Below are 48,276 nucleotides of genomic sequence, written 5' to 3' on the forward strand. Positions count from 1 at the left end.
GCCGCACCGGCCGTCGCGCCACCGGGGGCGGGTCGCTCACCGTCGGCTCGGTCGTGCGCCAGAACGGCGCCGGCCGCCGCGGCGGTCGCTGACCCGCAGGATTTAGGCCGAGAGCCGCATCCCCTCCACCGGGGTGCGGCTCTCGTCGTCCGTTCGGGTCGGACGTCTCTCAGCCCGCGGCATCCGTCGGCGGCTGGATCACGACGCCGGTGACGTCGATCGTCCGACCGGCGATGGCGGAGATGCGGAACACCGTCGCCTGGCGCGGTGTCGACACGTCGAGCGGCAGGATGACGACCTCGACGCGATGGTCACCGACGGTCAGGATGCCGTGACCGGGCGCATCGACGAACAGCGAGTACGTGCGCGCCCGCATCGGCGGACCGCCGTCCACGGGGGTGCCGGGCTCGGGGGAGCGCGGGAAGATCCGCCGCACGGTCGGCTGCGGCCGGCCCGGGATCTGCCCGCTCTTCATCCGGAGCGGGAACAGAGCGATGACCTGTCCGACGAAGAGCTCGATGATGTCGTCGGGCCCCGTCGAGGATGCAGCGTCGTCAGACGCTGCCACGCTCACGCCGACTCGGAACGGACGAGCTCGCGATCGGAAGAGGCGACCTCGAGCGCACGACGCAGCTGCGTGCTCGAGGTGTGGACGGTGTACGGGAAGTAGACGACCTCGACGCCGACCTCCGCGAACTCGCGCTCGAGGCGGTCGCCCTTCTCGGTGCCGCGCCAGTCGTCACCCTTGAAGAAGTGAGTGAACCCGACCTCCCGCCACACGTCGAGCTTGTTCGGTACCGTCTCGATGTGGACGTGGTCGACGAAGCGGATGCCGCGCACGATGTCGGCGCGCTCCGACGTCGGGATGAACGGATCGACACCCTTCACCTGGTGCAGCATCTCGTCGCTGACCACCCCGGCGATGAGCAGATCGCAGTTGTCCCTGGCATGCCGAAGGATGTTCAGGTGTCCCACGTGGAACAGGTCGAACGCCCCCGCGGCGTAACCGATACGCACAGTCATCGCAAGCTCCCCAGCAAGCAGACAGATCGAGCCCCAACTCGAACCGGGCCCCCAAAGCCCGATGGGGGGAGACTACACCACGGCGACGTGGGGCGTCACGACTCGTTCCGCGGCCGGTACTCGAGGTAACGGAATCCCGCGCCGCCCGCGGCCATCCCCGCCCCGCGGGCGATGAGCCGTGCACCGCGGGCGCGGTGCGAGACCGATCGGGAGACGGCGCCGACGAGCCATCGGCCGGCGCCCGCCAGCGCTCGGGCGGTGCCGACGAGGACCCACCGGACGCGGCGGGTCAGGCGGCGAGCGGCGCCGCCCGTCAGGACGATGTCACCGCGGGCGGTCGTCGTGCCCACGCGGAAGGCTCGCCGCAGGACCCACGACGCCGTCGCACGCTCGTCGGGGACGTGATCGATGACGAGGGCGTCCGGTGCCGCGAGGATCCGCGCGCCGCGACGGTGGAGCGCGGACGTGAAGTGGATGTCCTCACCGCCCGTACGACCGAAGCCCTCATCGAAGCGGATGCCGGTGGCCCGGAGGATCGCGCAGCTGATCAGGAGGTTGTTGGTCGGAGCCACCGGCATCCGCTCACCATCGGCGAACCGCACGCGCCGGAAGAACCCGCCCGCCGTGATCCACTCGGACGGCGTGGAGTCGAAGGTCGATTCCACGCGGCCCGACACCAGGTCCGCCTCGCCCGCCGCCCACGGTGCGACGAGGGTCCGCAGCCAGCCCGGCTCGGGGACCTCGTCGTCGTCGATGAAGACGAGGGCGTCCGCGCCGCGGGAGAGGGCCTCGTCGATCGCACGGTTGCGGACGGCGGCGAGCCCGGGACGCGGCTCGGGCACGTACGCCGCCTTCGCGGCATCCGCGACACCGGCCGCGCTGCCCTCGGGGTCGTTGTCGATGACGAGGACCTCGACGCGCAGGGGCGCCACGTCGTCGCGGTGACCGCCGAGCGCCGCGAGCAGCCTGCCGAGGCGCTCGGGCCGCCGGTAGGACGGCACCGCGATCAGGACGAACGACGCCGTCCCGCTCACGCTCCGCTCCGCCGGGAGCGGATGGCGCGGAGGTAGGCCTCGCGATGACGGATGCCGACGAGTGACCAGCCGCGATCGTCGAGGTCCGGCCCGGTTGCGGGCGGTGTCGCCGCGGTCTGCGCGAACTCCTCGAGGTCGCCGGCGGTGAGGTCGCCGTCGAACATCGAGACCCAGCCCGGCCCGACCTCGTCGGCGAGCGCCGTGTTGACCTCGTTGCGCGGGACGAGCACGGGGCGGCCGAGCGAGAGCGCCGCGAGCGCCGTTCCCGAGTTATGCATGAACCGGTACGGCAGGACGATGCCGACGGTCGACATGACCGCGCGCGCGAAGTCCTCCTCGGACAGGTAGCGGAGGTCGAGCGAGATCCGGTCGTCGGCGGATGCCAGCGTGCGGATCTCGTCGGCGAGCTCGCGGTTCGACGGGTTGCCGGAGATCCGGAGCCTCCAGTCGGCGAGCCCCGCCGCGGTCGCGCGGAAGGCGGCGATGAGCGATTCGACGCCCTTGTACCGGCGGACCAGCCCTACGAACCCGAGCATGCGCGGCTCCGCCGGAACGGGATCGACGTCGGCGAACCAGTCGCGGTAGTGCCCGTGGGGGATGACGACGGACGGGACGCCCGCGCGCACCGGCGTGGACTCGTTGAGACGGATGTGGAAGTCCGCGCGGCGGTCGACCCAGCGCAGCAACAGACGCTCCCATCGCGAGTCGACGTCGGGCAACTCCACGTTGTGGAGCGTGCGGACGATCGCCACCCGCGTGAGGCGCAGGCGTGCGATCAGCACGGTTCCGAAGAGCCGCCGGACCAATCGCTTGAGCGGGGTCGCGCCGCCGAAGAGCGTCTCGGGCCAGTGGAAGTGCAGGGCGTCGTAGCGGCCGAACAGGGCCGTCCGCCGGTCGAAGCGCAGGTGCTCCAGCCCGGGGTCGGCGGCCAGGGCGGCGTCCAGCATGTGGACGTACGGGTTGGATGTGGGCCGGGGGGCGCCGAAGGACTGCATCACGCGCGGGCGGTCACCGGTCGACATAGCCGACAGTCTGGCAGGTTGACGCATCCCTTATGCTCAGACCGGGGACGATGCATCTAGTCGGGGGACGGAGCATACAGCGATGAGCGCATTCGGGGACTCGTACGGTCGGCTGGCCGCGGCGCAGAAGGGCCACGCACGGGGCGCGCCGGCGTACTCGGTGTACATCAACCGGCGCATCGGCAGGGCCCTGGCCGCCGCCGCGCACCAGTGGGGGATCACTCCCGACGGTGCGACCGGCATCAGCGCGCTGCACACCTTCGGCGCGCTCGTCCTGCTGGTGGTCGCGCCCGCGCAGTGGTGGACCGGATGCCTCGTCGCGGCGCTCCTGGTCCTCGGCTACGCGTGGGATTCGGCCGACGGTCAGCTCGCCCGTCTGCGCGGCGGGGGCAGCCTCGCCGGGGAGTGGCTCGACCACTTCGTGGACGCCTTCAAGACGGCATCCCTCCACCTGTGCGTCCTCGTCGCGCTGTGGTGGCACACCGACGCACGCGACACCCTGTGGCTCGTGGTGCCACTGGCCTACTGCGTCGTGGCGGTCGTGACCTTCTTCGGGATGCTGCTCAACGACCTGCTCAAAGGCAAGAAGGGCGTCCCGTCGACGCACGCCCGCGGCGGCGGCACGGCGCTGCGCTCGCTCGTCCTCGTGCCGACCGACTTCGGTCTGCTGTGCCTCGTGTTCGTGCTGTGGGGTGCCCCGCCGCTCTTCCTGGCCGCCTACACGCTGCTGCTCGTCGCGAACGCGGTCTTCCTCGCCGCGGCCGCCGTGAAGTGGCACCGCGAGATCCGCGCGCTCGACGTCGCGACCCCCGACGAGCCCGCCGTTCCGGCCGCTGGGGCTCCGGCGCCGTGACACCCCGCGCGGCGGTGGTGATCGTGAACTACGGCGCCAGCGCGATCCTCGAGCCGAACGCCGCGACGGTGCAGCCGCCCGGGGACGGATTCGTCGTCGTGGTCGACTGCTTCAGTTCGACGGACGAACGCGCGCGCATCGACGTGGCCTGCCGGCGCCACGGCTGGGTACCGGTGCTGCTCGAACGCAACGCCGGGTTCGGCGGCGGGACGAACGCCGGTGCGGCTCTCGCGCTCGAACGCGGCGCCGAGGTCGTCGTCGCGCTCAACCCCGACGCCACGATCGACCGCGAGAGCCTGGCGCAACTCGTGCAGGCGGCCGCCGACGACCGGCTCGCGCTCGTCTCGCCGACGATCCTCGACGGAGGGGGCGGCGTGTGGTTCGGCGGCAGCGACCTCTACCTCGACGACGGGTCGATCGCCGGCGCCCGGCGCCGCGCCGAACGGGCCGGAAGGCCCCGCCACGAGTGGGCGACCGGCGCCTGCTTCGCGATGTCCGCGGAGCTCTGGTCGCGGGTCGGCGGATTCGACGAGGAGTACTTCCTGTACTGGGAGGACGTCGACCTCTCGCGGCGTGTGCTGGATCTCGGCGGTTCGTTGCGCACCCTCCCCGTCACCGCGGTCCACGACGAGGGCCAGACCCACCTCGACGCCGTGCGGGGACGTGCGAAGTCGGAGACGTACTACTACTTCAACATCCGGAACCGACTCCTCTACGCCGCCAAGCACGGCGACGCGGAGACGGTCCGGAGGTGGTCGCGGGCGACCCTCCGGGTGTCGTGGCTGATCCTGATGCAGGGCGGACGGGCGCAGCTGCGCTCCATCCGTCCATGGCGCGCCCTCGCACGCGGCATCCGCGACGGACGACGCGCCCTCGCCGGCGCACCCGCGAAGGGCCGCGGCTAGCGGCTGCGGGCCGCGTCGCGCAGGCGCTCGACGGCCGACCGCCACGTGTGTCGGGCGACGACCGCGTCGCGGGCCGCGGCATCCGCTCGTCCCCCCCAGGCGCCGTCGATCGCGGCCGCGACGTCCCCGGCGGTCGCCGTCGGCGACACGAAGCGGGCGTAGGTGCCGACGGTCTCGCGGAAGACGGGGATGTCGCTGACGAGGAGCGGCGCACCGAACCACGCCGCCTCCACGGCGGGAAGCCCGAACCCCTCGTCGAGGCTCAGATTGATCGCCAGGGCCGCGTGCGTGTAGAGCCAGGCGACCTCATCGTCGTCGAGGGAGCCGAGGAACACGACGCGTCCCTCGGCGACGGCTGTGCGGAGCCCCTCGGGCAGTTCCGTGCTCACCCCGGAGTGGGCGGAGCCGCCGACGATGTACAGCGGCGTCCGCGGCGTGACCGAGGCGGCGAGACGGGCGCCGTCGATGACCGCGGCGAGGTTCTTGCGGACGTTCAACCGCCCGACCGTGACGGCGAACTCCGCGCCCTCCGGGACGGCGCGCGGGCGGCGCGGAGCGGCATCCGTCAGAGCCGTGGGCACCCCCAGCCCCACCGCGATCGGCGCGAGGCGCGGCGCGAGGCGCGCGATCCGGCGGGCCTCGGTCTCGGTCGACGTCGACACCACCGCGGCGCGGCGGGCCCACGGCAGCATGGGGGCGAAGTACAGCCGCTCGCGGCGCGAGAACCACTCGGGGTTGTCGTGGAACATCGCGTCGTGGACGAACACGACGGAGCGTCCCGACCGGGGAGCGTAGTTGTGCACGACGCTCACGTCGGCGCGGGCGGCGCGGGACAGCCGCAGGAGCTCCCAGCGGTTCGAGACGGCGTGCGGCCAGAGCCTCGTGCGCACGACCTCGGCCCCCGCGGGGACGTCCGAGGCGTCGGCATCCCGTCGCAGCGCGAGGACGAGCTCGTCGCCGGGGAACACCTCGGCCCAGGTGCGGATGAACTCCCGCTGCACGGTCCGGTTCGCCCCGGGTCCCCGGCTCCACCAGAACGCATCGAACATGACTCGCATCGTCGCCCCCCGGGGTCATCATACGAGGCCGCCGCGGAGCGCCCGCGAAGATCGCACTTGCGCTGAAGAGCGGGGGGACGTATGTTGTGCACGATCCTGCTGGGGGCGGGATCTCTCGTTGGGGAACGAGAAACGACTTTGGGGGTCGGATCCGCGTGGGGACGATTGATGCTGGGCGTGGCATACGCCGGCTGCGATGGGGGACGCTTATCGCGCTCTCGGGGATGGTGCTGCTCGCCGGCTGCAGCGCCGTAGAGGCGGCGGTACGGCCGATCGCCGTACAGGAGTCGGAGAGTCCTTCTCCCACGCCGATCGACCCGGATGCGCCGGCACCGACGCCGTCCGTCGAGGCGGATGCGCCGACGAAGGCTCCCGCCGCCGAGGTCGAGACCGGCCCGATCGACGAGCCGATCGAACTGTCGACGGGTCTGGTGATCGAACTGGACTCGGTCTCGGCCACCTCTGTGACGGCGGCGACCCCGGGCGAGGTGTCCGGCCCCGCTGTGGTCGTGAAGCTCACCGCGCGCAACGACTCGCGCGAGACGGCCGACCTCGACTCCGCGGTCGTCACCCTCACCGCCGCCGACGGCGAGTACGGCATCGGCACCACCGCCGGGCCCAACACACCTCTCGCCGGCGACCTCGAGCCGGGCGACTCCGCCTCCGGTTCGTATGTCTTCATGCTCGACCCGGCGGCGGATCGCTCCGTGACCGTGAGCGTCAACTACTCGGCCGGGGAGCCCGTCGCCGAATTCTCGGGAAAGACGGACTGATGATCCACAACGCAACGACTCGGAAGCCGTCGAAGCTGACGCGCGCCGTGAGCATCCTCGCGGCTGCGGTGCTGATCGGTACCGGGATGCTGGCAGTGTCGCCGGCCGCCCACGCCGCGGAACCCCTCTCGCCCGACCCGGCTCCGCTCCTGCAGCGCGACGCCGACGTCGCCACCGCCGACGCGCTCCCGACGGTGCAGATCGACGACGGTTACGTGTGGGCGCAGACGATGGTCGGCAACACGGTCTACGCCGCGGGTTCGTTCACGAACGCCCGGGCACCGCTCGCCGCTCCCGGCACGAGCCTGACGCCGCGGTCCAACATCCTCGCCTACGACATCACCACGGGCGCCTTGAAGCCGTTCGCCCCGCAGGTCAACGGTGTCATCAAGGCCATCACCGCCTCGCCCGACGGCAGCCGGATCTACATCGGCGGGTCCTTCAACTCCGTCAACGGCTCGACCCGCTTCAACTTCGCCGCCCTCGACGCCACGACAGGCGCTCTCGTGCCCGGATTCGCTCCGTCGGTCGGCGGGACCGGCGTCTACGCCGTCGCCGCGACGGGCAGCACCGTCTACGTCGGCGGCCGCTTCACGCAGGGCAACGGCGTCGCGCGCGCCAACCTCGCCGCCTTCAGCGCGAGCAACGGCGCATTGATGTCCTGGGCGCCCACCACCGACCTCCAGGTCGACGCGATGGTCATGGAGCCGGGCAACCAGAAAGTGATCATCGGCGGTCGCTTCTACACCGTCAACGGCGTCGGTGGCGAGCAGCGCGGCATCGGCGCGCTCGACCCCGCGACGGGTGCGACCGTACCCTGGGCCGTGACGTCTGTCATCAAGAACGGGTGGGCTGAGGGCGGCAACGCCGGGAAGAGCGGCATCTTCACGCTCGCCACGGATGCTGGTGGTGTCTACGGCACCGGCTGGACCTACGCTGACGTGGCCACCGGCAACATCGAAGGCACCTTCGCGGTTGACGCCGGCGCGGGAAACCTCCGCTGGCTCGCGGACTGCCACGGTGACCACTACGGTGTCTGGTCGACGGGCAAGGTCGTCTACTCGACGAGCCACACCCACGAGTGCGACACGGTGGGCCTCTGGCCCGAGCAGCCCAAGCGGCAGTACCGCTACATCGAGGCCTACACCGCCGATGCCCGCGGCACGCTGCCTCGGACACCGAGCGAGAGCTCGATCTACAAGAACTGGGCGGGAACGCCGTCCCCGTCCGCGTACGCCTGGTACCCCGACTTCACCGTGGGCAGCACCTCCGGGCTCGGGCAGGCGGGCCTCTCGATCACGGGAACCGGCGACTACATCTCCGTCGCCGGTGAGTTCGGCAGCGTCAACAACCAGCGGTACCAGGGCATCGTGCGCTTCTCGACGAAGCCGTCGACGGGCGCCAAGCAGGGTCCGCGCATCGCGACTGCGAGCTGGACGCCGAGCGCGCGATCGATCGCGGCTGGCGAGGCCCGCGTGCAGATCCAGGCGAACTGGGACCGCGACGACATGAACCTCACCTACGAGCTCCGCCGCAGCGGACGCTCCACCCCCGTCGCGACGACCACCGTCGCCTCGACGTGGTGGCAGCGACCGGGCATCGTGATGAAGGACACCGACGTCGTCGCCGGGCAGACCTACACCTACACGGTGGTGGCTCGCGACGGCAACGGCAACACCGTCCAGAGCTCTCCCGCGACCGTCACGATCACGTCCGCATCCGCGTCGGCGTACGCCACGACGGTCATCGAGGACAGCGCGACCCACTACTGGCCCCTGGGCGAGGACTCCGGCACCGCCGGCTTCGACTGGGCCGGGAGCGACGACCTCACCGTGAACGGCGCGACGCGCGGCGTCACGGGACAGAACCAGGCCACGCCCACGAAGGCGACGCAGTTCGCCGGCGGGGACAGCTCCTTCGCCTCGACCGCCACGTCCGAGGCGGGCCCGAACACCTTCTCCGTGGAGGCTTGGTTCAAGACCACCAGCACGTCCGGCGGCAAGATCGTCGGATTCGGGAACAACGCCGGCGGGACCTCCGGCAGCTACGACCGGCACGTCTACCTCAGCAACGATGGTCGGTTGACGTTCGGCGTGTACCCGAACAGCGTCCAGACGCTCGAGAGCGGGCCCGGCTACAACGACGGCGCCTGGCACCACGTGGTGGCCAGCCTGTCGCCCGCCGGGATGCGGCTCTACGTCGATGGCGCCCTCGTCGGCGGCCGATCGGACATCACGTCCGCGCAGGGGTACAACGGCTACTGGAAGGTCGGTGGCGACAACACCGGCGGGTGGCCCAACCGTGGCAGCAGCAACTACCTGTCGGGCACCATCGCCGACGTCGCGGTCTACCCGACGGCGCTGAGCCTCGACGCCGTGGCTCGCCACTACGCCGCGAGCGGCCGCGGGACGACGCCCGCTGCGGCACCGTCCGACACGTACGGCAAGTCCGTCTACGCGCTCAACCCGTCGGTCTACTGGCGCCTCGATGAGACGTCCGGTTCCGCCGCGGCGGATTCGAGCGGTGCGGGTTACATCTACCCGGGTACTTACTTCGGTGGGGTGACCAAGGGAGCTCCGAGCGCGCTCGCCACCGGCGCGGGCTCCTCGATCACGCTGAGCCCCAACGGGCAGACCGGCGTCACGGGCGACAAGCAGGTCTTCAACCCGACCACGTACTCGATGGAGACGTGGTTCAAGACGACGAGCACCGACGGTGGCAAGCTGATCGGCTTCGGCAGCAGCCGCACGGGCGAAAGCGGAAGTTACGACCGCCACGTCTACATGAGCGGTGACGGAGCGATCAAGTTCGGCGTGTGGAACGGATGGGCCGGCATCATCCAGAGCGGTCCGGGGTTCAACGACGGCGAGTGGCACCACGTCGTGGCCACGCAGTCGTCCGCCGGTATGCGTCTCTACCTGGACGGCCAGCTGGTCGACCAGAACGACATCGCGACTGCCCAGAATTACAGCGGATACTGGCGCATCGGTGGCGACTCGGGCTGGGAGGGTGCGACCTACTGGACGGGTTCGCTCGACGAGGCCGCCGTGTACCCGACCGCGCTCACTGCGGCCCAGGTGTCGGACCACTTCATCATCGGGTCGGGGCAGCAGCCGCCGAACGCGGCACCGCGCGATCTGGACATCGCTGCTGAGGCGAGCGGCCTGAGCGTCGACGTCACCGGCACCGCCACCGACCCCGACGGCGACACGCTCAGCTACGAGTGGGACTTCGGTGACGACGCCACCGCGACCGGGGCGACCGCCTCGCACCGCTACGCAGCGGCCGGGACCTACGCCGTCACGCTGACGGTGACCGACGGTCGCGGTGGCTCGACGGAGCACACGGAGAACGTGACCGTGACCCACGCGGCACCCGTGGCGGCGTTCACCTCCGAGACCGACGAGCGCACGGTGACGACGGATGCCGCGGGTTCGTCGGCCTCCGACGACGCCACCCTGTCCTACGACTGGAACTGGGGGGACGGCTCGGCCCACTCGAGCGGCGCCACGGCGACGCACGAGTACGAGGAGGACGGCGAGTACACCGTCACACTCACGGTGACCGACAGCCTCGGATCCACGTCCACCGTGGACAAGACGGTCACCGTCGCATCCACGCCCGCGCCAGCGTACGCCGCGGCGGATGCCTTCGGTCGCACGGTGGCGTCCGGATGGGGCACCGCTGACACCGGGGGCGCGTGGACCTTCGCCAGCAGCTCGACCTCGGGCGCATCGGTGCAGGACGGCAAGGGTCAGCTGACGATCGCGGCCGGTCAGACGCGGACGCTCGCCCTGGGAGCCGCCCTGCGCGACTCCGAGAGCCGGGTCGGCTACACGCTGACGAACGGTCCCTCGACGGCGGGCTACGTGGGGCTGGGTGCACGACGAAACGGGTCGAACTTCTACAACGTGCGCGTCTGGCACCGCGACACGGGAGCCGTCTGGCTCGTCGCGCAGCGGGGCAGCACCGTCATCACCTCCAAGGCGGTGAGCGGGCTCACATGGGCCGCCGGCGACTCCTTCTCGCTCCGCGTCGACGTCACGGGTGCCAGCCCGACGTCCATCAAGGCGAAGGTGTGGAAGCAGGGCACGACGGAGCCGACGGCCTGGCAGCTCGAGACGACGGATTCGACGGCGGGGCTGCAGGCGGCCGGTGGGCCGATCCTGCACTACGCGACGGCCGGTTCCGCGACGGCACCGGGCACGGTCCGCTTCGACGACCTCGCGGTGCGCGACACGCAGGCCGCCCCCGCTCCGAACCAGGCGCCTGTGGCGAGCTTCACGTCCTCGACATCCGGCCTCGCCGCCTCAGTGGACGGGTCGGCGTCGACGGACGCGGACGGGTCGATCGCCTCGTACTCCTGGAGTTGGGGAGACGGCTCGCCGGCGTCGAGCGGGGCGACAGCGTCGCACACCTACGCGTCGGCGGGCGACAAGCAGGTCACCCTGACCGTCACCGACGACGACGGCGCCACGCACGCCGTGACCAAGACCGTGACCGTGACGGCACCCGCACCGAACCAGGCGCCCGTCGCGAGCTTCACGACCGCGGCATCCGACCTCACCCTGTCGGTGAACGGCTCGGGATCGACGGATGCCGACGGGTCGATCGCGTCGTACTCGTGGAAGTGGGGCGACTCGTCGCAGGATTCGACGGGCGCGACCGCATCGCACACCTACGCCGCCGCGGGTGACTACGAGGTGACCCTCACGGTCACCGACGACAAGGGCGCGACGCACTCCGCGAAGAAGACCGTGACCGTCACCGCTGCGGCGCCCGCCGACGTCCTCGCCCGCGATGCGTTCGAGCGCACCGCGACAGGCGGTTGGGGCACGGCCGACGTCGGTGGCGCATGGACGATCAGCGGCGGGTCGGCATCCGCGGCGAGTGTCAGCGGCGGGACGGGGCGATTCGCGCTCGCCGCGGGTGGCACGCGGACAGCGCTGCTCACGCAGACGCCGCTGCGGAACTTCACCGCGTCGACCGATTTCACGATCGACGTCGCCTCGTCCACCGGTTCCGGCTATGTCGGCATCGTCCCGCGCAACTCCGGCAGCAGCTACTACGTCGTGAATGCCTGGCTCCGTACGGACGGCAGGGTCTACCTCGTCGCCCAGCGCGGCTCGACCGTGCTGCAGACGATCAGCGCAACGGGCCTGACGTACGCCGCCGGCGACAGCTTCTCGATGAAGGTGGAGTCCACCGGAGCGAGTGGCACGACGGAACTTCGCGCGAAGCTGTGGAGGAAGGGCGCCACCGAGCCGTCGGCATGGCAGCTCGTCACCAGTGACACGACGAGCGATCTGCAGGCTGCAGCCGCGGTGGGTCTGCGCGCCAACCGTGCGTCGTCCTCGACGAGCGCGATGACCGTGTCCTTCGACGACTTCCGGGTCGCGCCGATCGAATGACGATGATGTCGGCCCGCCGGCATGCACCGACGCATGCCGCGGGCCGACCCGCGCTGAGGGGAGGTGGATGCGGATGACGGACGGTCTGATGATGATGGCCGCGCTCACCGCTCTCCTCGCGGCGGGTATCGCGGCCATGTTCCTTGCTCGGGCGCCGCGGCTGAGCCTCGCGATCTGGGTCGTCGCGGTCTTCTTCCTCCCGATCTGGGTCGGTGTGAACCTCGGGTTCTTCCTGTCCGCGGTCACCCTCTTGACGCTCGGGTTCGTCGTCCTGCACAGCGGGCGGTTCCGACTCGCCGCCCCGGATGCGCTCATGCTGCTCTTCGTCGGTGTGATCGTCCTGCTGTTCGCGGCGAAACAGGTCGACCTGTCCTACCTCGTGTCGGGCGTCCTCGAACTCGTCCTCCCGTACTTCTGGGGACGCATCATCTACGAACGCATCGGATCCCGGCCGATCGCGGGTTGGATCGCCGGTGCCGCCGTCGCCGTCGGCGTCCTCGCCGTGATCGAGTTCCTGACCGGGTCCAACCTCTTCATCGGTATCCCCGGTCACGGACCGCTCCAGGCGACCTGGGGAACCCTGCAGCCGCGAGCCGGCTTCCTGCGAGCGGAGGGAGCCTTCGGACACTCCATCGCACTGGGTGGGGCGCTGGCCATGTCGGCCGCGTTCGTCCTGGCCACCCGCATGTCGACGTGGGTCAAGGCCGTCGGGCTCGTCGTCATCGGTGTCGCCGTCGTCTTCACGTTCAGCCGGATCGGGATCATCACCTTCGTCCTGACGGTCGTCCTCTCGATCCTCGTGCTCCGCGGCGTCGGAACCTCGATCCGATGGGTGACGGCGGGTCTGCTGGCCGTCGGCTTGTTCATCCTCGTCCCGTTCCTCGACACCGTGTTCCTCGACGCCGGGAGCGAAGCGGGGGGCAGCGCGGACTACCGCGGCAGCCTGACCGTCCTGCTCAGCCAGGTCCAGTTGATCGGCGGCGCATCCGGCTGGGAGGACCTCGTCGTCGGCGACACCTACCTCGGTTCGTTCACCGCGTCGACGGACAACGCGTTCATCTCACTGCTGCTGCGCTACGGATATCTTCCGACCGCGGCACTGTTCACGGTCTACCTCGGCGCAGTGGTGGTCGCCCTGCGGGCCGGGCGCATGTCGCCGGCATCCGTGGCCATCATCGCGCAACTGCCCGGACTGTTCGCCGTCGCGTTCATCACGCAGTACGGCATCCTGCTCTGGTTCATCGTCGGCGTCGCGGTCTCGAGCGCGCTACGGCCGGAGCCCGAAAGCACGATGGCGGCCGCGGCGGAGCACCCGCGCACGGACGTCATGATCATCGACGGAGCCGGTCACGGCACGTCATCAAGGGGGAGATGAGTTGTCACTACGACGAGAAGGAAAGTCGCGGCGATCCGCATTGACGACGCTGAAGGCGTCGGTGGCGGCGTGGCGCCGGGTCGGGCCGTTCTTCACGAGGTCCCGGGGCAAGATCGTCCTCATCGCCGTCGCCTCAGTGGCGGCCGGGCTCTTCGAAGCGGCGCTGCTCACGCTGATCGCGGCGCTCGCACTCGCGCTCGCCGAGAGTCGCGACGTCCAGGTGGATCTCGTCGGGCTCCAGGTCTCGCTGAACCTGCCGCTCGCCCTGGGGCTCGGCATCCTCCTCGCACTCCTGCGGGGTGCTCTGCAACTGTGGGTCGCCTACCTCCCCGCCGTCATGAGCGGGCAGGCGATGGTGGACCTGCGCACGCGACTCTTCGACGCATTCGTGGGTGCGGCCTGGCCGTCGAAGTCCGCGGAGCGCGACGGCGGCTTCCAGTCGGTCATGCTGAACCAGGTCCGGGCGACGTCCGAGACGATCATCCTCATCGCGGGGGTCATCTCCTCCGGACTGATGTTCCTCAGCCTGCTCGCGTCGGCGGTCGTCATGAGCCCGCCCGCGGCTGCGGTGATCACCGTGGTGTCGTTGGCGCTTTTCGCGGTGCTGCGCCCGCTCTCGCGTTCGTTGCGACGGGCTTCCACGGTCCTCAGCTCCGAGAACATCGAGTACGCGAAGACCACGCAGGAGGTCGCCGCCCTCGCCGAGGAGACCGAGGTCTTCGGTGCGACCCCCGCCTATCGTGAGCGCTTCTACGCGCAGCTGCGGGCCGTGCAGCAGCCGTTCCAGCGCGTGCGCTACCTCTCCGGCGCCGTCCCCGCTCTCTACCAGAGCGTCGCGCTGCTCGTCCTCGTGATCGCGCTCGGCGTCGTCGCCCTCCTCGGCGCCGGCAACATCGCGACCCTCGGCGCCGTCGTCCTGATCCTGATCCGCGCCGTCACCTACGGCCAGCGGGTGCAGGGGGCGATCACCTCGGTCGACGAGAAGCTGCCCTTCGTCCACCACCTCGCCGACGCGATCGAGCGGTACGAATCACAGCCCCAGAGCACCGGTCACGAGGCGGCCGATCACATCGGCGACCTCACGATGAGCGGCGTGGGATTCGGCTACGACCGGGGTGCCGAGGTCCTCCACGACGTGTCGTTCTCGGTGAAGATGGGCGAGATCGTCGGCATCGTGGGTCCGTCGGGCGCGGGCAAGTCCACGCTCGTCCAGCTGCTGCTGCGCCTGCGGGAGCCGGCCTCCGGTACCTACTCGGTAAACGGTAAGCCCGCGGCCGACATCGATCGGGCCGACTGGCGTCGGATGGTGACGTACGTCCCGCAGTCCCCGCAGCTGTTCTACGGATCGGTGAGGGAGAACATCCGGTTCTTCCGCGACGACATCGACGACGCGGCTGTCGAGGATGCCGCCCGGCGCGCGCACATCCATGAGGACATCCTGCGGCTTCCCGACGGCTACGACACGATCGTCGGAGCGCGCGCATCGCTGGTTTCCGGTGGCCAGCGCCAGCGCATCTGCCTCGCTCGGGCGCTCGCGGCGCGTCCTGCCGTCATGATCCTCGACGAGCCGACGAGTGCGCTCGACGTCAAGTCGGAGGAATCCGTTCAGGCGACCCTGCACGACCTCGCGGGCGACGCCGTCGTCTTCCTCGTGGCGCACCGGTTGTCGACGTTGGCGATCTGCGACCGCGTGATGGTCGTCGCGGACGGCACGATCGCCGGTTTCGACTCGGCCGAGAACCTCCGTCACGACAACCATTACTTCAAGGAGGTCAGCGAGATCTCCGGGAGGGCCGCCTCGCAGGGCGGCCCCCGTCGACCGGCATTGGGCTGACCCGTGGACGACCTTTCGGTGGGAAGCGGCCGCCAACGCGTGCGCGCCGTCTGTCGAGACCTCGCGCCGGGACTCTGGGTGAAGGCCGGCCCGCTCATGTGGCGTCGCGTCGGCGCGGCCCCGGTGCCCGGGCATGCTTCGTCGACCAAGGGCACCGGGTCGATGCGGACGCCGGCCCACCCGCTCGCGTGGCTGAGCGATCTGCGTCACGCCTTCGTGGTCCTCGGCCGCGGCGGAACGGCGGATGCCGCGATCGCCGCCCACGACGGCGGGACGGTCCTCTTCGACACGGCCGCACACCACGTCATCCGTCGGTACGGCACCGGACCCGTGAGCGAGGAGTACGTGCGGATGCGGACCGCCTTCACCGCCCACGTCGGTGCTCCCGCCTTCGCCGTCGGCGACCACGGTGCGTACGTCATCGAGGATCTGATCGCCGGCGAGCACCTCCTCGACGTCCCTTCTGCCGCGCGCATCGACGCCGTTCGGCAGCTGATCACCGACTACGCGGGGTTGACGGCGCACGCGGCGGTGGATGGTGCCGGCCTGCGACAGCTGCTCGCTCACGTCGCAGACGACCTCTTCGAGGACGCGCCGTTCCGCGAGAGGTGGGATGCGCCGCACATCGGCGACCTGCTCGATCGGATGTCGTGGGTGCCCAGTGCGTACGAGGCGACGGCGAAGAACCTCATGGTCGGACGCGACGGTGGCCCCGTTCCCATCGATCTGGGGGATCTGCAGCTGCAGCCCTTCTTCGCCTATCCGATCGGAGTGCTGATCTCCGCCGGCCCCGATGCCCTGGGCGCCTACCGCGATGGCGGGTTCGACGACGTGTTGACGGCATTGTGGGCGGCAGCCGGACAGGAATGGACCGGCGATACCCGGCAACGCGATGCCGTCCTCGTCGCCCGCGCCGCGTTCGGCGCGGCCCGGGACCACGACAACGGTGTCGCAGGCGGTGTCCGATCCCTCTTCGCCGATCGGCTGGCGGCGATCGACCCCTGGCTGAGCGCCAGCCGTACCGGAGGATTCGTATGACTGACGGTGTTCTCTTCCTCTGCCACGCGAATGTCTGTCGTTCACGGTTGATGGAGCACGAGTTCCGTGCCGCGGAGCGTGCCACCGGTTCGGAGCGATGGTCCGCCGTCAGCGCGGGTGTCGCAGCGGTGGCAGGTCGCCCGGTGTGCGACGACGTGCGAGCGATCATCTCGCCGGCAGGTGGCGACGATGCGCCGCTCGCCGTCGACCGCGGCGCCGTGCTGCTCGACCGTGACCTGCTCCAGAGCGCGAGCCTCGTGATCACCGCGACCCGGGCCGAGCGCGCTGACGTGGCCCTCCTCATCCCCGCAATGCGTTCCCGCACGTTCACGCTGCGCGAGGCGGTCGTCCTCGCGCAGCTCGAACCGGTGATCGCACCCGCCGGTCGGGGTCGCGACGGCGACGATCTCCTCACAGCCTTCGCCGAATCGCTCGATCAGCGTCGAGGCAGTGTCCGTTCGGAAGACCGGAGGAGCCGCGTCCGGTGGTTCCACCGACGCGACCACTCCGATGACCTCGACATCCCCGACGCGCACCACCGTCGTCCGCGGGATCACCGTCGGGTGCTGCAGACCGTGCAGACCGAGACCACCGCGCTCCACGAGCACCTGCGCGCCTTCGCGGGACGCTCCGAGCGCCGCGGCGCCCGCGCCCGCTGATCGTCTCCGCACCGCCGGCCGACCCCGCCGTGCGACCGGCTCCGAGGCCGGGTTCACACCTGCGTCGGCGTGGTTCCGATGTCCGAGGGCTCGTCGGCGGCGGGCCGGACGCGGGTCACCGGGCCGTAGTAGTCGCCCGCCCGCTTGTCGTGGCGGGCTCGGTTCAGGATGCTCCCGAGCACTCGCGCGCCCGCGCCCTCGAGCAGCTTGATCGACTTCGCCGCGTTCGGTCGACGGGTCTTGGTCGCGTCGACGACGAACAGCACACCGTCGACCGACGGGGCGAGCAGGCTCGCGTCGGCGACGTTGAGGATGGGCGGAGCGTCGACGACGACGAAGTCGTAGCGCTCCGCCGACTCCTCGAGCAGGTCCGCCATCGCCTGCGAGGCGAGGATCTCCGCGGGGTTCGGGGGAGTGCCGCCGGAGGGGAGCACGTCGAGCGTCGAGGAGCGGAAGGGGTATCGCGCCGTGTCGAAGTCGTGCATCTTGAGGAGGACCGAGGTGAGGCCGACGGCATCCTCGATACCGAAGAAGACGTGCACCTGCGGCCGCCGCAGGTCGGCATCGATCAGCAGGACGCGGTGGTTGAGGTCGGCGAGAGTCAGCGCCAGGTTGACGGCGACGGTCGACTTGCCCTCGCCGGGGGAGCCCGACGTGACGAGCAGGGTGGAGACCCGTGATCCCACATTCGCGTAGGTGAGGGCGGAGCGGAGGCGTCGGAACTCCTCCGCGGATCGTCCCATCGGCTCCTGGGCGATGCCGGCGGCCCGGCGCGCCAGGAGCGGCGCGCGGGTGATGACTCCCAGCACCGGGGTGCCGCTCACCCGCGCCAGGATGTCCTCGTTCCGCACCCGGGTGTCGGCGGCGCTGAAGATCAACGCCGCGGCGGTGCCGATGATGGCACCGAGGAGCAGACCGAGCAGAGCATCCCGGGGTTTGTTCGGCGACGACTGGGATGCCGGCACCACCGCCTGGTCGATCGTCTCCGCGGTGATGGTCGGCGCCCCCTCCGCCCCCTTCGGGGAGATCTCGAGGACGACATCTGCGAGCTCGGCGGCGACGGCGTTCGCGAGTGACGCCGCCCGGTCGGCGTTGGTCGTCGTGGAGGTGATGCGGAGGATGACGGTGTCCTGCGGGATCGCGACATCGATCGACCGCGCCAGTTCGCGGGGGGTCGTGTCGATACCGAGCTCTTCGATGACCGGCTCGAGCACCCGCGAGGTGGTGGCCAGCTGTGCGATCGAGAGCATCTGGTTCTGGGTGTAGGCCGACCCCTGATTGAGGTCCGACGCGCTCGCCCCCTGGTTGAGCGCGAAGTACAGCGAGGCCGTCGACTGATAACGCGGTGTCTCGAGTGCGGACAGGCCGTAGGCCACGCCGCCTCCGAGGAGGGCGCACAGCGCCACACCCCACCAGAATTTGCGCAGCGCGCTCAACAGCCAATGCCCCGACCAAGGCGTGGATTCCGCCATGGGTCCCCCTCCCCAAGGACTCCCATTCTAGGGGGGTGAGGGCGTCCACCGACAGGGTTCCGAGGTTCGGGGCGGGAGGCGCAGCGTACTCGTTCGGTCCACCTGTGCGCATGAGGGGTCTCTCATCCGAAACGGAGAGCGACAATCGCTCTGATACCGTCATCGACGATTTCCCCCGCTCGCGATGCATTTCGTCGCTCATTCCGTCGGTCCCCCCCAACGGCGAATTGAGGCCCCCATGATCTCCTTCTCCCTGCCCAGACGCGCTGCCGGCGTCTCGCTCGCACTCGTGTTCGTCCTGATCGTCGGACTGCTCGTCGGCGTCGGTGCCCCCGCGTCGGCCGCGGCTTCCGTCTACGCGCGCGATCCGATGTCGCGAACCGTGGGATCGGGCTGGGGCAAGGCCGAAACCGGCGGCGGCTGGACGAAGCTCTCGTCGACGGTGGCCTCCGTCAGCGGCGGAAAAGGGTGGATCACCAGCCCTCGACCCGGGCGCACTTCCCGTGTCACGCTCCCCGTCTCCGCTCGTGACGTGGATTCCCGCTTCACGGTGACCGTGCCCACCCTCCCCACGACCGGAAGCGGCCTGTACCTCTCGCACGGCGTGCGCGCCACTGCGGAAGGCGCCTACCAGGTCGGTGTTCGCGTCATGGTCGGCGGCTACGTCGACCTCACTCTGGAGAAGCGCTCGGGTACCTCGGTGACCACGCTCGAGCGTGTGCGCCTCACAGACAGGGTCCGAGCAGGCGGCACGCTCCACGTCCGGATGCAGGCGACCGGGACGACGAAGGTCGCCCTCACGGGCAAGGTCTGGCGCTCGGGGGCGTCGGAGTCCACGGCCCGGATCGTCACGCACACGGATTCGTCGGCGGAACGCATCGCCGGCAAGGGCGCCGTCGAGTTCTCTCTCTATACCTCCGCTGCGACGAAGGCACTGCGTGTCGGTGTCGACGACCTCGGGGTCTCGGCCGCGACGGCGACGCCCGCCGCCCCCTCCCCCGCGCCGAAGCCGACGCCCAAACCGACTCCCGCGGAGCCCGCTCCCGCTCCCGGTGCGGAGCGGGTCGCAGGTGCTCGCGCGACCGCCGGCGCGGCCGAGCCGGGTACACGGGACTACCCCGTTCCTGCGGCCGCGGTCATCGTCTCTCCCGCCGGACGTGATTCCGCCGCGGGCACCGTGGCGTCGCCGCTGCGAACGATCACCGCCGCACTGAAGAAGGTGTCGAACGGGGGCACGATCGCCCTCCGGGGTGGGACGTACCACGAGAGCGTCATCATCCCGCCGCAGAAGCGGGTCACGCTTCAGCCGTATCGCGCCGAGGCGGTCTGGCTGGACGGTGCCGAGACCGTCACGGGATGGCGGAAGTCGGGCAACGTCTGGGTCCGCTCCGGCTGGACGCAGTCGCTCGACGCGAGCCCCACGTTCAAGCGGGGGGAGCCGGACGGCACCGCGAACGGCTGGCGTTTCGTCGATCCCGCGTACCCGATGGCCGCCCACCCCGATCAGGTGTGGGTCGACGGGCGGCAGCTCACGCAGGTCGCATCCCGCTCCCAGGTCTCGAACGGACGCTTCTTCGTGGACGAGAAGTCCGATGAACTCGTCGTCGGTACGGACCTCACCGGGAAGAAGGCCAAGGTGAGCACACTCATCAGCGCTCTCTCAGTGCGTTCCGAGGGGTCGGTGGTGAAGGGCATCGGCGTCCGGCGGTACGCGACCAGCGTCCCGTCGATGGGGACCGTCATCGTCGCCGCCGACCGGGTGACCCTTTCGGACGTCACGATCCGCGACAACTCGACGACCGGTCTCTACACCTGGTCGAAGGACACCACGCTCGCGGACGTGTCGGTCATCGGGAACGGTCTGCTCGGCGCCGGTGCCTCGCAGGCGGACGGCCTCGAGATCCGCCGCATGCTCTCGACCGGCAACAACCGTGAGCGCTTCAACAGGGCGCCGGTGTCGGGCGCCCTCAAGATCCACAGTTCAACGGACGTGGTCGTGGCCGACAGCGTCTTCGCCGACAACCTCGGCCAGGGTCCGTGGTTCGACGAGTCCAACTACGGCGTCGTCTTCAGCGGCAATGACAGTCTGCGCAACACGGGCAGCGGCGTGGTGTTCGAGTTGTCGGAACGCGCGGTCTTCGCCGACAACCTCGTGGCCGACAACGCGCTGCACGGAATCCTGATCGCGAACGCAGGGGATGCGGCGATCTGGAACAACACCCTCGTAGGCAACGAACGCAACATCGCGGTCACGCAGGACAAGCGGCGATCAGCGAACAGTCTCATTCCGTGGATGAGTAAGGGCATCGTGATCGCCAACAACATCGTGGCGGAACCGCGGGGCGAGTGCCTGGTGTGCGTCGACGACTTTTCGCGGGCCCTCGTGGGCGGGCAGATGGTGACGCGAGCGGAGGGCAACTTCTATCACCGCGCATCGCCCACGGCGACCCGCTGGTTCGCGATCTACTCGCGCGGCGCGGCCGGACCCTCCGAGGGCTTCTCGACGCTCGCCGACTTCACGTCCGCCACCGGGCGGGAGAAGCGGTCGGTGCTGGTCGAGCAAGCGGCATCCCCGGTTCACGACGACTACTCGCTGCGCTCCGCGACGGCCTCGCGGCAGACCTCGATCGCGGTACCCGTCCCGGCTCAGATCGCGGGCGTCTCCGACCTGACGACGGGCGAGGTGAGCCTCGGCGCGCGCTTCCGGTGACCCACGGCGCGACGGACGCGCTCCATTCCGCGAGTCCACACGATCGCCGGGAGATACCGTCGGCGGAAGCGCCGGATGAACGTGCCTGCGGAGGCCGCGTCCGGGAACAGGCCGAAGGTGGTCCACGCCTCGGCGATGCGGGCGAGGGTGGCGGGGTCTGCCGCGGCGAGCACCTGGCGGTGCACGGCGAACACGGCCGCGTCCTCTCGGCGGTGCTCCGCGATCGCAGCGCGGACGCCGTCGACGGATGCCGCCTTCGGCCACACTGCGGGTGCCGGAAGCGACCGGTTGTTGCGCAGCGCGGCGAGGCCCGGCCCCCTCGTCTCGATCCAGCCCGCGTAGAGGAAGAACTCGAGCAGCTTGCGGCGCTCGAACTCCTCCGGGAAGGTTCGGCCCGACCGCCGCTCGATGTCGTCCATGACAGCGCGGACGGTGTCGGTGTCGAAGACGAAGGGCGTGGCGGTGGGCGGGAACGCGGCGACGGCCCGTTCGGTCTGGTGCGCATCGGCGCCGACGTAGGTGAGGGTCCCCACGAGTGACTCGCGGAGCGGATGCGTCGTGTACGGGTGCGAGCGTCCGAACGCGCGACCGGTGAGGTCGACGAACTCCGCGGCGCTCGCCGCGCGCGTGAAGTGGTTCTTCGCATCGAGGACCACGTAATGAGGAGTCCGGATCCGCCGGGCGATCGCGAGTTTGGCCGCCTGCTGGCTCCGCCAGCCCCCGGTGGCGCCGGGATCGATCAGCTCCCGCGTGCGCACGATGCGCACCCTATCCCGCAGAGCTCCGTACTCCCGCAGGAGGCGGCGACGGGAGGGCCCGCTCAGTCCGAGGACGCTGTTGTCGAGGATGATGATCTCCTCGACGCTGGCGGGGTCGAGATAGCGGGCCATCGAGCGGGCCTGCAGTTCGAGGAGCGGGACCTCGGCCTCGAAGACGACGGTCACGAAGGTGAGGGGCGACATCATCGGGTCGCCTCGACGAGGTGCTGGACGTCGGCGAGGAGCCGCTGCCCCCGCTGCTGCGCCTGCCGTGCCTGGGCGGCCAGGGACGGGTCGTCGACGGCGGCGAGGATCCGGTCGGCGACCTCCTCGGAGCCGCTCGCGTCCACGACGTGCGGCCAGCCGAGCTCACCCATGAGCGGTGCGAACTTGCGGGAGTAGGCCATCGCGATCGCGGGGGTTCCCGTCGACAGGGCGTTCAGGCACGCGTGCATGCGCGCTCCGATGACGAGGGATGCCCCGGCGATGACCGCCCGGGCGTGCTCGAGGTCGCGCGGCACGACCAGCCCCAGGCGCCCTTCGTACTCCGCGTGCAGCTCGGTCGCCACCGGGACGTCGTTGTCGGGGTCGGCGGAGTCGAGGACGTGGGGGAACAGGGTGACGGAGCGGCCGCGGACGAGAAGTCCGTCGATCACCGCGCGGATCTGGCGTCGGTACGCCTCGGGGTCTCCGTGACGGGTCGACCGCCAGAGCAGTCCCGAGACGTTGAGCAGGACGTCGTGACCCCGCTCGGCCACGGGCTGGTCGATGCCGAACACGAGGTCCGTCGTCGTGAGGTCGACGGGTCGCCCGAGCGTCGCCGACGCTGCGGCGCTCAACGGATCGCGGGCGAGCACGAGCCGTGAGCGGTGCACGTCACGCCGAGCGAGCAGCCGCGACCGGCGCGAACCGAAGGGGCCGATCGTCTGCGGCGCCAGGACCGTCGGGACGTGTCGACGGGCCGCGAACTCGTGGATCATCGACATGGTCGTGTGCCGCGGGAGGCCGTAGATGTCCGAGAAGCTGTCGCCGGAGCGGGTGTCCCAGTAGAGGTCGAACCCGTCGAGCCAGTCGCGCATGCCGCGGCGGCCGGTCACCCACTCGCGGACGAGACCGCGCGGGGACCATGTGACGGCCTCGGGCTTCGAGCCGTAGTTCATGTACACGAACTCCGCCTGCGGCCAGATGCGGCGGAGCAGGTCTTTCGACCCGCGCCCGAGGGCGCGGACGCCGAGGTTCGGTGAGGTCTCATCCGTCCAGGCGAGGAGGATGCGCATGGGGTGTCCTTTCCAACCGTCGGGCCGCGGTGCCGCACACCGCGGCCCGACGCCGGGGGGTTCGGGTCAGCGGGTGGAGTCCGGCCGCCGGCGCGCACGACGCCCGAGCAGGTGCATCGACTCGCCGCGGGCGAGTCGGACGGCGAGGTCCTCGTAGTCGGTCGCGATGTCGTCCCAACGGAACGCCTCGCGGGCGCGCTCGCGGACGATCCGCCCCATCACGGTCGCGCCGGCGGGGTCGCCCTCGAGGGTCGCGAAGTGCCGGCCGGCTTCGGCGGCATCCGCGAAGAACAGGCCCTGCTCGGCCAGCGTCTCGTGGTTGAAGCCGACGTCGTACGCGAGGACGGCCGTGCCGGCCCCCATCGCCCGCAGGAGCGACGGGTTGGTCCCGCCCACGGAGTGCCCGTGCACGTAGGTGAGCGCGTGGAAGTAGAGCGCGTCCAGCAGGTCCTGGTCGAAGACCCCGCCGAGGAAGTGGATGCGGGGATCGCCGCCCGCGGCGGCACGGATCTGCTGCGTGTACTCGGCGGCGTAGGGCGCGGAGCCGACGACGACGAGGGGCCGGGTCGCGGAGCTCCTGCGGTAGCCCTCGACGATCTCGAGCACGTGGTTCTCGGGTTCGAACCGGGCGACCACGAGGTGGTATCCGCCCGGTGCCAAGCCGAGGGAGCGGATGCCGTCGGCCGGGGCGTCCTCGAGGATCGGGGCGCCGTAGCGGATGAGCTCGGTCGGCACGCCGAACTCGCGGTCGTAGTAGTCGCGGATGCCGGGGGCGTCGGCGATGAGCGCGTCGGCGGTGCGGACGCCGAACTCCTCCGCCCAGCGGTAGTACGCCTTGCCGCGCCGGCCCCACTTCGACCGCTTCCATTCCAGGCCGTCCATGTGCAGGGCGGTCGGGATGCCGCGGGCGCGGAGCGCCGGCAGGAACGGCGAGTTCGCGGCGTTGAAGACGAAGGCGACATCCGGTCGGCGGCCGAACACGGCGTGCACGGCCGAGAGCCCGGTGTGGCTCAGCGTCTCGAGCTGCTTCACCCGGAGGGCGGGCAGGTGGACGACCTTCATGCCGAGGTACTCGCGGGCTCGGCTCTCGGAGCCCCGCGTGTACACCGTGACACCGTGTCCGCGCTCGACGAGCCGACGACCGATCTCCTCGACCGCCGTCTCGAAGCCGCCGTACGAGGCCGGGACCCCGCGGGTGCCGATCATCGCGATCTCGAGCGTCCGCGTGGCGCGGGGCCGCTCGTCCTGGGCGAGGCGGACCGGCTCGCTGTCGAGCCGCCGCGGGATTTCGATGACCATCAGTACGCTCCCTCGGTGGTGACCATGACCTTGGCGGTCCGCCACATCAGGACCAGGTCCGTCATGACGGTCCAGTTCTCGACGTAGCGGAGATCGAGCCGGACGCTCTCCTCCCAGGAGAGGTCGCTGCGTCCGCCGACCTGCCAGGGGCCGGTGATGCCCGGCTTGATGTAGAGGCGGCGCGACACGGTGCCGTCGTAGGCGATGACCTCGGACGGCAGCGGCGGTCGCGGACCGACGACACTCATGTCGCCGCGCAGCACGTTCCAGAACTGCGGGACCTCGTCGAGCGAGAACGACCGCAGGAACCGCCCGACCCGCGTCACGCGCGGATCGCGCCGGAGCTTGAAGAGGGGCCCCGACCCCTCGTTGTGGGCGAGGAGCGCCGCGAGTTCGGCCTCGGCATCCACACGCATCGTCCGGAACTTCAGCATCGCGAACTCGCGTCCGTCGCGCCCGACGCGCGCCTGGCGGAAGAAGACGGGACCGCCGTCGTCGGCCGTGATCGCGATCGCGATCACGAGTGCGATCGGTGCGAACAGGACGAGGGCGGCGAGCGACACGAGGATGTCGAGCGCCCGCTTCACGTAGTAGGCGGCTCCCTCGAAGCTCGGGATCTTGACGTGGATGAGCGGCATCCCCTCGACGGGCCGCAGCGACATGCGCGGCCCGGCGACGTCGGTGAGGCGGCTCGAGATCACGAGCTCAGCGGCGGTGCCCTCGAGCGCCCACGCGAGCCGCTTCACGTACGCCGGGTCGCCGGCGGGCTGGCTCGCGACCACGATCGTGTCGCTCTCGTGGATCGCAGCGGCACGCAGGACGGCGTCGTCGCCGCGCGTGACCGGGTACACGACGTCGTCGACGGTGAGCGAGTCCCGGTCGTCGTCGAGCAGGGCCACACCGACGACGAGGTATCCCAGCTGGCCGGCCGGTCCGAGCGACCGGATCGCGTACTCCACGTCGTCCCGCGAGCCGACGACGACGGTGCGCGAGGCGTACCGGCCCTCGGCGCGCTGGGCGATGAGCCATCGTCGCCATGCCCACCGCGAGGCGAGGAGCGCCAGGGTGCCGAGCGGCAGCGCGGTGAACAGCTGCGCGCGGATGCCGTGCCACTCGAACACCACGAAGACGATCGCGAGCAGGCCGAACGCGAGCCCGGTCGCGTGGGCGACGCGCGCGTACTCCGTGGGCCCGGTCCCGACGACCGTCGTCGACCGGGTGTTGAAGAGGCCGAGCGAGATGAGCCAGATCATCGCGGTCGCGACCGCGATGATGACCCGATTCCGGACGGCGATGTCGGAGGGCGCAGCGGCCGTGACCGAGACGATGGTCGCGAAGGTGCAGGACACCGCCACGACGACGGCGTCGTTCACGCGGAGCCGCGTGCGGAACCGGCGCTCCCACTGCAGGCGGCCGACGAGCGCCGCCGAGGCGCGGGGCGCCTCAGCGGTCGAGGTGCGCGACGCCGTCTTCGGGCCGAGCCCGGGCAGCGTGAGACCCGGCGCGATGCCGTCGACCGCGGTCACCGATCGTCCCCACACACATCGGTCAGCTGCCGCATCATGCCCCCAAGCAATGTGCGTCACTGCATCCGCCCCCAAGGCGGCTGCATGTTCCCCAAGCGAGCTTCGCGGTCCCCCAAAGACCTCCGCGCGACCCCCCGGCCGCGCGATCCACTCGGAGGCAACTGTAGCGCGCACCGGGCGAGCGTGCGAGTGCGATTCGTAAACTCGGCGTCAGCCGATGTTCATCCGCCCCGCCGCCGCCGCCCGCCGCGGCCGGTCACGCGGCGGGGTCAGGCGCCGAACGCCCGCACGAGGGTGAGGAGCAGCGGCCCGACCCGGCCGTCCATGCGGAACCGCGCGAACCCCTCCGACACAGCCCGTCCGGTGCGTGAGGTGACGAACCACGGCGGTTTCGGCAGGACCGAGAACCGGCCGCGTCCGAGCGAGCGCGGGAAGGGCCGGAACGGTCCGCGGACGACCGTCCGCTCGACCCCGTCCAGCAGTAGCGCGTTGTGCACGACGCCGATCCCGCTGGGCGCGTCGTCGATCGTGCCGCCCGGGTACGCGCCCCAGGTGGCGGTCGGAGCCGGTGCGCAGGTGCGCGAGCGCCGCGTCGAGGGCGGCGCGGGTGGGCTCAGATGAGCGAGAGTTCGCGGAGCTTCGCGGCGACGTCGTCGTTGCTCGGCTCGACGTGGTGCGTCGCGTCGGGGTAGACCACGACGGGGATGTTGGTGCGACCGGAGATCTCGCGGGCCACATCGGCGGCGTCGGGCTCGGCTTCGAGGTCGATGTAGCGGTAGTCGACTCCGAGGCTGTCGAGCTGCGCCTTCGTACGGCGGCAGTCGCGGCACCAGTCGGCGCCGAACATCGTGATCTGAGCGGACGTGTCGGTCATCACTCCAGCGTACGCCCGCCCACCGCCGTGGGCGCGGCGTCGGGTTGCGCCGCGCGGCGCCCGGATCTGCGGGGGGCGTAGACGACGAGGGCGTGGAAGACGAAGCGCAGCACGAAGGCGGCGACGAGGGTGAGGGCCGCGGCGAGGACCGCCGGGATGTGCGCTCCCTCGACGAGGATCGACAGCACCGGGATGCGGACGATCGCCTCGAGCCCGTTGAAGCTGAACGACTTCAGGAACCGGGTGAGCATGCGCCCGGATTCGGAGCGCATGTCGGCGAAGACGAGGTACTCGAGCAGCAGGAAGTTCGTGATGATCGTCACGACGCTCGCCACGACGGCGGCGGGGACGTAGTCCATCCCGAGGCGGATGAGGCCCCACATGATCACGAGGTTCGCGATGGCCCCGAACCCGCCGACGAGCGCGAACGCCGACATCCGGCCGAAGCGCAGCATCGCGAGCTGGGTGAGGAAGCGGACGCCCTGCGTGAACGTCGCCTTCGAGGTGCCGGCGTGGCGCTGCGCGAAGTCGAAGGGCACCTCGTCGACGCGCAGCTGACGACGGGCGAGCACCTCGAGCAGGATCTTGAAGCCGCGCGGGCGCAGGGCGTCGACGTCGACGGCGTGCGTGTCGAGCAGGAAGAACCCCGTCATCGGGTCGGTGCAGTTCGCGAGCTTGCGCGGGAACATCGCCTTCGTCAGCGCGGTCGAGGCGCGCGAGACGGCGGTGCGGGTCGCGTCGGCGAGTCCCTTCGAGGTGCCGCCCGACGCGTACCGCGAAGCGACGACGACGTCCACGTCGCCGCGTTCGGCGCGCTCGATGAGGCGGGGGATGTCCTCGGGGGGATGCTGCAGGTCGCCGTCCATGACGAGGCACCAGCGGGAGCTTGCCGCCTGGAACCCGGCGACGACGGCGCCGCCGAGGCCCGCGACCGGCTGCTCGCGGTGGATCAGGCGGACGGGGAAGGGCGACGTGCGCGCCGCTGCCGCGATGATGTCGGCCGTGTCGTCGGTCGAGTCGTCGACGAAGACGACCTCGAAGACACGGTCGTCGAGCGTGTCACCGATGCGCCGCAGCAGCTCGACGACGTTCGGACCCTCGTTGAAGGTCGGAACGATGATCGACAGATCCATGGCGGGGCTCGCGATGCTCGGCGGGCACGGGACGTCTCAGCCTAATGGCGCCTGCCCGGGCGGGACTGAGGATGTCCCCGGCGAACCTCCTGTGAGGGCTGGGGGCGGGTGCCTTCCCGCCGAGGGGCACGCCCGATAGCCTGGCCGCATCCGGCGAGGGGAGTGCGCGATGAGCACGCAGGGATCAGCTCGGACGGTGGTGGGCGGCATCCGCGGTGCCCTCCTGATCGGCGGGTTGCTGGCGGTCGTGGTCGGCATCGTGATGCTCGTCTGGCCGGACAAGACGGCGATGGTCGTCGCCGGGATCATCGCGGCGTGGGCAGTTGTCGCCGGTATCGTGAACGTCGCCATCGGGCTGCTGTCGCGCACGGCGGGCTCGTGGGCGCGCGTGGGCCACATCGCCCTGGGCCTGATCTTCGTGATCGGCGGTGTCGTCGCCTTCTCGAACCTCGGCCTTGCAGCCGAGACGCTCGCGGCGTTCCTGGGGGCGTTGGTCGGGATCCTGTGGATCGTCGAGGGCGTCGTCGCGCTGACGACCCTCCGCGGCACCCGGTCGCGCGGCTGGACGATTGCGTTCGCGGTGCTCAGCCTCGTCGCGGGGGTGGCCATCCTCTTCGCGCCCGTCTGGGGCGCGCTCGTGCTCTGGCTGTGGATGGGCGTCTCGCTCATCCTGCTCGGCGTCATCCAGATCGTCCGGGCCTCGCGGCTGCGCACGATCTGACCCCTCTGCTAGACAGGGGGGATGATCTGGGGGGATGCCGCTGACACCCGAGCGCGCCGGGTGTGGAGCGGTCTCGTCCTCACCGTCGCGGCGCTGGTCCTGACGACGGGGTGCGTCGCGACCGCGACGGAGGCTCGGAGTGTCGCGGAGGCGGCGATCGAGCCGACCCCCGAGGCGAGCCCCGTCCCGACCCCGGTGTCGACCCCCGTGGTGATCCCGTCCGACGGGCCGATCATCGTCGGCGAGCAGACCGTGTCGGGCGTCGGCCCTCGGACCGAGGAGCGGGTGCCGCTGGCCGTGCCCGCGGCCGCGCGTTCCGTACTCGTCGACCTCTCCTGCGACGCCCCGTCGCACTTCATCGCCGAGCTGGGCGACGCGATGATGCTCGGCCAGGCGCCGCTGTCGGGCGAGTGCGACGGCTCCCGCACCCTGGCCTGGCCCTGGACGTACGGATCGTCGGGGATGCTGTGGCTGTCGATCGGGCCGGAGGTCGGGTGGACCCTCTCCGTCACCTACTCGTCCGAGCCGTTCGTGCAGGATGCCGACCTGGTCGAGGAGTGCGAGGCGTACTCGCAGGTGTACAGCCAGGTCTCGAACGCCGACGACGGCTACGGCTTCTACGCCGCGTTCGGAGCCGACGAATGGAACACACGGGTGGATGCCGCGGCACGGGCGGCCGCCGCGCTCGCCGACGCGTCGGACACGTCGCTCGCCGACGGCTTCGCCGCCATGCGCGACGTGCTCGCGGAGCGCTCGCCGATCCCGGGTGGGATGACGGAGGTGCAGGAGTTCTGGGAGGTGCACCGGCCGATCGCCGAGACCTGCGCGTGGAACCACACCGAGATCGCGGTCTACGCCGAGTTCGGCGGCTGACCTCTCAGCTCACGTGGTCGCGCCAGGAGTGCTGCGGCCGGTAGCCGAGCAGGCGCTGCGCCTTCGCGGTCGAGAACAGCGAATCGTGCGTGCCGAGGTCGCCGCGCGTCTCGGCATCCGGGAACACCTCGGCGACCAGCTCGTCGTTCGGGCGGCTCATGACGGTGTCGGCGGCGGCGATGAGGAAGTGGTCGAACCCGGCGGGCGCGACCTCGAGGGCCCGCGCGACCGCCTGCGCACCGTCGCGCGCGTCGATGTAGCTCCACAGGTTCCACTTGCGGCCGCGGGCGTCGGCGTCGAAGGAGGGGAATTCCGCGTAGTCCTCCGGCACCATCACGTTCGAGAACCGCAGAGCGGTGATGGATGCCGCCGGGTACCAGCGCGTCAGCTGGATCGCCATCTGCTCCTCGAGGTGCTTCACGAGCGAGTACACCGACTCGGGGCGCGCGGGGTAGTCCTCGTCGACGGGGATGTAGGGCGGCGGGACGTCGAACGGCAGCCCCTGCACGGTCTCGCTCGAGGCGTAGACGATCTTCGTGATGCCGATCCGCAGCGCCGCCCAGAACACGTTGAACGTGCTCGCGATGTTGTTGTGGAAGGTCGCGACGTCCGAGCGGATGCCGGGGGCCGGGATCGCCGCGAGGTGCACGAGCGCGTCGACGCCGTCGTGCTGGTCGCCGACCGCGGTCAGCGCGTCGATGACCTGGCCGTAGTCGGTCAGGTCGACCTGGACGAAGCCGGGTCCGCGCCGGCCGTGGACGTCGAAGCCGATGACCTCGTGACCGGCGGCCCGGAGTTCGCGGACGACGACCGTGCCGAGCTTGCCGGAGGACCCTGTGACGGCGATGCGCATCCCGCCAGCATGTCACGCAGCCGGGACACGGGGGCCGTCACCAGCCGTGGGTGTTGAGCCACTCCCGGCGGTGGGCGGTCTCGGCATCCGTCTCGTGCGGATCCGACGTCTCGTGCGCGGTGAGCCTGCCGTCTTCGAGGGGGACGAAGCGGTGGCACACGGGGCAGAGGGCGCGCCCGGAGGGCCAGCCGTCCGCGAGTGCTGCGGCGGGCTCGCCGGGTCGACCGGAGCCGGGGCATCCGGCGGGGTCGGCGGCGGCATCCGTCCACATGATCGTGCGGTGCCGGTGCAGGCCGGGGTGGTCGAGCGGGCGGGTGCACCGGCGGCCCGCGTTGCGGCTGCGGCAGAAGCGGATGACGCCGGCCATCAGTTGATGATCTCGCCGCCGGACTCCTCGATCGCGGTGATCCGGCGCTTCCAGTCCGCGAGGGCCGCGCCGTCGCGCTGCGCCGTGAAGTAGATGTGGTTCATCACGATCGACGGCCGGTAGTTCGAGCGTCGCCCCGCGACCAGCAGATCACCGATCCGCAGGTCGGCCTTCGTGCCGTGGAAGAAGGGTCCGGTCTCGTCCGCTGCGCTCACCGCGCCAGGCTAGCGCGCGGGCTCAGACGTCGGTACGGGGCATCGGCGCGAGGCGGGTGAGCTGGGTCACGTGCCGCGGCTCGAGCTCGGCGATCGAGGCGACGCCGAGGAGCTTCATCGTGCGCTCGATCTCGCTGCGGAGGATCTCGATCGTCTTGTCGACGCCCGCCCGGCCGCCCGCCATGAGGCCGTAGAGGTACGCGCGGCCGATGAGCGTGAACTTCGCGCCGAGCGCTATCGCGGCGACGATGTCGGCGCCGTTCATGATGCCGGTGTCGACCATGATCGTCGCGTCCTTGCCGACCTCGCGCACCACGGTGGGCAGCAGGTGGAAGGGGATGGGTGCCCGGTCGAGCTGGCGCCCGCCGTGGTTCGAGAGGATGATGCCGTCGACGCCGTGGTCGATGAGGCGCTTCGAGTCCTCGACGTTCTGCACGCCCTTGATGACGATCTTGCCGGGCCAGATCTCGCGGATGACCTTCAGGTCCTCGTAGCTGATCGTAGGGTCCATCGCGGCGTTGAGCAGGTCGCCGACCGTGCCGCCCGTCGCCGACAGCGAGGCGAACTCGAGCTTGGGGGTCGTGAGGAAGTCGATCCACCACCACGGCCGCGGGATCGCGTTGACGATCGTGCCGAGGGTGAGCTGCGGCGGGATCGAGAAGCCGTTGCGCTTGTCGCGCAGGCGCGCGCCGGCGACGGGGGTGTCGACGGTGAACTGCAGCGTGTCGAACCCGGCCTCGGCGGCGCGCTTCGCGAGCCCGTACGAGATCTCGCGATCGCGCATGACGTACAGCTGGAACCAGTTGCGCCCGTTCGGGTTGGCGGCCTGCACGCCCTCGATCGAGGTGGTCCCGAGGGTCGAGAGGGTGAACGGGATGCCGGCGGCCCCCGCCGCTCCCGCGCCCGCGACCTCGCCCTCGGTCTGCATGAGGCGGGTGAAACCGGTCGGGGCGATGCCGAACGGCAGCGCGGACGGTCCGCCGAGGATCTCGACGGAGGTGTCGACGTTCTCCGCCGGGCGCAGCACGTCGGGGTGGAACTCGACGTCCTCGAACGCCTGCCGCGCCCGAGCGAGCGAGGTCTCGCCCTCGGCGGCGCCGTCGGTGTAGTCGAACGCGGCCTTCGGGGTGCGGCGCTTCGCGATCTTCCGCAGGTCGGCGATCGTGTACGCGGCATCCAGTCGGCGTTTCGTGCCGTTGAGCTCGGGCTTCTTGAACTGCATGAGCTCGAGCAGCTCGACGGGCTTCGGGAATTGACGCTGCACCATGGGGACCATCTTCCTCTGGAGTGATTCGACCGCGGGCCGTGTTTAACGCAGGAAGGCGGCGGCGACGCCGGAGTCCACGGGGATGTGCAGGCCGGTGGTGCGCGAGAGCTCGGGGCCGGTGAGGACGTAGACCGCGTCGGCGACGTTCTCGGGGACGACCTCGCGCTTGAGGATCGTGCGGTTCGCGTAGAACTGGCCGAGGTCCTCTTCCTTCACCCCGTAGGTCGCGGCGCGGTTGGCGCCCCAGCCGGCGGCGAAGATGCCCGAGCCGCGCACGACGCCGTCGGGGTTGATGCCGTTCACGCGCACGCCGTGCTCGCCGAGCTCGACGGCCAGCAGGCGCACCTGGTGGGCCTGGTCGGCCTTCGCGGCCGAGTACGCGATGTTGTTCGGGCCGGCGAAGACCGAGTTCTTCGACGAGATGTAGATGACGTCGCCGCCCATCTTCTGCTCGATGAGCGCCTTCGCCGCCGCCTTCGCGACGAGGAACGACCCCCGAGGTCGTCGAGGTCGCGGCGCACCGTCATGACCGAGACCCCGAGCGGGTCGGCGGCGGGTTCGAGGCGGATGCTGCCGGACTCGGCCAGCATCTCGACGAGGCGCGACCGCCGTTGAGCACTGAGGAGGGGCGGCATGCGATCAGGGTAGCCGGGCTGGTCTTGTCGCCCCGCGCTTAGGCTCGATCCGTGAGCGAGCGTCCGGCGGTCAGCTGCCCCACCTGCGGCGATCCGCTGCGCTTCGAGATCCTCGACGACGAGCGCTTCACCGTCGCGTGGTCGTGCCTGAACTGCGGGCTGGTGCGGGTGACGGAGCCGCGGTGAGGCTCAGTTCCGCAGCTCGGCGATCAGCGCCCCGACGGGTCGTGCGCCGGGTTCGGCGCGGCGGTGAATCTCGATGACCTCGAATCCGGCCACACCGAGAACGCGCTCGAGGTCGGTCGCCTTCCAGCGGTAGGCCCGCGCGATGGCGTGGTCGAACGCCTCCGTCTCATCCGCGTCGAAGTAGCCGAGCAGCAGCGACCCGCCGGGCCGCAGCACGCGAGCGAACTCGGCGAGCGGAACCGCGATGTCGCTCGGCTCGTGGTGAATCGTCGAGAACCAAACCAGGATGCCGCCGATCGCGGCATCCGGTTCGTCCATCGACTCGATGCTCTCGACGTCGAACCGGATGCCCGGGTGGGTAGCGCGAGCGTGGTCGATGAACTCCGGCACAAGGTCGATCCCGCGGTCGGCGCCCCGCTCCGCGAGGTGCTGCGTCCAGTGCCCCGGCCCGCAGCCCGCGTCGATGAGTCGACCGGATGCCGCGGCTCCCCACATCTCGATGAGGCGGCGATCCGCTTCGTGCATCGCCCCGACCGAGCCGAGCGCCTCGACGTACTCCGTCGCCCGGTTCGTGTAGGCGGCGGTCGTGCGAGTCATCCTGTGAGGCTATCGACCGTCTCGGACCTGTGTCAGGATGCGGCGGCATGAGCACCGGCCGCGATTGGACGATCCACACTCCGGGTTCGGAGGGTCGCTGTTTCCCAGAGGGTCAATCGTCTCCGCCCGGCGGTCGTACGGGCTCTGGTTGCGGGCGGTGAATCTCCCGGCTCCGGCTGACAAATGTCACGCGAACCGGTGACAGCTCGGCACTGCCGCGATCGTCACCGGCGGCGTGGGATGGATGCATGCCTTTTCGCACATCCATGGTCCCCGTAGCCTCGTCCGCCCTGCCGTTCTGGCGCCGGCCGGGCCACCTCATCCGGACGAACGCGCGCGCCTACGTGCTCCTCAACGTCGCCGCATACGGCCTCGTCCTCGTCGGTTTCGCGCTCGGGCTGCTTCTCCCCGAGCTGAACACCGCCCGCGCGGACGCGCTCGAATCCGACGGCACGGCCGACGTGGTGAGGTCGGTGGTCTCCTCGGCTCCCCTCTTCGCCCTGCTGATCTTCGCGGTGAACCTGTTCCGCCTCAGCCTCGCCACCATCGTGCTGCCATCGCTGCTGGTCCCCTTCGCGGGTCTCGCGCTGTTCGGGTGGTGGGCGGTGGAGACGGGGGTCACGCTCGTGCAGACCACGGCCGTCGGCTGGGTCGCGCTCATCCCTCACGCGCTCACCGTCCTGATCGAACTGCAGGCCTACGTCCTCTTCCTGCTCGGCGCGTGGATCCTGGGCCGCAGCTGGCTGCGTCCGCGCAGTGTCGGGGTGCAGCGGCACCGGGACGGGTATGTCCGAGGACTCGAGAGCATCGGCCTCTTGGCAGTGCCGGCGCTGATCCTCCTGGTCGTCGGAGCGATCTGGGAGGCGTACTCCCTGCTGTACCTGGTCCATCCGCTCAGCCAGTGGCTGCTCGGTGGTGCTGCCTGATGGCGACCTGGCGGCAGCGCATCGCCGAACGGCGGGTCCGCGCGGGGGACGGCCGTCCCCTCGATCCCTACCGGTGGTGGCAGGCGCTCGGCAGGTCGACGTTCGCCATCACGCTCCCCGGTGCGAACGGATCCACGTCCGTCTTCACGGTCGACGTTCGCCAGTGGGGGGACCGGGATGACGGCGAGGTGCGGGCGCGGCTCTACCGAGACGGCGCGCTGGATGCCGTCTCCCGGCTGCCGGCACGATTCGCCGTCCCCGGCGGCCACATCGAGGTCGCCGCGAACTCCTTCGGGCTCCGACGATGCCATTTCGTCTCGACGGAAGGGGAGGAACGACAGTTGACGCCGCACCCGCGGTCCGCAGAAGGACGGCGCGCGGCGCTGCACCGGCGGCATCCGTTCCTCAGCCATGTGGTCGGCGTCGTCGCATCGGTCCTCGTCGTCGCCGGAGTCGGCATCGCCGTGCCCCAGTTGGTCGAGACGATCTCGCACATCGAACTGTTCGCGCAGCACCTCGGCACCTTCACGTCGCCCATCCGGCTCTCCGCGGAGGCGAACATCGCCGTGACGCTCGTTCTGGCAGCGGCAAGCACCGAACGGGCACTGCGGCTGAGGTCGAACTGGCTCGACGAACTGGCCGGATGACGCGGACCGACGCCAGGGCAAAGCAAAACCCCCGCCATGTAGAAGCTAGGCGAGGGTTTCTGGGACCGTTGTAACGACGGTCCGTGTGGCTCCGACGGGCGTCGATCCCGTGACCTCACGATTTTCAGTCGTGCGCTCTACCAACTGAGCTACAGAGCCTCATGGCTGCAGAAGAGCCATGTCCTAGACGAAGAGCCCTCTGAAAACAAAGGGCTCGTCGCTCGGAGCGACCCTGACGGGACTTGAACCCGCGACCTCCGCCGTGACAGGGCGGCACGCTAACCAACTGCGCTACAGGGCCATGCTTATTAAATTGTGGGAGTGACCCCAACGGGATTCGAACCCGTGCTACCGCCGTGAAAGGGCGGCGTCCTAGGCCGCTAAACGATGGGGCCGAGCGAACCCGGGGGCTCACGCTTACCGAGGGTCAAGCATATGCGATCCCCGACGAATGTGCGAATCGAGGGCGCGCCAGCATCCTCCGCCGCGAGAACCGGGGCACGATGGCGATGCCCGTCCGCACTTTTCCTGTGACGGATGTGAACAGTGTTGCTACTGTGATGGGCGGATCAGCACGCCATCTGGCCGAGGGGAGGGTGTGTGCAGTGACCGATCTTTCCGAGGCGCCGGACGTCGATTGCGGCTGCGCGCCCACCGCCGACGAGATGCGATCGTTCTCGTCGCGCATCAGCCGACGCAACGCCCTGGGACTCGGCATCCTCGGTGTGGCCGCGGCATCCACCGGTCTGGGCTTCGCCCTTCCCGCCTTCGCCGCCACCTCGTACCCGAGCTGGGACGACGTCGAGAAGGCCCGCAACAACGAAGCCGCCAAGGGCTCTGAGATCACCCGCATCCAGAACCTCATCTCGTCGCTCGAGAACGACGTCGCCGCCAAGCAGGCCGAAGCCGAGCGCCTCGGCGTCGAGTACCAGGACGCCCTCATCGCGTTCGAGGACGCCGCCGCCCGCGCCGACGCGCTGCAGGCCAAGGCCGACGCCGAGGAGGCCCGCGCCAAGGAGTCCGCCGCGAAGCTCGGCGTCCTCGCCGCGCAGCAGTACCGCTCCGGCAAGGGCGACGCAACCCTCGAGCTCTTCTTCTCCGACTCGTCCGCCAGCGCCGACGACCTGCTCGGACGCCTCGGCACGATGGATCGCCTCGTCGGCGCCAACCGCGACGTCTACGCCGAGGCCGTCGGCGCCCGCGACAGCGCGAAGAGCCTCGCCGCCCAGGCCCAGGTCGCCCGCGACGAGCGTGACAAGCGCAAGATCGAGGCCGAGCAGAAGATGCAGGCCGCGCAGGATGCCGCGCAAGCCGCGCAGGCCGCCCTCGCCGCCCAGAACGAACACCGCGAAGTCCTCGAAGCGCAGCTCGACGCCCTCCGCGACACCACGGCCAAGACCGTCGCCGGGTACAAGGCCGGCGTCGAAGCCGCCCGCAAGGCGCGCGAAGAGGCCGCCCGCAAGGCCCGCGCAGAGGCTGCCCGCAAGGCTCGCGAAGAGGAAGCCCGCCGTATCGCGGAAGAGAAGCGCCGCCGCGAAGAAGCAGCGGCCGCCGCGGCCAACAAGCCCAAGCCGAGCACGGGGGGATCCTCCAGCGGCGGCTCGTCCGGCGGCGGAAGCAGCAGCGGTGGCAGCGGCGGCGTCGTCCAGTCGTCCGGGTGGGTGCGTCCCGCCCACGGCTGGATCAGCTCCTGGTTCGGCACGCGCGGCAGCATCTGCGGTTCCGGTGGCTGCACGGCCAGCGGCCACCGCGGCATCGACTTCGCCAGCTCCTGCGGCTCGCCGATCTACGCCGCGGCATCCGGCACCGTGGTCTTCGCCGGCTACAGCGGAGCCTGGGGCAACTACATCCAGGTCCGCCACAGCGACGGCACCGTCACCGGGTACGCGCACATCATCAACGGCGGCTACAACGTCGGCTACGGCGACCGCGTCCGCGCCGGTCAGACGATCGCCTACATCGGCAGCACCGGCGCCTCCACCGGCTGCCACGTGCACTTCGAGGTCTACCGCGGCGGCGTCCGCATCGACCCGGCGCCCTTCCTGCGCGCTCGCGGCATCAGCGTCTGACGCCCGCCGCCGAGACGACAGAGGGTCGGATGCCGCGCGGCATCCGACCCTCTTCGTTTCACGTCAGAGCGTGTTCGGCGACTCGCCCTCACCCTGCGTGCGGGTCTCGCCCTCGTGCTGCTCGAAGCGCTCGAACGCCTCGCCGACCAGGCGCTCGGCCTCAGCGGCGTTCGCCCACTCGTCGACCTTGACCCACTTGCCCGGCTCGAGGTCCTTGTAGCGCTCGAAGAAGTGGCCGATCTCGCCCTTGGTCCACTCGTCGATGTCGTCGACGTCCTGGATGTGAGCCCAGCGCGGATCCTTCGCCAGGACCGCGACGACCTTGTCGTCGCCGCCGGCCTCGTCGCTCATCTTCAGGACGGCGACCGGGCGGACCTTGGCCAGCACGCCCGGGTAGATCTCGCGGTCGAGCAGGACCAGCACGTCGAGCGGGTCGCCGTCCTCGCCGAGCGTGTTCTCGAAGAAGCCGTAGTTCGCGGGGTACCCCATCGGGGTGAACAGAACGCGGTCGAGGAAGACGCGGCCCGTGCCGTGGTCGACCTCGTACTTCACGCGGCTGCCGCGCGGGATCTCGATGACGGCGTCGTACGCGCCCATGCCTGTGCTCCTTTGAATGTCCGGTGGGATGCGCCGACCAGCCTACTGGCGCCGCTGCGTGTGCCGAACTCCGGAAAAACGCCGCGAACAGCCGTCTTCGGCCCCTGTCGCCGCGGTTTCACCTGCATTCGGCACGCCGCCGCGCACCGTATGCAGTCTCCACGCCCGTGGCGGGCGCCCGCCCGGCGCGGAGTCACGCGCGAGCCCCGACAGGCCTCGGCGCCGCAGACTGAGTACGGGACACCGGCCGGATAGCGTGGAGCCGTGCCGTCCCTGAACCCCGCCGTCGCCGAGGTCCGTCGCGCCGTCCGCGCTGCCCTGACCGGGCTTCCGGAGGGCGCCGTCGTCTTCGTCGGGCTGTCGGGCGGCGCCGATTCGCTGGCTCTGGCCGCGGCCGTCGCGTTCGAGGCACCCAAGCTCGGACTGCGGGCCGCCTCGGTCACCGTCGACCACGGTCTGCAGCCGGACTCGGCGGAGGTCGCCGCCCGCGCCGCGCGCGCGGCCGCACGCCTCGACCTCGACCCGCTCGTCGTGCGCGTCGAGGTCGGTGCCGACGGCGGACCCGAGGCCGCCGCACGCGATGCGCGGTACCGCGTGCTCCGGGATGCCGCGCGCGACGCCCGCGCCGCCGCGGTGCTCGTCGCCCACACCCTCGACGACCAGGCCGAGACCGTCCTCCTGGGGCTCGCGCGCGGATCGGGGGCGGGCAGCCTGCAGGGGATGGCGGCGGCATCCGATCTCGACGGCGTGCCGCTGCTGCGGCCCCTGCTCGACGTCCGCCGCGCGACGACGCGGGCCGCCTGCGCCGCACAGGGCCTCGAGCCCTGGGACGACCCCCACAACGAAGACGCGCGCTTCACCCGTGTGCGCGTCCGCGAGCGGGTGCTGCCCGTGCTCGAGGCCGAGCTCGGCCCGGGTATCGCCGAGGCGCTCGCCCGGACGGCCGCGCAGCTGCGGGAGGACGCCGACGCCTTCGACGAGATGATCGACGAGACCATCGAGGACATCGTCGAGCACGCCGAGGCCGGCATCGCCGTCTCGGTCGCCGCGCTCGCCGCCAACCCGCCGGCGCTGCGCCACCGCATCATCCGGCACGTCGTCGCGAGCGAGTTCCACGCCTCGCTGACGCGCACGCAGACCCTCGAGGTGGCGCGGCTGGTGACGGACTGGGCGGGGCAGGGTCCGATCGACCTGCCCGGATGCCGCGCCCGCCGCATCGGTGCGATGATCGAGTTCACGGGAGCCGAGGCCGGGACGGGCGCCCGATTCCCGGCATCCGATCGCGAACTTTAGACTTCTGCAATGCGCGCAGCCGAGATCGCCGACCAGCTCACCGATGTCCTCGTCACCGAGGAGGAGATCCAGGCCAAACTCGAACAGCTCGCGCGGCAGGTGGAGGCCGACTACGAGGGCAAGGATCTGCTGCTCGTGGGCGTGCTGAAGGGCGCGGTCATGGTCATGGCCGACTTCGCGCGCTCGCTCAAGCGCCCGATCGAGATGGACTGGATGGCGGTCTCGTCGTACGGCGCCGGAACGAAGTCGAGCGGTGTCGTGCAGATCCGGAAGGACCTCGACACCGACATCTCGGGCAAGCACGTCCTGATCGTCGAGGACATCATCGACTCGGGCCTCACCCTCAGCTGGCTGCTCGAGAACTTCGCGTCACGCGGCGCGGCGTCGATCGAGGTGCTCGCGCTGCTTCGCAAGCCCGAGGCCGCCAAGGTCGAGATCGACTGCCGCTACGTCGGCTTCGACATCCCCGTGGAGTTCGTCGTCGGCTACGGACTCGACTTCGCGGAGAAGTACCGCAACCTCCGCGACGTGGCGGTCCTCGCACCCCACGTCTACGCCTGATTCCGCGCGGTACGCCGAAAACGAACGCACAGACCCCGCATAGCCCTGCGGGGGTAGCCTGAACGCACCATGAACGTCAAGAAGCTCTCCCGCAACCCGTTCGTCTACGTGGTTCTCATCGGCGTGCTCTTGATCGTCGGGATGACCCTCATCACCAACCTGACGGGTGCCCGCAGCATCACGACGCAGGAGGGCCTGAAGCTCCTCGGCGGCGACACCGTGACGCAGGCGACCCTGACCGACGGTGACCAGCGGGTCGACCTCACCCTCAGCGAGCCGTTCGAGGGCGCGACGAACGTGCAGTTCTACTACGTGGCCGAGCGCGCCGACGCGGTCGTGCAGGCGGTGGACTCGGCTGCTCCGAAGGACGGCTATAACGACGTCGTGCCGCAGACGAGCTGGTTCGGCAGCCTCATCTCGATCCTCCTCCCCATCCTCATCCTCGGTCTGCTCTTCTGGTGGCTGCTCTCGAGCGCCCAGGGCGGCGGCAGCAAGGTCATGCAGTTCGGCAAGTCGCGCGCCAAGCTCGTGACGAAGGAGACCCCGACGGTCACCTTCGCCGACGTCGCCGGGTCCGACGAGGCCATCGAAGAAATGCAGGAGATCAAGGACTTCCTGCGCGACCCCGCCAAGTTCCAGGCCGTCGGTGCGCGGATCCCCAAGGGCGTGCTGCTGTACGGCCCTCCTGGAACCGGTAAGACCCTCCTCGCGCGCGCCGTCGCCGGCGAGGCCGGGGTGCCGTTCTACTCCATCTCAGGTTCGGACTTCGTCGAGATGTTCGTGGGTGTCGGTGCGAGCCGCGTGCGCGACCTCTTCAAGGAGGCGAAGGAGAACGCGCCCGCCATCATCTTCATCGACGAGATCGACGCCGTCGGCCGCCACCGCGGCGCCGGCATGGGCGGCGGTCACGACGAGCGCGAGCAGACGCTCAACCAGATGCTCGTCGAGATGGACGGCTTCGACCCGAAGGTGTCGGTGCTCGTCATCGCCGCGACGAACCGTCCCGACATCCTCGACCCGGCTCTGCTGCGCCCGGGCCGTTTCGACCGCCAGATCGGTGTCGACGCCCCCGATCTGAAGGGGCGCCAGAAGATCCTCGAGGTGCACGGTCGCGGCAAGCCGCTCTCGCCCTCGGTCGACCTGTCGGTCGTGGCGCGCAAGACCCCCGGCTTCACGGGTGCCGACCTCGCCAACGTCCTCAACGAGGCAGCCCTGCTGACGGCCCGCTCGAACGCGCAGCTCATCGACATGCGCGCCCTCGACGAGGCCATCGACCGCGTGATCGCCGGTCCGCAGCGCCGCACCCGCGTCATGAAGGACAAGGAGAAGCTCATCACGGCGTACCACGAGGGCGGCCACGCCCTCGCCGCCGCCGCGATGAACAACACCGACCCCGTCACGAAGGTCACGATCCTGCCCCGCGGCAAGGCGCTCGGCTACACGATGGTGCTGCCGCTCGACGACAAGTACTCCGTGACCCGCAACGAGCTGCAGGACCAGCTCACCTACGCGATGGGCGGACGTGTCGCCGAGGAGATCGTCTTCCACGACCCGACCACCGGTGCCTCCAACGACATCGAGAAGGCCACCGGCATCGCCCGGAAGATGGTCACCGAGTACGGCATGACCACCGACGTCGGACCGGTCAAGCTCGGCTCGTCGTCGGGTGAGGTCTTCATGGGCCGCGACATGGGCCACGGCCGCGACTTCAGCGAGCGGATCGCCGAGCGCGTCGACGCCCAGGTGCGCGGACTCATCGAGCAGGCGCACAACGAGGCCTACCAGGTCATCAACGACAACCGCGAGATCCTCGACCGGCTCGCGCTCGCGCTCCTCGAGAAGGAGACCCTCGACCACCTCGAGCTCGCCGAGATCTTCAAGGACGTCAAGAAGCTCCCGCCGCGCCCGCAGTGGCTCTCGAGCAGCGAGCGTCCCGTCTCGACGCTGCCTCCCGTCGAGGTCCCGCGCCGCGCCGAGGCGCCGGTCGCGGCGAACACCGAGGCCGCGCAGCCGGCCGCCGAGACCTCTCCCGCGCGCCACGCGACGGGGCAGGCTCGACCCGCGACGGCCTGAGGCGGCCCGCATGGCGGTCGACCGCGAGCGCGTCGCCGAGCTGGTCCGAGAACTGCTCGTGGCCATCGGTGAGGATCCGGAGCGCCCGGGCCTGAAGCTCACCCCGCAGCGCGTCGCCGACGCGTACGCGGAGTTCTTCTCCGGAGTGGGGGAGGATGCCGCGGCCCCCCTCGCGCACACGATCTCGGTGACGCGGGGGCCGGCCCCCGACACGCTGCCCTCGGGCGCCGTCATGCTGCGCGACATCCGCTTCCAGTCGATGTGCGAGCACCATCTGCTGCCGTTCGCGGGACGCGCGCACGTCGCGTACCTGCCGGGCGAGCAGGTGGTCGGTCTCGGCGCACTGCCCCGGGTGATCGACATCCTCGCCGCTCGGCCGCAGGTGCAGGAGCGTCTGGGCGAGCAGATCGCCGACGCGATCGCCGGCTCGATCGACACCCGCGGGGTGCTCGTCGTGCTCGACGCGGTGCACGAGTGCGTGACGATGCGGGGCGGGCGTCAGACGGCGGCATCCACCGTCACCGTGGCGGCCCGCGGCGCGTTCACCGAGGCCGCGGCGCGGGCCGAGGCGATCGCCCTGCTCACGGGTGGCCGCACATGACCCTCGTCATGGGGGTCGTGAACGTCACGCCGGACTCGTTCAGCGACGGCGGGCGCTACGCCTCGCACGACGCGGCGATCGCGCACGGTCGCGCGCTGCGTCTCGACGGCGCCGACCTGCTCGACATCGGCGGAGAGTCGACGCGGCCGGGCGCCGAACGCGTCGCGCCCGCGGACGAGCAGGGCCGCATACTGCCCGTCGTCGAGGCCCTCGCCGAAGACGGCGCGACGATCAGCGTCGACACGATGAACGCGAGCACCGCGATGGCCGCCGTCGCCGCGGGCGCCCGCATCGTCAACGACGTGTCGGGCGGCCTCGCCGACCCCGACATGCTCCCCGCCGTCGCGGACACCGAGGCCGACGTCGTCCTGCAGCACTGGCGCGGGCACTCGGCCGACATGTACCGCACCGCCGTGTACGACGACATCGTCGCCGAGGTGGTCGGCGAACTAGGTGAGCGCGTCGCCGCCGCCCGGGCGGCAGGCATCCCGGATCACCGCATCGTCGTCGACCCGGGCTTCGGCTTCGGCAAGACGCCCGAGCAGAACTGGCTGGTCGTGCGCGGCCTCGCCAGCCTGATCGGCGAGGGTCACCGGGTGCTCGTCGGGACGAGTCGCAAGCGGATGCTGGCGGTCGCCGCCGCCGGCGCGGGCATCGAGCTCGCGGGCGAGGACGACCTGGACCTCGCGACCGCCGTCACGAGCGTCCTCGCCGCGCAGGCGGGGGTGTGGGCGGTGCGCGTGCACGACGTCGCCGCCACACGCCTCGCGCTCGCGGTGCGCGCGGCGTGGGAGGGGGAGCGATGACCGACGAGATCGCGATCACCGGCATCCGTGCCACGGGGTATCACGGCGTCTACGACCACGAACGCCGCGACGGTCAGGAGTTCGTCGCCGACCTCGTGCTCTCGCTGTCGCTCGCACCGGCCGCGGCCAGCGACGACGTCGTCGACACCGTGCACTACGGCGAGGTCGCCGAACGCGTGGCGGCGCTGCTCGCCGGCGACCCGGTCAACCTCATCGAGACGCTCGCCGAGCGCATCGCGACCGCCGTGCTCACCGGCTGGCCGCTCGTCCAGGCCGTGGCCGTCACCGTGCACAAGCCGGCAGCTCCCATCCCCGTCCCGTTCGGCGACGTCGCCGTGACCGTCCGGCGGTCGCGCGCATGAGCCGTCGGTTGGCCGAGGGGACACCGCCGCGCGAGCCGCGTGCCGCCGGCCCCGCCCATCGCGCGGTCATCGCCCTCGGCGCGAACCTGGGGGAGCGGGCCGCCACGATCGCCGAGGCCATCGCCGACCTCGGCCGACTGCCGCTGACCGAACTGGTCGCCGCGGCCGAGCCGGTCGAGTCCGTCGCGATCACTCTCGGCGGACCGGATGCCGACGCCCCCCGCTACCTCAACACGGTGGCGATCGTCGACACCCGTCTCGCCCCGACGATGCTCCTCGGCTATCTGCACGCCATCGAGGGGCGGCACGGACGCGAACGGCGGGAGCGGTGGGGGAGCCGCACCCTCGACCTCGACCTCATCACGTACGGCGACGTGCGCTCCGACGACCCCGCGCTCGTCCTGCCGCACCCGCGGGCGGCGGAGCGGGACTTCGTCCTCGACCCCTGGCTCCGCATCGACCCCGACGCGGTGCTCCCCGGTGTCGGCCGGGTGGCCGACCTGCGCGCCGCCCTCCCCGGAGGTGCGTCGTGACGCGCACGAACCCGCTCCTGCTCGCGGCCATCGCCGTCGTGTCGGGTGTCGCCGGGTTCTTCGTCGACCAGGTGCTGACGGGCATGGGGCATCCCAGTTTCACCCCGTCGCCCCTGTTGCCGATCCTGCTCGTCGCACTCGCGGTGGCGGTCGTCGCGGCGGCGATCCCGGTGCGCCGTGCGACCGTCGGGGCGGCGGCACCGGTCGATCCGTTCCGGGCGCTGCGGATCGCGATGATGGCGAAGGCGTCGAGCATCGTCGGCGCCCTCGTCGCGGGATTCGCGGGCGGCCTCCTCGTCTTCGTCCTCACGCGACCGGTGTCACCCTCGTTAGGCTCGACGGGTGCGGTGATCGCCGCACTGGGGGGCGGGTTGCTCCTCGTCGCCGGCGCCCTCGTCGCCGAACACCTGTGCACCATCCGGAAGGACGATGATGACGACCAGCCCGGACCCGACGAGCCCGATTACGGACTCTCCCACTCCGACTGACGACGCGACCTTCTCGCGGATCCTCGAGCCGCGCGGTGCGAACCGCCTGCCGCTCGGCGACGGCACGTGGCGGCAACTGTCGCGCAAGTACGTCCTCGGGCAGGTCATCGGCAACCTGGTGCTGCTGGTGCTGATCGCCGCGGCGGTCCTCACCCTCTGGCTCATGTTCCAGGCGACCTGGCCTCTCATTCCCGGCTCGATCCTCTTCGTCATCGTCCTCGTGACGTTGATCGTCACGCCGCGTCAGGCGCGCTCGATCGGGTACCAGTTGCGCGAGGACGACCTCGTCTTCCGCCGCGGCATCCTGTGGCAGCGCATGGTGTCGGTGCCCTACGGTCGGCTGCAGCTCGTCGACATCACGCACGGCCCGCTGGACCGGATGCTGGGCATCGCCCAGCTGAAGCTCGTCACCGCCGCGGCATCCACCGGTGTGACGATCCCCGGGCTGCCGCAGAAGGACGCTGAGGCGCTGCGCGACACCCTCATCGAGGTGGCCGAGACCCGGCGGACCGGCCTGTGAGCGACCTCGACCCGCAGCCGGCCGCTCCGGCGGACGTCGGCGTGCCCGCGCCGCCGCCCGCCGCGGTGCGGTCCGAGATGAGCGACGGCGAATGGCACCGGCTGCATCCGCTGTCGCCGCTGCTGCGCGGCGGGCTGACGCTCCTCGTCATCATCGGCATCCTGATCGCGAACCTGCGCGACCGGCTCATCTCGTTCTTCCTGCCGGAGGGCTTCCGGTGGGACGAGGAGGACCCGGTCGACTTCGTGCTGCAGAACGGCATCGCCGTCCAGGCGATCGTCGCCGTGGTCGTCGGGCTGATCGTGCTGGTCGCCCTGTTCTGGATGGCGTGGCGCTTCCACACCTTCCGCATCACGGGCGACGAGGTCGAGGTGCGCAGCGGTGTGCTGTTCCGCACGCACCGGCGCGCACCCCTCGACCGGGTGCAGGGTGTGAACCTCACCCGGCCCGCGCTCGCCCGGCTCGTCGCGCTGGCCAAGCTCGAGGTCGTCGGCGCGGGTCTCGACGCGAACGTCAAGCTCGAGTACCTGTCGACGGCGAACGCCGAGACGGTGCGCGGCGACATCCTGCGCCTCGCGTCCGGACACCGGACGAAGGATGCCGCGGCCCGCACCGCGGCGGGCGGTCCGCTCACCTCGCGGGTGACGGCGGGGATCTCCGAGATCATCGACGGCGTCGAGGACGACGGCACCGAAGCGGAATCCATCGTCCGCGTGCCGATGTCACGCCTCATCCTGGCGGGGCTGCTGTCGGGATCGACGATCAGCTTCGTCCTCGTGGTGATCGCCGTGATCGTCGGGCTCGTGCTGCAGCCGGTGTGGATCGTCCCGGCGCTCGGCGCCTCGATCCCCACCGCCATCGCCTTCGGCGCGTACGCCGTGCGCCGCTTCGTCCGGACGGTCCGCTACTCGATCGCCCCGTCGGCCTCGGGCGTCCGGGTGACCTTCGGGCTGCTCACGACGGTGACCGAGACGCTGCCGCCCGGCCGCATCCACGCCGTCGACGTCCGTCAGCCGCTGCTGTGGCGTTGGGGCGGGTGGTACCGCATCCGCATCAACCAGATCTCGGGACGTTCGGCGGGCGACACGTCGGCGGCGCAGATGGGCGACGTGCTGCCCATCGGGACGCAGGCGGACGTCGAGCGCGTCCTGCGCCTGCTGCTCCCGTCGGTCCCGATCGACGCGGCGCTGCTCGACGCGGGCCTCCACGGCCCCGCCGCGGGCGACGGGTACACGACGTCGCCGGCTCGCGCGCGCGTCATCGACCCGCTCACCTGGCGACGCAACGGCATCCTCGTCCTGCCGCAGGCCCTGCTCGTGCGCACCGGGCGCCTCTGGCCGAAGCTCACCATCCTGCCGCTCGCGCGCCTGCAGTCCGTACGCATCTCGCAGGGCCCCCTCGACCGCCGGCTGGGCCTCGCCGGGCTCACCGGCCACACCGTGCTCGGCCCGGTGTCGGGCACCGTCGCCTCGCTCGACCATGAAGAGGCGTACGCGCTCTGGAACGACATCACCGCGGCGGCCGTGGCTGCGGCATCCGCGGAATCGGTGAGCCCGGCTGCGGATGAGGAGGATGCCGCGGGGGTGGATGCGGCGGGGTCCGCGCCGGACACCGCCGCGCCCGACACCGCCGCGCCCGTCGTCGCACCCGCCCGGGCGGAGGACGAGCAACCGTGACGCGGGACGGCCGCCTCGGCGTGGGGGTGATCGGCGCGGGACGCGTCGGTCCCGTGGTCGGTGCCGCCCTCGCGGGCGCCGGGCATGCCCTCACCGGCATCACGTCGGGTTCGGACGACGATCGCGTCGACGCGATCCTCCCCGACCTCCCCCGGCTGAGCGCGGAGGAGGTCGTCCGCCGCAGCGAACTCGTCGTCCTCGCCGTCCCGCACGACGAGCTGCCCGCCCTCGTCGCGGGCCTTGCCGAGGTCGGGGCCTGGCAGGTCGGGCAGATCGTGATGCACACCGATGCCGCTCACGGCATACAGGTGCTCGGTCCCGCCGCGTCGCGCGGCGCGATCCCCGTCGCCATCCACCCCGCCATCGCCTTCACCGGCACGTCGACGGACCTCCGCGCTCTGAAGGACGCCTACGCGGCGGTGACCGCACCGGCCGCCGTGATGCCGATCGCGCAGGCGCTCGCCGTCGAGATGGGGTGCGAGCCCGTCGTGGTCACGGACGCCGAGCGCGCCGCCTACGGCGAGGCGATCGCCACCGCCACGACGTTCTCCTCGTCGATCGTGCGGCAGTCCGCCGACCTGCTCCGCGCCGCGGGTGTCGAGGATCCGTCGCGCTACCTCTCCGCCCTCGTCCACACGACGATCGACCGCGCGCTCACCGAGACCGCCCCCTCGATCGGCGACGGTCCGACGGCGCTGCCGTGAGCGACGTCGAGCTCGCCCGCATCCCCGCCGGGCGCGTGGAGCTCCACGACGCGCGCCGTCGCACGCGCTGGACCGTCGAGCTCGAACCGTTCGAGATCGGGGTCTATCCCGTCATGGAGGAGCAGCTCTCCGAGGTGCTGGGGATCGCGGCATCCCATCCGCGGCGTCCCGCCGTCGAGGTCAGCTGGCTGCGCGCCGTGCGGTTCTGCAACGCGCTGTCGGAGTGGGAGGGCCTCGACCCCGCGTACGCCGTCGACGGCGAAGAGGTGCGGTGGCACGTCGACAGCGACGGCTTCCGGCTGCCGACCGAAGCCGAGTGGGAGTACGCCTGCCGCGCCGGGTCGACGGGGCCGCACTACGGCCCGCTGGCCGAGATCGCGTGGACGGCGGCCGACGGGGTGAGCGCGCCGCAGCCGGTCGGCGGCAAGCTGCCCAACCTCAACGGACTGTTCGACACCCTCGGCAACGTCTGGGAGTGGTGCTGGGACTTCCTCGACACGGAGCGTTACGACGACTACCGCGTGTTCCGCGGCGGCGGGTTCGCCGACGACGCCTGGAGCGTGCGGGCCGGCACCCGCCGCGGCGGGGGACCGCGGATGACGCACGACGACGTCGGGTTCCGCGTCGCGCGGGGCGGTTTCGACGCCGTCGACGCCGCGCAGGGGTGGTCGG

46 protein-coding genes, 3 tRNA genes and 2 pseudogenes are annotated in these 48,276 nt (G+C 70.9%); 27 read left to right on the top strand and 24 right to left on the bottom strand.

Annotation, left to right across the window (positions count from 1 at the left end; genetic code table 11):
- Positions 1-169: 169 nt before the first annotated feature.
- The 4 genes from NH287_RS06905 to NH287_RS06920 form a co-directional block, all read right to left on the bottom strand.
- The gene (locus tag NH287_RS06905) at positions 170-568 is read right to left on the bottom strand and encodes a hypothetical protein (RefSeq protein ID WP_253034988.1); all 399 of its coding nucleotides are present in this window, start codon (positions 566-568) and stop codon (positions 170-172) included.
- Between the two features lie 2 nt (positions 569-570).
- Positions 571-1,023: an adenylyltransferase/cytidyltransferase family protein gene (locus NH287_RS06910; RefSeq protein WP_253034989.1), complete on the bottom strand. Its 453-nt coding sequence runs from the start codon at positions 1,021-1,023 to the stop codon at positions 571-573.
- Positions 1,024-1,118: 95 nt separating this feature from the next.
- Complete coding sequence (locus NH287_RS06915) at positions 1,119-2,057, bottom strand: glycosyltransferase (protein ID WP_253034990.1); 939 nt, start codon at positions 2,055-2,057, stop codon at positions 1,119-1,121.
- Positions 2,054-3,079 (bottom strand): glycosyltransferase, encoded by a 1,026-nt coding sequence (locus NH287_RS06920; protein WP_253034991.1) that lies wholly within the window; start codon positions 3,077-3,079, stop codon positions 2,054-2,056. Before NH287_RS06920 ends, NH287_RS06915 begins: the two co-directional genes overlap by 4 nt.
- A gap of 82 nt (positions 3,080-3,161) precedes the next feature.
- Here NH287_RS06920 and NH287_RS06925 point away from each other — a divergent pair, with 82 nt between their 5' ends.
- Both NH287_RS06925 and NH287_RS06930 read left to right on the top strand, forming a co-directional pair.
- Positions 3,162-3,932 (top strand): CDP-alcohol phosphatidyltransferase family protein, encoded by a 771-nt coding sequence (locus NH287_RS06925; RefSeq protein ID WP_253034992.1) that lies wholly within the window; start codon positions 3,162-3,164, stop codon positions 3,930-3,932.
- Entirely contained in the window at positions 3,929-4,837 is a 909-nt protein-coding gene (locus NH287_RS06930) for a glycosyltransferase family 2 protein (protein WP_253034993.1), read from the top strand. The genes NH287_RS06925 and NH287_RS06930 overlap by 4 nt, the downstream gene beginning before the upstream one ends.
- Here the strand turns inward: NH287_RS06930 and NH287_RS06935 are convergent.
- Positions 4,834-5,886 carry a glycosyltransferase gene (locus NH287_RS06935; protein WP_253034994.1) on the bottom strand — a complete coding sequence of 351 codons (1,053 nt, stop codon included), beginning with the start codon at positions 5,884-5,886 and terminating at the stop codon, positions 4,834-4,836. The genes NH287_RS06930 and NH287_RS06935 overlap by 4 nt on opposite strands.
- A 233-nt stretch (positions 5,887-6,119) precedes the next feature.
- Between NH287_RS06935 and NH287_RS06940 the strand changes: the two genes are divergently transcribed.
- The 6 genes from NH287_RS06940 (at position 6,120) to NH287_RS06965 (ending at position 16,985) form a co-directional block, all read left to right on the top strand.
- The gene (locus NH287_RS06940; protein WP_253034995.1) at positions 6,120-6,668 is read left to right on the top strand and encodes a hypothetical protein; all 549 of its coding nucleotides are present in this window, start codon (positions 6,120-6,122) and stop codon (positions 6,666-6,668) included.
- A complete protein-coding gene (locus tag NH287_RS06945) occupies positions 6,668-12,079 on the top strand; it encodes a PKD domain-containing protein (RefSeq protein ID WP_253034996.1) in 5,412 nt (1,803 codons plus the stop codon). Before NH287_RS06940 ends, NH287_RS06945 begins: the two co-directional genes overlap by 1 nt.
- A 73-nt stretch (positions 12,080-12,152) precedes the next feature.
- Complete coding sequence (locus NH287_RS06950) at positions 12,153-13,454, top strand: hypothetical protein (RefSeq protein WP_253034997.1); 1,302 nt, start codon at positions 12,153-12,155, stop codon at positions 13,452-13,454.
- Between the two features lie 40 nt (positions 13,455-13,494).
- Positions 13,495-15,288, top strand: coding sequence for an ABC transporter ATP-binding protein (locus NH287_RS06955; RefSeq protein WP_253034998.1), 1,794 nt, complete (start codon positions 13,495-13,497; stop codon positions 15,286-15,288).
- A 3-nt stretch (positions 15,289-15,291) separates the two neighbouring features.
- Positions 15,292-16,326 carry a hypothetical protein gene (locus NH287_RS06960; protein ID WP_253034999.1) on the top strand — a complete coding sequence of 345 codons (1,035 nt, stop codon included), beginning with the start codon at positions 15,292-15,294 and terminating at the stop codon, positions 16,324-16,326.
- A complete protein-coding gene (locus NH287_RS06965) occupies positions 16,323-16,985 on the top strand; it encodes a hypothetical protein (protein WP_253035000.1) in 663 nt (220 codons plus the stop codon). Before NH287_RS06960 ends, NH287_RS06965 begins: the two co-directional genes overlap by 4 nt.
- Positions 16,986-17,038: 53 nt before the next feature.
- Here NH287_RS06965 and NH287_RS06970 read toward each other — a convergent pair whose 3' ends face one another.
- A complete protein-coding gene (locus NH287_RS06970) occupies positions 17,039-18,457 on the bottom strand; it encodes a polysaccharide biosynthesis tyrosine autokinase (RefSeq protein WP_253035001.1) in 1,419 nt (472 codons plus the stop codon).
- 238 nt (positions 18,458-18,695) lie between these two features.
- Here NH287_RS06970 and NH287_RS06975 point away from each other — a divergent pair, with 238 nt between their 5' ends.
- The gene (locus NH287_RS06975) at positions 18,696-21,167 is read left to right on the top strand and encodes a right-handed parallel beta-helix repeat-containing protein (RefSeq protein WP_253035002.1); all 2,472 of its coding nucleotides are present in this window, start codon (positions 18,696-18,698) and stop codon (positions 21,165-21,167) included.
- Here NH287_RS06975 and NH287_RS06980 read toward each other — a convergent pair.
- From NH287_RS06980 to NH287_RS07010, 7 genes are all read right to left on the bottom strand, one after another.
- The gene (locus NH287_RS06980; RefSeq protein ID WP_253035003.1) at positions 21,104-22,132 is read right to left on the bottom strand and encodes a DUF6492 family protein; all 1,029 of its coding nucleotides are present in this window, start codon (positions 22,130-22,132) and stop codon (positions 21,104-21,106) included. The genes NH287_RS06975 and NH287_RS06980 overlap by 64 nt on opposite strands.
- Positions 22,129-23,202 (bottom strand): polysaccharide pyruvyl transferase family protein, encoded by a 1,074-nt coding sequence (locus NH287_RS06985; RefSeq protein ID WP_217529875.1) that lies wholly within the window; start codon positions 23,200-23,202, stop codon positions 22,129-22,131. Before NH287_RS06985 ends, NH287_RS06980 begins: the two co-directional genes overlap by 4 nt.
- A 66-nt stretch (positions 23,203-23,268) precedes the next feature.
- Positions 23,269-24,501 carry a DUF1972 domain-containing protein gene (locus NH287_RS06990; RefSeq protein ID WP_253035004.1) on the bottom strand — a complete coding sequence of 411 codons (1,233 nt, stop codon included), beginning with the start codon at positions 24,499-24,501 and terminating at the stop codon, positions 23,269-23,271.
- A complete protein-coding gene (locus tag NH287_RS06995; RefSeq protein ID WP_253035005.1) occupies positions 24,501-26,027 on the bottom strand; it encodes a sugar transferase in 1,527 nt (508 codons plus the stop codon). Before NH287_RS06995 ends, NH287_RS06990 begins: the two co-directional genes overlap by 1 nt.
- Positions 26,028-26,296: 269 nt before the next feature.
- Positions 26,297-26,524: a hypothetical protein gene (locus NH287_RS07000; protein WP_374209365.1), complete on the bottom strand. Its 228-nt coding sequence runs from the start codon at positions 26,522-26,524 to the stop codon at positions 26,297-26,299.
- A gap of 116 nt (positions 26,525-26,640) precedes the next feature.
- Positions 26,641-26,901 carry a glutaredoxin domain-containing protein gene (locus NH287_RS07005; protein ID WP_064003594.1) on the bottom strand — a complete coding sequence of 87 codons (261 nt, stop codon included), beginning with the start codon at positions 26,899-26,901 and terminating at the stop codon, positions 26,641-26,643.
- On the bottom strand, positions 26,901-28,034 hold the full coding sequence (locus tag NH287_RS07010) for a glycosyltransferase (protein WP_217529870.1): 1,134 nt from the start codon (positions 28,032-28,034) through the stop codon (positions 26,901-26,903). Before NH287_RS07010 ends, NH287_RS07005 begins: the two co-directional genes overlap by 1 nt.
- Positions 28,035-28,203: 169 nt before the next feature.
- Here NH287_RS07010 and NH287_RS07015 point away from each other — a divergent pair, with 169 nt between their 5' ends.
- Positions 28,204-28,755, top strand: a complete 552-nt coding sequence (locus NH287_RS07015) for an HdeD family acid-resistance protein (protein WP_253035006.1) — start codon at positions 28,204-28,206, stop codon at positions 28,753-28,755.
- A gap of 21 nt (positions 28,756-28,776) precedes the next feature.
- On the top strand, positions 28,777-29,628 hold the full coding sequence (locus NH287_RS07020; RefSeq protein ID WP_253035007.1) for a hypothetical protein: 852 nt from the start codon (positions 28,777-28,779) through the stop codon (positions 29,626-29,628).
- A 4-nt stretch (positions 29,629-29,632) separates the two neighbouring features.
- Here the strand turns inward: NH287_RS07020 and NH287_RS07025 are convergent, their stop codons facing one another.
- From NH287_RS07025 to NH287_RS15355, 6 genes and pseudogenes are all read right to left on the bottom strand, one after another.
- On the bottom strand, positions 29,633-30,481 hold the full coding sequence (locus NH287_RS07025; protein ID WP_253035008.1) for an NAD(P)-dependent oxidoreductase: 849 nt from the start codon (positions 30,479-30,481) through the stop codon (positions 29,633-29,635).
- A 37-nt stretch (positions 30,482-30,518) separates the two neighbouring features.
- Positions 30,519-30,848, bottom strand: a complete 330-nt coding sequence (locus tag NH287_RS07030) for a hypothetical protein (protein ID WP_253035009.1) — start codon at positions 30,846-30,848, stop codon at positions 30,519-30,521.
- Complete coding sequence (locus tag NH287_RS07035; protein WP_253035010.1) at positions 30,848-31,063, bottom strand: NAD(+)--rifampin ADP-ribosyltransferase; 216 nt, start codon at positions 31,061-31,063, stop codon at positions 30,848-30,850. The genes NH287_RS07030 and NH287_RS07035 overlap by 1 nt, the downstream gene beginning before the upstream one ends.
- A gap of 22 nt (positions 31,064-31,085) precedes the next feature.
- On the bottom strand, positions 31,086-32,330 hold the full coding sequence (locus tag NH287_RS07040; RefSeq protein ID WP_253035011.1) for an alpha-hydroxy acid oxidase: 1,245 nt from the start codon (positions 32,328-32,330) through the stop codon (positions 31,086-31,088).
- Positions 32,331-32,372: 42 nt separating this feature from the next.
- Positions 32,373-32,828: pseudogene (locus NH287_RS07045) on the bottom strand (SDR family oxidoreductase); the annotation flags it as partial.
- 53 nt (positions 32,829-32,881) lie between these two features.
- Positions 32,882-32,965, bottom strand: a pseudogene (locus NH287_RS15355) (DeoR/GlpR transcriptional regulator); the annotation flags it as partial.
- A 51-nt stretch (positions 32,966-33,016) separates the two neighbouring features.
- Here NH287_RS15355 and NH287_RS15220 point away from each other — a divergent pair.
- Positions 33,017-33,151 (top strand): hypothetical protein, encoded by a 135-nt coding sequence (locus NH287_RS15220; protein ID WP_290440411.1) that lies wholly within the window; start codon positions 33,017-33,019, stop codon positions 33,149-33,151.
- A 3-nt stretch (positions 33,152-33,154) separates the two neighbouring features.
- Here NH287_RS15220 and NH287_RS07050 read toward each other — a convergent pair whose 3' ends face one another.
- A complete protein-coding gene (locus NH287_RS07050; RefSeq protein ID WP_253035012.1) occupies positions 33,155-33,748 on the bottom strand; it encodes a class I SAM-dependent methyltransferase in 594 nt (197 codons plus the stop codon).
- Positions 33,749-33,996: 248 nt separating this feature from the next.
- On the opposite strand from NH287_RS07050, the gene NH287_RS07055 reads away from it, so the two are divergent.
- Complete coding sequence (locus NH287_RS07055; RefSeq protein WP_253035013.1) at positions 33,997-34,674, top strand: hypothetical protein; 678 nt, start codon at positions 33,997-33,999, stop codon at positions 34,672-34,674.
- On the top strand, positions 34,650-35,321 hold the full coding sequence (locus NH287_RS07060) for a hypothetical protein (RefSeq protein WP_253035014.1): 672 nt from the start codon (positions 34,650-34,652) through the stop codon (positions 35,319-35,321). Before NH287_RS07055 ends, NH287_RS07060 begins: the two co-directional genes overlap by 25 nt.
- 86 nt (positions 35,322-35,407) lie before the next feature.
- Here NH287_RS07060 and NH287_RS07065 read toward each other — a convergent pair.
- From NH287_RS07065 to NH287_RS07075, 3 genes are all read right to left on the bottom strand, one after another.
- Positions 35,408-35,480, bottom strand: a tRNA-Phe gene (locus tag NH287_RS07065).
- A 68-nt stretch (positions 35,481-35,548) separates the two neighbouring features.
- Positions 35,549-35,622, bottom strand: a tRNA-Asp gene (locus NH287_RS07070).
- A gap of 21 nt (positions 35,623-35,643) precedes the next feature.
- Positions 35,644-35,716 (bottom strand) — tRNA-Glu (locus NH287_RS07075).
- A gap of 210 nt (positions 35,717-35,926) precedes the next feature.
- Between NH287_RS07075 and NH287_RS07080 the strand changes: the two genes are divergently transcribed.
- Entirely contained in the window at positions 35,927-37,390 is a 1,464-nt protein-coding gene (locus NH287_RS07080) for a M23 family metallopeptidase (RefSeq protein ID WP_253035015.1), read from the top strand.
- Between the two features lie 63 nt (positions 37,391-37,453).
- Here NH287_RS07080 and NH287_RS07085 read toward each other — a convergent pair whose 3' ends face one another.
- Positions 37,454-37,987 carry an inorganic diphosphatase gene (locus NH287_RS07085; protein WP_217529849.1) on the bottom strand — a complete coding sequence of 178 codons (534 nt, stop codon included), beginning with the start codon at positions 37,985-37,987 and terminating at the stop codon, positions 37,454-37,456.
- A gap of 264 nt (positions 37,988-38,251) precedes the next feature.
- Between NH287_RS07085 and tilS the strand changes: the two genes are divergently transcribed.
- The 12 genes from tilS to NH287_RS07145 form a co-directional block, all read left to right on the top strand.
- Positions 38,252-39,280: a tRNA lysidine(34) synthetase TilS gene (gene tilS / locus NH287_RS07090; RefSeq protein ID WP_253035016.1), complete on the top strand. Its 1,029-nt coding sequence runs from the start codon at positions 38,252-38,254 to the stop codon at positions 39,278-39,280.
- A gap of 9 nt (positions 39,281-39,289) precedes the next feature.
- Positions 39,290-39,841 (top strand): hypoxanthine phosphoribosyltransferase, encoded by a 552-nt coding sequence (gene hpt / locus NH287_RS07095; RefSeq protein ID WP_253035017.1) that lies wholly within the window; start codon positions 39,290-39,292, stop codon positions 39,839-39,841.
- Between the two features lie 69 nt (positions 39,842-39,910).
- Positions 39,911-41,914, top strand: a complete 2,004-nt coding sequence (ftsH, locus tag NH287_RS07100) for an ATP-dependent zinc metalloprotease FtsH (protein ID WP_253035018.1) — start codon at positions 39,911-39,913, stop codon at positions 41,912-41,914.
- 10 nt (positions 41,915-41,924) lie between these two features.
- The gene (gene folE, locus NH287_RS07105; RefSeq protein WP_253035019.1) at positions 41,925-42,515 is read left to right on the top strand and encodes a GTP cyclohydrolase I; all 591 of its coding nucleotides are present in this window, start codon (positions 41,925-41,927) and stop codon (positions 42,513-42,515) included.
- Positions 42,512-43,321: a dihydropteroate synthase gene (gene folP / locus NH287_RS07110; RefSeq protein WP_253035020.1), complete on the top strand. Its 810-nt coding sequence runs from the start codon at positions 42,512-42,514 to the stop codon at positions 43,319-43,321. Before folE ends, folP begins: the two co-directional genes overlap by 4 nt.
- Positions 43,318-43,683 (top strand): dihydroneopterin aldolase, encoded by a 366-nt coding sequence (folB, locus tag NH287_RS07115; RefSeq protein WP_253035021.1) that lies wholly within the window; start codon positions 43,318-43,320, stop codon positions 43,681-43,683. The genes folP and folB overlap by 4 nt, the downstream gene beginning before the upstream one ends.
- Positions 43,680-44,216 (top strand): 2-amino-4-hydroxy-6-hydroxymethyldihydropteridine diphosphokinase, encoded by a 537-nt coding sequence (folK, locus tag NH287_RS07120; protein ID WP_253035022.1) that lies wholly within the window; start codon positions 43,680-43,682, stop codon positions 44,214-44,216. Before folB ends, folK begins: the two co-directional genes overlap by 4 nt.
- Positions 44,213-44,704 carry a DUF3180 domain-containing protein gene (locus NH287_RS07125; protein ID WP_253035023.1) on the top strand — a complete coding sequence of 164 codons (492 nt, stop codon included), beginning with the start codon at positions 44,213-44,215 and terminating at the stop codon, positions 44,702-44,704. Before folK ends, NH287_RS07125 begins: the two co-directional genes overlap by 4 nt.
- On the top strand, positions 44,649-45,224 hold the full coding sequence (locus NH287_RS07130) for a PH domain-containing protein (RefSeq protein ID WP_253035024.1): 576 nt from the start codon (positions 44,649-44,651) through the stop codon (positions 45,222-45,224). Before NH287_RS07125 ends, NH287_RS07130 begins: the two co-directional genes overlap by 56 nt.
- On the top strand, positions 45,221-46,900 hold the full coding sequence (locus tag NH287_RS07135) for a PH domain-containing protein (protein ID WP_253035025.1): 1,680 nt from the start codon (positions 45,221-45,223) through the stop codon (positions 46,898-46,900). Before NH287_RS07130 ends, NH287_RS07135 begins: the two co-directional genes overlap by 4 nt.
- Positions 46,897-47,604 carry a DUF2520 domain-containing protein gene (locus NH287_RS07140; protein WP_253035026.1) on the top strand — a complete coding sequence of 236 codons (708 nt, stop codon included), beginning with the start codon at positions 46,897-46,899 and terminating at the stop codon, positions 47,602-47,604. The genes NH287_RS07135 and NH287_RS07140 overlap by 4 nt, the downstream gene beginning before the upstream one ends.
- The coding region (locus NH287_RS07145) for an SUMF1/EgtB/PvdO family nonheme iron enzyme (RefSeq protein WP_253035027.1) at positions 47,601-48,276 on the top strand (676 nt) is incomplete at its 3' end. The genes NH287_RS07140 and NH287_RS07145, both read left to right, overlap by 4 nt.

It is taken from the genome of Microbacterium sp. CnD16-F (assembly GCF_024124465.1).
Taxonomy (GTDB): domain Bacteria; phylum Actinomycetota; class Actinomycetes; order Actinomycetales; family Microbacteriaceae; genus Microbacterium; species Microbacterium gawkjiense.

Excerpts from the sequence above, each read along its gene's own strand:
- NH287_RS06910 (WP_253034989.1), bottom strand. The coding sequence starts at position 1,023 with ATGACTGTGCGTATCGGTTACGCCGCGGGGGCGTTCGACCTGTTCCAC.
- NH287_RS07020 (WP_253035007.1), top strand. The coding sequence starts at position 28,777 with ATGATCTGGGGGGATGCCGCTGACACCCGAGCGCGCCGGGTGTGGAGC.
- NH287_RS06950 (WP_253034997.1), top strand. The coding sequence starts at position 12,153 with ATGACGGACGGTCTGATGATGATGGCCGCGCTCACCGCTCTCCTCGCG.
- folE (WP_253035019.1), top strand. The coding sequence starts at position 41,925 with ATGGCGGTCGACCGCGAGCGCGTCGCCGAGCTGGTCCGAGAACTGCTC.
- NH287_RS06990 (WP_253035004.1), bottom strand. The coding sequence starts at position 24,501 with ATGGTCATCGAAATCCCGCGGCGGCTCGACAGCGAGCCGGTCCGCCTC.
- NH287_RS06975 (WP_253035002.1), top strand. The coding sequence starts at position 18,696 with ATGATCTCCTTCTCCCTGCCCAGACGCGCTGCCGGCGTCTCGCTCGCA.
- NH287_RS06920 (WP_253034991.1), bottom strand. The coding sequence starts at position 3,079 with ATGTCGACCGGTGACCGCCCGCGCGTGATGCAGTCCTTCGGCGCCCCC.
- NH287_RS07030 (WP_253035009.1), bottom strand. The coding sequence starts at position 30,848 with ATGGCCGGCGTCATCCGCTTCTGCCGCAGCCGCAACGCGGGCCGCCGG.
- NH287_RS06945 (WP_253034996.1), top strand. The coding sequence starts at position 6,668 with ATGATCCACAACGCAACGACTCGGAAGCCGTCGAAGCTGACGCGCGCC.
- NH287_RS07015 (WP_253035006.1), top strand. The coding sequence starts at position 28,204 with ATGAGCACGCAGGGATCAGCTCGGACGGTGGTGGGCGGCATCCGCGGT.
- NH287_RS07005 (WP_064003594.1), bottom strand. The coding sequence starts at position 26,901 with ATGACCGACACGTCCGCTCAGATCACGATGTTCGGCGCCGACTGGTGC.
- NH287_RS06940 (WP_253034995.1), top strand. The coding sequence starts at position 6,120 with ATGGTGCTGCTCGCCGGCTGCAGCGCCGTAGAGGCGGCGGTACGGCCG.
- NH287_RS07050 (WP_253035012.1), bottom strand. The coding sequence starts at position 33,748 with ATGACTCGCACGACCGCCGCCTACACGAACCGGGCGACGGAGTACGTC.
- folK (WP_253035022.1), top strand. The coding sequence starts at position 43,680 with ATGAGCCGTCGGTTGGCCGAGGGGACACCGCCGCGCGAGCCGCGTGCC.
- NH287_RS06980 (WP_253035003.1), bottom strand. The coding sequence starts at position 22,132 with ATGATGTCGCCCCTCACCTTCGTGACCGTCGTCTTCGAGGCCGAGGTC.
- hpt (WP_253035017.1), top strand. The coding sequence starts at position 39,290 with ATGCGCGCAGCCGAGATCGCCGACCAGCTCACCGATGTCCTCGTCACC.
- NH287_RS07040 (WP_253035011.1), bottom strand. The coding sequence starts at position 32,330 with ATGGTGCAGCGTCAATTCCCGAAGCCCGTCGAGCTGCTCGAGCTCATG.
- folB (WP_253035021.1), top strand. The coding sequence starts at position 43,318 with ATGACCGACGAGATCGCGATCACCGGCATCCGTGCCACGGGGTATCAC.
- NH287_RS06985 (WP_217529875.1), bottom strand. The coding sequence starts at position 23,202 with ATGCGCATCCTCCTCGCCTGGACGGATGAGACCTCACCGAACCTCGGC.
- NH287_RS06965 (WP_253035000.1), top strand. The coding sequence starts at position 16,323 with ATGACTGACGGTGTTCTCTTCCTCTGCCACGCGAATGTCTGTCGTTCA.
- NH287_RS06935 (WP_253034994.1), bottom strand. The coding sequence starts at position 5,886 with ATGTTCGATGCGTTCTGGTGGAGCCGGGGACCCGGGGCGAACCGGACC.
- NH287_RS07130 (WP_253035024.1), top strand. The coding sequence starts at position 44,649 with ATGACGACCAGCCCGGACCCGACGAGCCCGATTACGGACTCTCCCACT.
- NH287_RS07085 (WP_217529849.1), bottom strand. The coding sequence starts at position 37,987 with ATGGGCGCGTACGACGCCGTCATCGAGATCCCGCGCGGCAGCCGCGTG.
- NH287_RS06970 (WP_253035001.1), bottom strand. The coding sequence starts at position 18,457 with ATGGCGGAATCCACGCCTTGGTCGGGGCATTGGCTGTTGAGCGCGCTG.
- NH287_RS07055 (WP_253035013.1), top strand. The coding sequence starts at position 33,997 with ATGCCTTTTCGCACATCCATGGTCCCCGTAGCCTCGTCCGCCCTGCCG.
- NH287_RS07025 (WP_253035008.1), bottom strand. The coding sequence starts at position 30,481 with ATGCGCATCGCCGTCACAGGGTCCTCCGGCAAGCTCGGCACGGTCGTC.
- NH287_RS07010 (WP_217529870.1), bottom strand. The coding sequence starts at position 28,034 with ATGGATCTGTCGATCATCGTTCCGACCTTCAACGAGGGTCCGAACGTC.
- ftsH (WP_253035018.1), top strand. The coding sequence starts at position 39,911 with ATGAACGTCAAGAAGCTCTCCCGCAACCCGTTCGTCTACGTGGTTCTC.
- NH287_RS06925 (WP_253034992.1), top strand. The coding sequence starts at position 3,162 with ATGAGCGCATTCGGGGACTCGTACGGTCGGCTGGCCGCGGCGCAGAAG.
- folP (WP_253035020.1), top strand. The coding sequence starts at position 42,512 with ATGACCCTCGTCATGGGGGTCGTGAACGTCACGCCGGACTCGTTCAGC.